The sequence below is a fragment of the Pseudomonas sp. B392_1p genome, assembly GCF_052245235.1.
Lineage (GTDB): Bacteria > Pseudomonadota > Gammaproteobacteria > Pseudomonadales > Pseudomonadaceae > Serpens > Serpens gallinarum.
The window spans coordinates 222,293-269,999 of the sequence record NZ_JBQPXM010000006.1 but is presented as its reverse complement, the minus strand read 5'-3'; the positions used below and the strand labels follow the sequence as shown (position 1 = coordinate 269,999).

Annotated in this window: 44 protein-coding genes and 2 tRNA genes; 21 read left to right on the top strand and 25 right to left on the bottom strand. The window is 60.7% G+C overall.

The window, feature by feature from the left end:
• Positions 1 to 154: 154 nt before the first annotated feature.
• Positions 155 to 231 (bottom strand) — tRNA-Met (locus tag ACTV8E_RS11455).
• A 136-nt stretch (positions 232 to 367) separates the two neighbouring features.
• Here ACTV8E_RS11455 and dinB point away from each other — a divergent pair.
• Entirely contained in the window at positions 368 to 1,417 is a 1,050-nt protein-coding gene (gene dinB, locus ACTV8E_RS11450) for a DNA polymerase IV (protein ID WP_443199584.1), read from the top strand.
• A gap of 86 nt (positions 1,418 to 1,503) precedes the next feature.
• Here dinB and nadC read toward each other — a convergent pair whose 3' ends face one another.
• Positions 1,504 to 2,352 carry a carboxylating nicotinate-nucleotide diphosphorylase gene (nadC, locus tag ACTV8E_RS11445; RefSeq protein ID WP_443199576.1) on the bottom strand — a complete coding sequence of 283 codons (849 nt, stop codon included), beginning with the start codon at positions 2,350 to 2,352 and terminating at the stop codon, positions 1,504 to 1,506.
• Positions 2,353 to 2,641: 289 nt separating this feature from the next.
• Between nadC and ACTV8E_RS11440 the strand changes: the two genes are divergently transcribed.
• From ACTV8E_RS11440 to ACTV8E_RS11430, 3 genes are all read left to right on the top strand, one after another.
• Positions 2,642 to 4,879: a DUF1631 domain-containing protein gene (locus ACTV8E_RS11440; protein ID WP_443199575.1), complete on the top strand. Its 2,238-nt coding sequence runs from the start codon at positions 2,642 to 2,644 to the stop codon at positions 4,877 to 4,879.
• Between the two features lie 205 nt (positions 4,880 to 5,084).
• The gene (locus ACTV8E_RS11435) at positions 5,085 to 6,296 is read left to right on the top strand and encodes an MFS transporter (protein ID WP_251835160.1); all 1,212 of its coding nucleotides are present in this window, start codon (positions 5,085 to 5,087) and stop codon (positions 6,294 to 6,296) included.
• Complete coding sequence (locus tag ACTV8E_RS11430; RefSeq protein ID WP_273537120.1) at positions 6,293 to 6,415, top strand: hypothetical protein; 123 nt, start codon at positions 6,293 to 6,295, stop codon at positions 6,413 to 6,415. Before ACTV8E_RS11435 ends, ACTV8E_RS11430 begins: the two co-directional genes overlap by 4 nt.
• A gap of 102 nt (positions 6,416 to 6,517) precedes the next feature.
• Here ACTV8E_RS11430 and ACTV8E_RS11425 read toward each other — a convergent pair whose 3' ends face one another.
• Together ACTV8E_RS11425 and ACTV8E_RS11420 are read right to left on the bottom strand one after the other, a co-directional pair.
• Positions 6,518 to 7,771 (bottom strand): OmpP1/FadL family transporter, encoded by a 1,254-nt coding sequence (locus ACTV8E_RS11425; RefSeq protein WP_251835161.1) that lies wholly within the window; start codon positions 7,769 to 7,771, stop codon positions 6,518 to 6,520.
• A gap of 206 nt (positions 7,772 to 7,977) precedes the next feature.
• A complete protein-coding gene (locus ACTV8E_RS11420) occupies positions 7,978 to 8,832 on the bottom strand; it encodes a sulfurtransferase (RefSeq protein ID WP_443199574.1) in 855 nt (284 codons plus the stop codon).
• 108 nt (positions 8,833 to 8,940) lie between these two features.
• On the opposite strand from ACTV8E_RS11420, the gene ACTV8E_RS11415 reads away from it, so the two are divergent.
• The 6 genes from ACTV8E_RS11415 (at position 8,941) to ACTV8E_RS11390 (ending at position 13,711) form a co-directional block, all read left to right on the top strand.
• Positions 8,941 to 9,738 (top strand): lysophospholipid acyltransferase family protein, encoded by a 798-nt coding sequence (locus ACTV8E_RS11415; protein ID WP_443199573.1) that lies wholly within the window; start codon positions 8,941 to 8,943, stop codon positions 9,736 to 9,738.
• Positions 9,739 to 9,877: 139 nt separating this feature from the next.
• Entirely contained in the window at positions 9,878 to 11,011 is a 1,134-nt protein-coding gene (rnd, locus tag ACTV8E_RS11410; RefSeq protein ID WP_443199572.1) for a ribonuclease D, read from the top strand.
• Positions 11,008 to 11,307: a YcgL domain-containing protein gene (locus ACTV8E_RS11405; protein ID WP_251835165.1), complete on the top strand. Its 300-nt coding sequence runs from the start codon at positions 11,008 to 11,010 to the stop codon at positions 11,305 to 11,307. The genes rnd and ACTV8E_RS11405 overlap by 4 nt, the downstream gene beginning before the upstream one ends.
• Before the next feature lie 217 nt (positions 11,308 to 11,524).
• Complete coding sequence (locus ACTV8E_RS11400; protein WP_251835166.1) at positions 11,525 to 11,974, top strand: YcgN family cysteine cluster protein; 450 nt, start codon at positions 11,525 to 11,527, stop codon at positions 11,972 to 11,974.
• 64 nt (positions 11,975 to 12,038) lie between these two features.
• A complete protein-coding gene (locus ACTV8E_RS11395) occupies positions 12,039 to 13,265 on the top strand; it encodes a hypothetical protein (protein ID WP_251835167.1) in 1,227 nt (408 codons plus the stop codon).
• A 125-nt stretch (positions 13,266 to 13,390) separates the two neighbouring features.
• A complete protein-coding gene (locus ACTV8E_RS11390) occupies positions 13,391 to 13,711 on the top strand; it encodes a ComEA family DNA-binding protein (protein ID WP_273537128.1) in 321 nt (106 codons plus the stop codon).
• 276 nt (positions 13,712 to 13,987) lie between these two features.
• Here the strand turns inward: ACTV8E_RS11390 and ACTV8E_RS11385 are convergent, their stop codons facing one another.
• From ACTV8E_RS11385 to ACTV8E_RS11360, 6 genes are all read right to left on the bottom strand, one after another.
• Positions 13,988 to 15,157, bottom strand: coding sequence for an iron-containing alcohol dehydrogenase (locus ACTV8E_RS11385; RefSeq protein ID WP_443199571.1), 1,170 nt, complete (start codon positions 15,155 to 15,157; stop codon positions 13,988 to 13,990).
• An 8-nt stretch (positions 15,158 to 15,165) separates the two neighbouring features.
• On the bottom strand, positions 15,166 to 16,554 hold the full coding sequence (locus ACTV8E_RS11380; protein WP_443199570.1) for an aldehyde dehydrogenase family protein: 1,389 nt from the start codon (positions 16,552 to 16,554) through the stop codon (positions 15,166 to 15,168).
• A gap of 43 nt (positions 16,555 to 16,597) precedes the next feature.
• Positions 16,598 to 17,971 (bottom strand): glutamine synthetase family protein, encoded by a 1,374-nt coding sequence (locus ACTV8E_RS11375; protein ID WP_273537132.1) that lies wholly within the window; start codon positions 17,969 to 17,971, stop codon positions 16,598 to 16,600.
• A gap of 70 nt (positions 17,972 to 18,041) precedes the next feature.
• Positions 18,042 to 19,082 carry a TRAP transporter substrate-binding protein gene (locus ACTV8E_RS11370; RefSeq protein WP_251835172.1) on the bottom strand — a complete coding sequence of 347 codons (1,041 nt, stop codon included), beginning with the start codon at positions 19,080 to 19,082 and terminating at the stop codon, positions 18,042 to 18,044.
• A 94-nt stretch (positions 19,083 to 19,176) separates the two neighbouring features.
• Positions 19,177 to 20,511, bottom strand: a complete 1,335-nt coding sequence (locus ACTV8E_RS11365) for a TRAP transporter large permease (protein ID WP_251835173.1) — start codon at positions 20,509 to 20,511, stop codon at positions 19,177 to 19,179.
• On the bottom strand, positions 20,512 to 21,018 hold the full coding sequence (locus tag ACTV8E_RS11360; protein ID WP_251835174.1) for a TRAP transporter small permease subunit: 507 nt from the start codon (positions 21,016 to 21,018) through the stop codon (positions 20,512 to 20,514).
• Positions 21,019 to 21,190: 172 nt separating this feature from the next.
• On the opposite strand from ACTV8E_RS11360, the gene ACTV8E_RS11355 reads away from it, so the two are divergent.
• A complete protein-coding gene (locus ACTV8E_RS11355; protein WP_443199569.1) occupies positions 21,191 to 21,514 on the top strand; it encodes a TraR/DksA C4-type zinc finger protein in 324 nt (107 codons plus the stop codon).
• 259 nt (positions 21,515 to 21,773) lie between these two features.
• Here the strand turns inward: ACTV8E_RS11355 and ACTV8E_RS11350 are convergent, their stop codons facing one another.
• A complete protein-coding gene (locus ACTV8E_RS11350; RefSeq protein ID WP_251835176.1) occupies positions 21,774 to 23,357 on the bottom strand; it encodes a peptide chain release factor 3 in 1,584 nt (527 codons plus the stop codon).
• 426 nt (positions 23,358 to 23,783) lie between these two features.
• On the opposite strand from ACTV8E_RS11350, the gene ACTV8E_RS11345 reads away from it, so the two are divergent.
• A complete protein-coding gene (locus ACTV8E_RS11345; RefSeq protein ID WP_443199568.1) occupies positions 23,784 to 24,947 on the top strand; it encodes a type III PLP-dependent enzyme in 1,164 nt (387 codons plus the stop codon).
• 125 nt (positions 24,948 to 25,072) lie between these two features.
• On the opposite strand, the gene ACTV8E_RS11340 is transcribed toward ACTV8E_RS11345, so the two are convergent.
• From ACTV8E_RS11340 to ACTV8E_RS11320, 5 genes are all read right to left on the bottom strand, one after another.
• Positions 25,073 to 26,656, bottom strand: a complete 1,584-nt coding sequence (locus ACTV8E_RS11340) for a sulfite reductase subunit alpha (RefSeq protein WP_443199567.1) — start codon at positions 26,654 to 26,656, stop codon at positions 25,073 to 25,075.
• A 185-nt stretch (positions 26,657 to 26,841) separates the two neighbouring features.
• Positions 26,842 to 27,756, bottom strand: coding sequence for a DUF4198 domain-containing protein (locus tag ACTV8E_RS11335; RefSeq protein WP_443199566.1), 915 nt, complete (start codon positions 27,754 to 27,756; stop codon positions 26,842 to 26,844).
• Between the two features lie 16 nt (positions 27,757 to 27,772).
• The gene (locus tag ACTV8E_RS11330; protein WP_443199565.1) at positions 27,773 to 28,285 is read right to left on the bottom strand and encodes a DUF2271 domain-containing protein; all 513 of its coding nucleotides are present in this window, start codon (positions 28,283 to 28,285) and stop codon (positions 27,773 to 27,775) included.
• A gap of 19 nt (positions 28,286 to 28,304) precedes the next feature.
• Positions 28,305 to 28,898 carry a PepSY-associated TM helix domain-containing protein gene (locus ACTV8E_RS11325; protein WP_443199564.1) on the bottom strand — a complete coding sequence of 198 codons (594 nt, stop codon included), beginning with the start codon at positions 28,896 to 28,898 and terminating at the stop codon, positions 28,305 to 28,307.
• A gap of 163 nt (positions 28,899 to 29,061) precedes the next feature.
• Entirely contained in the window at positions 29,062 to 31,287 is a 2,226-nt protein-coding gene (locus ACTV8E_RS11320; RefSeq protein ID WP_443199563.1) for a TonB-dependent receptor domain-containing protein, read from the bottom strand.
• Between the two features lie 167 nt (positions 31,288 to 31,454).
• Between ACTV8E_RS11320 and ACTV8E_RS11315 the strand changes: the two genes are divergently transcribed.
• Genes ACTV8E_RS11315 through ACTV8E_RS11305 form a run of 3 tightly spaced genes read left to right on the top strand, consistent with a single transcriptional unit; the run spans position 31,455 to position 33,777 of the window.
• Positions 31,455 to 32,201 carry a 5-oxoprolinase subunit PxpA gene (locus ACTV8E_RS11315; RefSeq protein ID WP_443199562.1) on the top strand — a complete coding sequence of 249 codons (747 nt, stop codon included), beginning with the start codon at positions 31,455 to 31,457 and terminating at the stop codon, positions 32,199 to 32,201.
• On the top strand, positions 32,198 to 32,872 hold the full coding sequence (pxpB, locus tag ACTV8E_RS11310; protein ID WP_443199561.1) for a 5-oxoprolinase subunit PxpB: 675 nt from the start codon (positions 32,198 to 32,200) through the stop codon (positions 32,870 to 32,872). The genes ACTV8E_RS11315 and pxpB overlap by 4 nt, the downstream gene beginning before the upstream one ends.
• Positions 32,869 to 33,777, top strand: coding sequence for a biotin-dependent carboxyltransferase family protein (locus ACTV8E_RS11305; RefSeq protein ID WP_443199560.1), 909 nt, complete (start codon positions 32,869 to 32,871; stop codon positions 33,775 to 33,777). Before pxpB ends, ACTV8E_RS11305 begins: the two co-directional genes overlap by 4 nt.
• A gap of 132 nt (positions 33,778 to 33,909) precedes the next feature.
• Here the strand turns inward: ACTV8E_RS11305 and ACTV8E_RS11300 are convergent, their stop codons facing one another.
• The 6 genes from ACTV8E_RS11300 to ACTV8E_RS11275 form a co-directional block, all read right to left on the bottom strand.
• The gene (locus ACTV8E_RS11300; protein ID WP_443199559.1) at positions 33,910 to 34,878 is read right to left on the bottom strand and encodes a peptide ABC transporter ATP-binding protein; all 969 of its coding nucleotides are present in this window, start codon (positions 34,876 to 34,878) and stop codon (positions 33,910 to 33,912) included.
• Entirely contained in the window at positions 34,875 to 35,849 is a 975-nt protein-coding gene (locus ACTV8E_RS11295; RefSeq protein ID WP_443199558.1) for an ABC transporter ATP-binding protein, read from the bottom strand. Before ACTV8E_RS11295 ends, ACTV8E_RS11300 begins: the two co-directional genes overlap by 4 nt.
• A gap of 1 nt (position 35,850) precedes the next feature.
• Positions 35,851 to 36,753 (bottom strand): ABC transporter permease subunit, encoded by a 903-nt coding sequence (locus ACTV8E_RS11290; RefSeq protein ID WP_251835188.1) that lies wholly within the window; start codon positions 36,751 to 36,753, stop codon positions 35,851 to 35,853.
• 147 nt (positions 36,754 to 36,900) lie between these two features.
• A complete protein-coding gene (locus ACTV8E_RS11285; protein WP_443199557.1) occupies positions 36,901 to 37,911 on the bottom strand; it encodes an ABC transporter permease subunit in 1,011 nt (336 codons plus the stop codon).
• Positions 37,912 to 38,100: 189 nt separating this feature from the next.
• Positions 38,101 to 39,702: an ABC transporter substrate-binding protein gene (locus ACTV8E_RS11280; RefSeq protein ID WP_443199556.1), complete on the bottom strand. Its 1,602-nt coding sequence runs from the start codon at positions 39,700 to 39,702 to the stop codon at positions 38,101 to 38,103.
• A 162-nt stretch (positions 39,703 to 39,864) separates the two neighbouring features.
• Positions 39,865 to 40,572 carry an SIMPL domain-containing protein gene (locus ACTV8E_RS11275; RefSeq protein ID WP_251835191.1) on the bottom strand — a complete coding sequence of 236 codons (708 nt, stop codon included), beginning with the start codon at positions 40,570 to 40,572 and terminating at the stop codon, positions 39,865 to 39,867.
• Between the two features lie 228 nt (positions 40,573 to 40,800).
• On the opposite strand from ACTV8E_RS11275, the gene ACTV8E_RS11270 reads away from it, so the two are divergent.
• The 3 genes from ACTV8E_RS11270 (at position 40,801) to ACTV8E_RS11260 (ending at position 43,701) form a co-directional block, all read left to right on the top strand.
• Positions 40,801 to 42,057, top strand: coding sequence for an ATP-binding protein (locus tag ACTV8E_RS11270; RefSeq protein ID WP_251835192.1), 1,257 nt, complete (start codon positions 40,801 to 40,803; stop codon positions 42,055 to 42,057).
• A gap of 29 nt (positions 42,058 to 42,086) precedes the next feature.
• Positions 42,087 to 42,647, top strand: a complete 561-nt coding sequence (locus ACTV8E_RS11265) for a response regulator transcription factor (RefSeq protein ID WP_443199555.1) — start codon at positions 42,087 to 42,089, stop codon at positions 42,645 to 42,647.
• A 112-nt stretch (positions 42,648 to 42,759) separates the two neighbouring features.
• Positions 42,760 to 43,701, top strand: coding sequence for an AEC family transporter (locus ACTV8E_RS11260; protein ID WP_443199554.1), 942 nt, complete (start codon positions 42,760 to 42,762; stop codon positions 43,699 to 43,701).
• A 74-nt stretch (positions 43,702 to 43,775) separates the two neighbouring features.
• On the opposite strand, the gene ACTV8E_RS11255 is transcribed toward ACTV8E_RS11260, so the two are convergent.
• The 3 genes from ACTV8E_RS11255 to ACTV8E_RS11245 form a co-directional block, all read right to left on the bottom strand.
• Positions 43,776 to 44,273 (bottom strand): RDD family protein, encoded by a 498-nt coding sequence (locus tag ACTV8E_RS11255; protein WP_443199553.1) that lies wholly within the window; start codon positions 44,271 to 44,273, stop codon positions 43,776 to 43,778.
• Between the two features lie 96 nt (positions 44,274 to 44,369).
• Positions 44,370 to 44,582 (bottom strand): cold-shock protein, encoded by a 213-nt coding sequence (locus ACTV8E_RS11250; protein ID WP_187807541.1) that lies wholly within the window; start codon positions 44,580 to 44,582, stop codon positions 44,370 to 44,372.
• Between the two features lie 338 nt (positions 44,583 to 44,920).
• Positions 44,921 to 45,007 (bottom strand) — tRNA-Leu (locus ACTV8E_RS11245).
• A gap of 106 nt (positions 45,008 to 45,113) precedes the next feature.
• Here ACTV8E_RS11245 and queA point away from each other — a divergent pair.
• The 3 genes from queA to yajC are packed head-to-tail and all read left to right on the top strand — an operon-like array spanning position 45,114 to position 47,676.
• Positions 45,114 to 46,163 carry a tRNA preQ1(34) S-adenosylmethionine ribosyltransferase-isomerase QueA gene (gene queA / locus ACTV8E_RS11240; protein WP_443199583.1) on the top strand — a complete coding sequence of 350 codons (1,050 nt, stop codon included), beginning with the start codon at positions 45,114 to 45,116 and terminating at the stop codon, positions 46,161 to 46,163.
• A 14-nt stretch (positions 46,164 to 46,177) separates the two neighbouring features.
• A complete protein-coding gene (gene tgt / locus ACTV8E_RS11235; RefSeq protein WP_273537333.1) occupies positions 46,178 to 47,293 on the top strand; it encodes a tRNA guanosine(34) transglycosylase Tgt in 1,116 nt (371 codons plus the stop codon).
• A gap of 53 nt (positions 47,294 to 47,346) precedes the next feature.
• Positions 47,347 to 47,676, top strand: a complete 330-nt coding sequence (yajC, locus tag ACTV8E_RS11230) for a preprotein translocase subunit YajC (protein WP_251835197.1) — start codon at positions 47,347 to 47,349, stop codon at positions 47,674 to 47,676.
• Positions 47,677 to 47,707 lie beyond the last annotated feature (31 nt).

Here is a 47,707-nt window from a genome sequence, read left to right as displayed (position 1 = left end):
CGACGAGCTACCAGACTGCTCCATCCCGCGCCGGCCATTCTACTGATTGATGAGGACGTGTCAACCGATAGTTTTTAAGAATCAACAACTTGCGCAGAAAACCGATCGGCGGAAACGAAAAAGGCCACTCGATTGAGTGGCCTTTTTCTGTATCTGGTTGCGGGAGCAGGATTTGAACCTACGACCTTCGGGTTATGAGCCCGACGAGCTACCAGACTGCTCCATCCCGCGCCGGCCATTCTACTCGCCCATGCACTCCTGTCAACCGCCGGTAGGGGAAAACCCCGCACCGTCAACTGTTTAGCGTCACGGCGATGATAAACTTCCGCCTCCGACGCATGTCATGCGGGCTTTTATGAATTCATCCGTGCGCAAGATCATTCACGTGGATTGCGATTGCTTTTATGCCGCCATCGAAATGCGCGACGATCCGCGCCTGACGGGCAAACCCTTGGCGGTGGGCGGCTCGCCGGACAAGCGCGGCGTAGTCGCCACCTGCAATTACGAGGCGCGTGCGTACGGTATCCATTCCGCGATGCCGATGCGAACAGCGCTCAAGCTGTGTCCCGACCTGCTCGTCGTGCGCCCACGCATGGATGTCTACAAGGCTGTCTCCCGAGAAATCCACCAGATCCTGCGTGATTACACAGAGTTGATCGAGCCCTTGTCACTGGATGAGGCTTACCTGGACGTGACGGACAGCCCCTACTGTTCCGGCAGCGCCACGCGAATGGCCGCCGAGATTCGTCGGCGTGTGGCGTCGACGCTGAATATCACGGTGTCAGCTGGGGTGGCACCGAACAAGTTTCTGGCCAAGATCGCCAGCGACTGGCGCAAGCCCAACGGGTTGTTTGTCATCACGCCAAATGAGGCAGAGGATTTTGTGGCTCAGCTGCCGGTGAGCAAGCTGCACGGCGTGGGCAAGGTCACGGCAGATAAACTGGCGCGTTTAGGCATTCGCACCTGCCTGGAGCTTCGCGAGTGGGAACGCCTGACGCTGGTGCGCGAGTTCGGCAGTTTTGGCGAACGTTTATGGAGTTTGGCCCGTGGAATCGACAAGCGGCAAGTTGAGTCGGAGGGGCGGCGGCAGTCGCTCAGTGTGGAAAACACATTTGATCAGGATCTGCCCGATTTGCCGGCCTGCCAGCAAGAAATGGTCGATTTGTTCGATGAGTTGAATCGACGCCTGGCACGGCTGGATTCCAGCTATCGGCCTGGCAAGCCGTTCGTAAAGCTCAAGTTCCATGACTTCACCCAGACCACTCTTGAGCAGTCCGGTGCAGGACTTGATCTGGACAGCTATCAACAGTTACTGGCCCAGGCCCATGCACGTGGAGACAAGCCCGTGCGGCTGATCGGGCTTGGTGTGCGGCTGGTGGACTTGCGCAACGGGTTCGAGCAACTCAGCCTGTTTTAGGTCTCGGTCAACAGGCGGGTGAGACGCGGTGCCGCCCCTGGCCTGAGCAGGCGGCTGTGCGCGTTATGCATGAATCGATTTCAACGTCACAGCTGCAGGCGCATCGACAGGTCGACGGCCTTGATGTCCTTGGTCAGCGTGCCGAGGGAGATATAGTCGACGCCGGTTTCGGCCACGCTGCGCAACGTGCTGTCGGTGATTCCGCCGGACGCTTCGAGTTTGGCGCGTCCGGCATTAATGCGCACGGCCTCTCGCATGTCGTCGAAGTTAAGCTCGTCGAGCATGACAATATCGGCGCCTGCATCCAGCGCCTGCTGAAGTTCATCGAGGTTCTCCACTTCAACTTCCACGGACTTGCCGGGCGCGATCTGGCGTGCGGCATTGATGGCGTCGGCAATCCCGCCGCAGGCAGCGATATGGTTTTCCTTGATTAGAAACGCATCGAAAAGGCCGATGCGGTGATTATGGCAACCACCGCAGGTGACAGCGTATTTCTGCGCCAGGCGCAGACCGGGCAGGGTTTTGCGCGTGTCGAGCAGTTTGACCTGAGTGCCGGCAACCAGGTCTGCATAGTGGCGACAGCGAGTGGCCACGGCAGACAGCGTTTGCAAGAAGTTCAACGCGCTGCGTTCACCGCTGAGCAAGGCTCGGGCCGGTCCTTCCAAGGTAAAGAGAGTCTGGTTGGGCTCAACCCAGTCGCCGTCGGCGACCTGCCAATGCACGGCAACGCGGTCGTCGAGCTGGCGAAACACTCTATCGACCCAGGCCGTGCCGCAGATAACTGCCGCTTCGCGGGTAATAACCCGGGCGTGGGCCAGGCGTTCGGCAGGGATAAGTTGCGCAGTGAGATCGCCACTGCCGATGTCTTCGGCCAGGGCGCGACGCACATTGCTGTCGATTTCAGCGCTCAGATCGGCAAGGGTCAGATTGGGCATGGGGAACTCCTGGTTGGTCAGGCGGGGGATTATAAAGGTGCGTGCGAGACGATGCGCTAGGCATGTCGGCTGAAGTAGTCGTGCGGCCCCAGCCAAAGACTGGGGTTTGTTGATGATTGAGTGTGATCTGGGTCATGTCTGTACCGAAGCGCGCTTGTAGTTAACGTTCGGCAGTCAATAATTGTCTGTCAATTTGGCCTTATTGGCGCCGTAAGCTTGACGTCATGGATGGCGTCTCCAAGCGCTCTACTCGAAGGCAGTTCGCCAGTACCGATGCCGGAGACTCTCAATGAAAACCGAAGCCAAGGTAGTGCCGCTCGGCAAGGCGGCTGCATCATTTGCATCCGCAGTTCAGCCGCCTCGTCTGGCCCCTCCGTTGGCACGGGTGTGCGATGCCGCCTTGCCGCAACTCAAATTGGCTCTGCAATCCCTGTTCGAGAGTGCCGACGATACGCTGTTCGAGATGGCAAACCGGGCGGCCAGTAATACCGAGCAGAGCCTGTTCTTCGAGGCCATGCGTGAATTGCGCCTCAAGCGTCACGGCATAGTGCGCGACATGCTGGAGCGATTTCTCGACGGATTCACTCGTCTGAATCAATACGAGATTGGTCGGGATCCAGAGGTGGAGACGCCAGGTTACGACCATCTGGCGTTGGTACAGAATGACGAGTTGGAGGAGCGCGTCGCCGTCGACAGCATGGTGACCAAAGCCAAGGTCCGGTTGGGGATTGCCTTGAGTCACCTCACGGCCCGTTTCAATATGCTGACCAGCAAGAAGCTCGAGGAAAAGAGTCATCCTTTGGGCCCTGAGATGCTCTGCGAGGCGTTTCTCCTGTCCTGTGGCCAGGAGATGGATATCAGGGTCAAGCTGATCATTCTCAAGCTGTTCGACAAATTCTGCCTCGGCAGCCTGGACCAGCTCTATGCCGACGCGAACCAAATACTAAAAGACGCAGGTGTGCTGCCCGAATTGCAATCGGTTATGCCAAAGCGGCCCGTTAGCCGCAGCGGGGCATCCCTAGCGGAGCAAGCACAGGAACTGCCACCGATAGGTGAGATGGGGAGCGACGAAGCCTTTGGCGTGCTGCAGCAGTTACTGTCCCAGAGCCGCGGTGTCGGTCGGCCGGCTCCTGCTCAGAATGCCGACGCTCTGCCGATCACCCAACAGGATCTGATGCGCCTGCTGTCCCATCTGCAGCAAAGCGTGCCGGCTGGGGCGTTGGCTGAACAGGCGATCGATCTTCGCCAGCTAGTCGATAATCTGCTCAGTCGCGCCAGCGCGAAAAGCGGTAAGACGCGCGTGGTGGGGGAGGTGGATGACGATGTCATCAACCTGGTCGCGATGCTGTTCGAGTTCATTCTTGACGACCGTACGTTGCCGGACTCTCTCAAGGCGCTGATCGCTCGCCTGCAGATTCCCATGCTCAAGGTTGCAGTGCTGGATAAGGCGTTTTTCAGCCGCACCAGCCATCCGGCGCGACGCTTGTTGAACGAGATTGCCGCTGCTGCGCTTGGTTGGAGTGATCAGGACGACGCGCAGCGTGACAGCCTTTATCAAACCATCGAGGCCATCGTGCAGCGCCTGCTGAGTGACTTTGTCGATGATCCGCGCATTTTTGCCGAGCTGCTCGACGAGTTTACTGCCTTTATCGGCGCCCAGCGCCGCCGCAGTGAGTTGCTGGAGCAGCGCACGCGCGACGCGGAAGAAGCTCGGGCCAAAACCGAACTGGCGCGCCTGCAGGTCGAGCAGGCCTTGAACGCGAGGATGCTGGGCAAGACGTTGCCGCACATGGTGCTGCGTCTGGTGCACCAAGGTTGGAGCAAGGTGTTATTGCTCACCTGTCTTAAGCACGGAACAGACTCGCCGGCCTGGCAGGCGAACCTGGCCCGGCTGGATGAGCTGATCTGGAGTGTCACGCCGCCGGAAGGGGAGGAGGCACGCCAGCGCTTGCGTACCCTGGTACCTGAATTGCTCAGGGCCTTGCGTGCCGGGCTGGATGAGGCGGGTGTCGATTCCTTCGCCGCCCAAGAATGGTTGGGCTTGCTGGAGACGTTTTACCGGCATGGATTCAAGCGTCTTTCGCGCCAGGCGCAAGCCAATGTCATGCCTGGGAGCGTTGAGGTCGACCCTGCAGGGCAGGAGCCCGCCGAATCGGCCATGATGGCGGTCGTCGAGCAGCTTCAGTTACCGACGCCTCAGGAGCAATCTGCGGCCGTGGAGCCGGAAGTCGAGGGAAGTAATGACCCACAGGCGCTGCTTCAGGTGGACAATCTGCGCGTCGGCAGCTGGCTGGAAATCCACAAGGAAGACGGGACGAAGCTGCGTTGTAAGCTGGCGGCCTGGATCAAGCCCACCGGGAAATACATCTTCGTCAACCGCAACGGTATGAAGGTGCTGGAAAAGACCCGCAACAGCCTGGCAGCGCAATTCCAGCGCGGAGCAATACGTCTGCTTGACGATGCCTTGTTGTTCGACCGAGCGCTGGAATCGGTAATTGGCAACCTGCGGCGGCTCAAGGCTGAGTGAGCATCTGAAATAAAGCATCAGTCGGGTTTGCTTCGTAGATCACTTCCACGTGCGTTTGGCCGCGCTGCCATCGACGCTGCGCAGAAAGCGGGTACGGGCCATTGTCTTCCCCGCGGTACATTGACGCCTGCCCGGGCGCGTTATACAAACACCTCCCTGCGCCTACCATAGTAATGGTGGGCTGGCGCTGTGGACTGGAGTAGATATGAGCGCGTTTTCCCGGGCGGCTTTTTGGGTGTTGGTGTTGAGTTCGGTGGTTTTGACCCTGTCGCTTGGGGTGCGCCATGGTTTTGGCTTGTTTCTGGCGCCGATGAGTGCTGATTTCGGTTGGGGCCGCGAAGTGTTCGCCTTCGCCATCGCACTGCAGAATCTCATCTGGGGTCTGGCCCAACCCTTTACCGGCGCGCTGGCGGACCGTTACGGTGCCGGGCGAACGGTGGTGATCGGGGGCATTCTGTATGCGTCTGGCCTGGTGCTGATGGGGTTGTCCGATACCCCGTTGGGGCTGTCCATGAGCGCCGGGGTATTGATCGGCCTGGGGTTGTCGGGCACGTCCTTTTCCGTGTTGCTCGCCGCTGTGGGTCGTGCGGCTACGCCGGAAAAACGCAGCATGGCCATGGGTATCGCAGCGGCGGCCGGGTCGTTTGGCCAGTTCGCCATGTTGCCTGGCACCCTGGGGTTGATGGATTGGTTAGGCTGGTCGTCTGCGCTGTTGGCACTGGGCCTGATGATTGCCTTGCTGGTTCCGCTGGGTGCCTGCCTGCGCGAAGCGCCGGCTCCAGCAGCAACCCAATACACCCAAACCCTGGGCGAGGCGCTGCGCGAGGCGGCCGGGCATTCCGGCTTCTGGTTGCTGGCGCTGGGTTTTTTCGTGTGCGGCTTTCAGGTGGTGTTCATTGGCGTGCACCTGCCTGCCTACCTGGTGGATCAACACCTGCCGGCCTATGTCGGCACTACGGTGCTGGCGCTGGTCGGGCTGTTCAATATCTTCGGCACCTACGGCGCCGGTTGGCTGGGCGGACGTATGTCCAAGCCACGCCTGCTGGTCACGCTGTATCTGTTGCGCGGCGTGGTGATTGTCGCCTTCTTCTATACACCGCTAACCGAATGGACGGCTTACGCGTTCGGCATGGCTATGGGCTTGCTGTGGTTGTCCACCGTACCGCTGACTAATGGCACGGTGGCGACTCTGTTCGGCGTGCGCAACCTGTCAATGTTGGGTGGACTGGTCTTCCTGTTCCACCAATTGGGTTCGTTCATGGGTGGCTGGCTGGGCGGCTATGTGTATGACCGGACGGGCAGCTATGACCTGGTTTGGGAAATTTCCATTCTGCTCAGCCTGATGGCCGCATTGCTCAATTGGCCGGTGCGCGAGCAGCCGGTGGAGCGTCTGCGTGTCTCGGGGGCTTCGGCATGAACAGTTGGCGCCTGGGCATGGCTGCGCTACTGGTGGGGCTAGGCTTGCTGTTGGCGCTGGCCTGGTGGGGGTGGAGTCGCGGTGGGTTGGCGCTATTGCAGATTGGGATGGTGTGTTAGGGCGACTGCTTTATTACGGCACTGATCACAAACCTTCGGTGTGAGAATGCCAGCCACAAAAAACCGGACCACTGGGTCCGGTTTTTGTGGCTGGCGTAACGCTTAGAAGCGGTAGGTCAGCTGTGCGGCCAGGCCATGGGCAGAGTTTTCATACTCGGCGTTGTAGCCGGTCTGGTTCACTTCGCCCTTGTCTTCCTTCAGGTAGGAGTAGGCCAGGTCCAGGGTTGTATCCTGGTCGATATTCCAGCCTGCGCCGAACGACAGGATGGTGCGATCCGACACCGGGATGCGTGTGGTGCGGTGAGTGTCGTTGGTCGGCGACTCGTCGAGGGCCAAGCCGGCGCGCAGAACCCACTGCGGGTTCAACTGGTAGGCGGCGCCGACAGCGAAGCTCCAGGTGTCTTCCCATTTCAGGGGTTCTTCGCGCTTGCCAAGAATGGCGCCCGCTACGGGGTTACTGGTTTCGTTTTCGACGATCAGAGCATCCAGGCGGCTCCAGCGCGTCCAAGTAGCGCCGCCGTACAGGGTCCACTGGTCATCCAGGCGGTAGGTCACCGAGGTGTCGACGGATTCCGGGAGGGTAATGTCAACGCTGGCGTCGTATTTGCCCTCTAGCAGGGGAGCTACGGCAGCAGGCACATTACTGACTTTGGTATCGCCTTCCAGGCCGTACTTGACCTTGGAGTGATAGGTCAGGCCCCAGGTCAATTGCTCGGTCAGATCAACCAGCACGCCGAGGTTGTAGCCATAGGCGATATCGTCACCCTCGATCTCAACATCTACATCCGGGCCTGGAACTCCCAGAGCACCCGGATTCACATTGCTGGTCAGCTTCCCATAAACCCGGCTGATCACCAGGCCACCACCTACCGACACCTGATCGTTGATCTTGTAGCTGAGGGTCGGCTGCAGGTTGACCACTTCCACTTCGCTGGTCACGCCGTGGTAGCGGCCCATGTGGCCTTTTTCGTAATCGCTGATGACCGCAAAAGGCACGTACAGGCCCAGGCCGAAGTGCATCTTGTCGTTGATCGGAGTGACGTAGTAACCGAAGGGTACAGTGGCAAACGGCACCATATCGCCGTCTGTAGAGCCGGTACCGCCGGTGGCTTCGATATCCGTTTCCGCATGAATAAACGCCAGACCGCCACTCACTTCGCGACGTTCAAGCTTGGACATGCCGGCGGGGTTGCCTGCAACAGTGCTGGCATCCAAGGCTGCGGACGAGCGACCGGCGAAGGCGGTGCCCATGCCGCTGGCGCTGTGTTCGTTGATTGCCAGTCCGTTGGCCATGGCTTGGCTCGACAGTGCGCCAATGGTGATTGCCAATGTTGTTTTTATCCAGGCGTGTTTCATGGGTACTCCGGTAAGGTAAAACGAGGGGCGAAACTAGCAGGGTTTTTTACGCATCTCCAGTTGCAACCCCTCTAAATCAATGCTTTGCGACGCATCTGGAGTGGGTTAGCGATTAATGGCCTGCTTGGAATAGCGGTAAAAACTAGCCTTTTGAAGGCCGTCTGGCTGTAGCTTTTTGTAAGCGAAACGAAGGACCCACGGTTGTTTTATGACCCCTTGGCCACTGGCCTAGCCGGATCGGTGATCCATTCGCTCCAGGAGCCGGCATACAACGGGGCCAGGGGAAAGCCCGCCAAGCTGAGGGCGAACAGGTTATGGCAGGCCGTCACGCCGGAGCCGCAATAGGCGACCAGGTGCCGGGGATCTCGCCCGGCAAGCAACTGTTCGAAGCGCTGGCGTAGCTGTTCGGCAGGGCGGAAGTGGCCGTCACTGCTCAGGTTGTCGCTAAACGTGGCGCATTGCGCACCGGGGATATGCCCGGCGACTGGATCCAGCGGCTCTACCTCTCCGCGAAAGCGCGGCAGGGCGCGAGCATCCAGCAGCGTCAGGTCGGCGGCGCCAAGGCGTTGTTGCAGCTCTGCGGCGTTAACCACCAAACGCTCATCCGGCTGACCCGCGAAATCACCCGGGGATGGTACTGGCACTTTTTCGGTAATTGGCAGGCCCGCGGCTTGCCAGGCCTTGAAGCCACCATTCAGCACAAACACGTTATCGCGTTTGCCCAGCCAGGCCAGCAGCCACCAGGCGCGGGTGGCGAAAGCGGTGGGGCCGTCATCGTAGAGCACCAGAGTGCTGTCGTTGCGCACGCCCCAGGCGCGCAGGCGCTCGATCATTTGTCCGGGGGCGGGTAGGGGATGGCGGCCGGTCACGCCTGGCTGGACCGGCCCGGACAGGTCGGTTTCCAGATCGGCGAAGCGGGCACCGGGTATGTGGCCCTGTGCATAGGCGTTGCGGCCATAGGCGGGATCGTCCAGGGCGAAGCGGCAGTCGAGGATGACCAGGCGCGGCTCATCGAGACGCTTGGCCAGTTCCTGGGACGTGAATAGCTGTGCATGAGACATGAGCGGGATACCTGTGTCGTGGACATAAGTACGGACATCTTAAGCCGAGAGATTTCTGCTCCAGTGTATGTCGCCTACTACCCATGCCTGAAGATGTTGGGAGAGCTCATGTCCAGCCTGCATTCCATCAGTGAAAGTGCCACCCTGGCCCGGCGCCTCGGTGTGATTAGCGGGACGGTGCTGGTCACCGCCTGGTTCTGTTGTCTGATTATGATCCGCGCGGCGTGCGGGCGTTTACGTCGGGGCCAGGTTGATGAATATGCCCGGCAATGGTCGCGCCTGTTGTTGCGTCTGGTGCGCATGCGCCTCGATGTTCAGGGAGGGCTGCCGGACTTCAACGATGGGCGGCGCTATATCATCCTGTGCAACCATTCCAGCCATTACGACATACCCGCCACCTTTGCCAGCCTGCCGGGGTCGATTCGCATGCTGGCGAAAAAGGAGCTGTTTGCCATTCCGCTGTTCGGCGCCGCCTTGCGTAGCGGGGAATTCCCTTCCATAGACCGGCGCAATCATCAGCAGGCAGTCAAGGATCTGCAGCAGGCACAACGCATGCTGGAAAGCGGCATCGTCCTCTGGGCCGCTCCCGAAGGCACCCGGTCTCCCGATGGGCAATTGCAGCCGTTCAAGAAAGGCTGCTTCCACCTGGCGCTGGAGACCAACGCCGTGATTGTGCCGTTGGCCATTCGCGGCATCCACGCGGTTTTGCCGGCGCGCAGCTGGCGGATGAATTTGGGATTGCCGGTTGAGCTGCAAGTCGGCGAGCCTCTGGATGCCAGCCGCTACAGCGTCGAGCAGCTACCCGAACTGATGAACGAAACTCGCGCCCGGCTGCAGGCCATGCTTGACCAGCCGGTCGAGCAGGCCCAGGACATGGCAGACCCGCAACTGGGACTGGCCGGATGAGCTTCTGAAATATCACCTTGAGGCAGGAAGCCATCGAAGGTTGTGATGGCCCTCTGCGGCGAAGAGCGGGACCAGTTGATCGGTCGGTGCAATGTCGGCGACTGGGGATATACTGCGCGCCTGAACCGAGGAGAGCCGTGTGCCCATCGATATTCACTGGATCCGTGACGACGCCAGCCTGGCGCAACACTGCGCTGCCTGGCGCACCCAGCCCTTCGTGGCGCTTGATACCGAATTCATGCGGGTCGATACCTTCTATCCGAAGGCCGGCCTGATACAGGTTAGTACTGGGCAGGGCGCCTATCTGATCGACCCTCTACTGATCCGCGACTGGTCAGCCTTTGCCTTGCTGCTGGATGATCCTGCGGTGATCAAGGTATTGCACGCGTGCAGCGAAGACCTTGAAGTCTTCCAGCGCCTGACCGGTACGCTGCCTGCCCCGTTGTATGACACCCAACTGGCTGCGGGCTATTTGGGGATCGGGTTTTCCATGGGCTATTCGCGACTGGTCCAGGACGTGCTGAACATCGAACTGCCCAAGGGTGAAACCCGCTCCGACTGGCTGCAGCGTCCGCTCACCGAATTGCAGGTGGCCTATGCCGCCGAGGATACCCAGCATCTGGCCGAGGTTTATAAACGTCTCGATGCCCGGCTCAGCGATGAAAAGCGTGCCTGGCTGCTGGAGGACGGCGCGGAACTGGTTGCCAACCTGCGGCGCGAAATCGACCCGGACGAACTGTACCGCGAGGGCAAGCTGGCCTGGAAACTGTCGCGCCAACAATTAGCCGTATACCGCGTGCTGTACGCCTGGCGCGAGCGCGAGGCCAAGCGTCGCGACGTGCCGCGCAACCGCATCGTGCGTGAGCATTCCCTGTGGCCCTTGGCGCGCTTTCAGCCCACCGATCTCGGTGCATTGATGCGTATTGAGGAAATGCATCCGCGTACCGTGCGCCAGGACGGTGAAACATTGCTTGCGTTGATCCGCGATGCTGCTGCAACGCCACAGGAGCAGTGGCCTGCACCGGTGCCGGAACCGCTGCCGCTGGAAGCCAGTGCACTGCTGAAGAAACTGCGCGCGGTGGGCCAAGCTGAGGCGCAGCGCCTGCACATGGCGCCAGAACTGATGCTGCGCAAGAAATCACTGGAAGCCCTACTGAAAACCGGCTTCCCCAACGGGCCTTATCAACTGCCCGATAACCTGCGTGGCTGGCGCCGTGAACGCATGGGCCAAGCCCTGCTTGATACCTTGGCTGCCAGTGGAGAGTCCGCATGAAATGCATTTGCTCCATCTACAGAAGCTCGCGCAAGCGCGAGATGTATCTCTATGTGCAAAAGAGTGAAGCGCTGAGTCGCGTGCCGGAAGGGCTGATGGCCGTGTTCGGCACACCGCAGCTGGCTTTTGAAATGGTGCTCACGCCGCAGCGGCAACTGGCTCGGGAAGATATCCATAAGGTTTTGGAGAACCTCCAAACCCAGGGCTACCACCTGCAGATGCCGCCAGTGGACGATGAAGACGACTACATCCAACACCTGCCGGAAGAGCTGCTGCGCATGAGCGATCCGCTGTAAGGCGGCGAATGGCCGCTTGGTTTTTTGAATGGAGGTAGGGGCCAGCTTGCTGGGCGATCCGTTGCAATAACGTATTCCAATCCCGGCAAGCTGAACTGTAGGAACGCGTCTTACCCAGTGCCGACAGGGTGTGGCAAGCAGGCCGGCAGTCACCTGTGCTTGGCGGGATCGAGCAGCGGGACTAGACTAGCGCGCCCTGATTCCTGCCCGTGATGCCATGGCCGCCAAAGTCCAACCCTTCTGGAAACGCAAGACCCTCGATCAACTCGATCAGGAAGAATGGGAGTCGCTGTGTGATGGCTGCGGCCTGTGCTGCCTGCAAAAACTCGAAGATGAGGATGACGGCAGCGTCTATTACACGCGTATCGCCTGCAAACTGCTGGATCTGAAGACCTGCCAGTGCAGCAATTACACCCAGCGCCGTCAGCATGTCCCGGATTGCATTCAGCTCACACCTGCCCAAGCAGACCAATTCAAATGGCTGCCGCCCACCTGTGCCTACCGTCTGGTCGCCGAAGGCAAAGACTTGCTGCCCTGGCACCACTTGGTTTGTGGGGATCCCGATGCGGTCCACCAGGCCGGTATCTCCCAATCCGGCAAGATGCTCAGTGAAAACAGCGTGGCCGCTGATGACTGGGAAGACTATCTGATTTTCCGCGCCGGTTGAGTTCCCGGGGATAGATCGGCTCTACTACCGGTCTTTATTCATCTGTCGCCCTGGAGCCGTCACGATGATTTCCCGTACCTCGCTGCTGTGTGTTCTGTTGATCTGTGCTGCCCCCGTGTGGGCCGCGAAAAAAACCGACCTCGATTACCGGGTGCGCTTTCTGCCCGGCAGCGACCAGGCTGAGGTCAGCCTGCACCTGGAAAGAGGCCAGGCGGTACGCGAACTGGATTTCAACCTGGGTGCCGACGGCCGTTATAGCGATTTCAAGGCGGACGGTGATTGGCAGGTAGAGAAAGACGGCGAGGCGGAACGGGGCAAGTGGTCTCCTGCCCAAGGTAAAGCGACGCTCAGTTACCGGGTGCGCATCAGTCATCAGCGTGATTCCGGCAGCTATGACGCGCGTATGACCGAAGACTGGGTGCTGCTGCGCGGAGATGACTTGGTCCCTCCGGCGCGGCTGGCGTTGCGCGATAACATGGAGTTGGTGTCCCGCCTGCAATTCGACTTGCCTGATGGCTGGAAAAGTGTGGAAACCGGCTGGCCAAGGGTCGGCACGCACCGTTTTCGCATCGACAATCCGTCGCGGCACTTCGATCGTCCAACCGGCTGGATCCTCGCAGGCAAGATTGGCACCCGCCGCGCACGTCTGGGCATGACCGATGTCACCGTGGCGGCGCCGTTGGGTGAGGGCATGCGACGCATGGACATGCTCACCGTGCTGACCTTTATCTGGCCGCAAGCACAGACGATTTTTCAGCGCGATCCGGCCAAGGTGCTGATCGTCGGGGCCGGTGAGCCTATGTGGCGCGGGGGGCTGTCCGGGCCGCATTCGCTGTTCATGCACGCGGACCGCCCTGTGGTCAGCGAAAACGGTACCAGCTCTTTATTGCATGAGCTGGTGCATGTGCTCGGCCGCATTGGTGACCATGACCGCAGTGACTGGATCAGTGAAGGAGTGGCCGAGTATTACGCCATTGAATTGCTGCGTCGTTCCGGAGGGATGACCGAGGAGCGCTACCAGCAGGTGCGCAAGCATCTGAGCAATTGGAGTCGTGACATTAAGACCCTGCGGGGCGAGAGCTCAAGCGGGCCGGTGACCGCGCGCGCTGTGCTGCTGCTGCAGGATCTGGATCAGGAAATTCGCAAGCGTACCGAAGGACGGCGTACGCTGGATGATGTCACCCGGGGCCTGATGCGCCTGGATACCGCCAGCACCGAAGATTTCATTGCGATCAGCGAAAACGTCATGGGTGGCCCTTCGAAAGTATTGGATACGCGCTTGCTGCGCTGATCAAGCGTGACCCGCCTCGCGTTCTGGGCATTCCGGCTGGAATTGCAGGTGGAGGGGACTACTTTCGTAGCGAGCGGCGTCAGCCGTCATCTCTAGGACTTGATAATTACAAGGATTTAATACCAATGCGCAAGCTGCTCCCGACCTTCTTCTTCGCCGTTCTGGCATCCACTTCCGTCGCAGTATCGGCGGCTGAATCGGCGAAGCCGGTGACTGCCAAACCCGTTGCCACCCAACAGGTCGCCGGTGGCAAGATCAATCTCAATACCGCCGATGCGGCCACCCTGGAACGTGAACTGAAAGGTATCGGTGCGGGCAAGGCGCAAGCCATCGTGGCCTATCGTGAGGCTCACGGCCCGTTCGCCTCGGTGGATGAGTTGCTCGAAGTAAAGGGGATTGGTGCCGCAACCCTGGAAAAGAACCTGGAAAAATTGTCCCTCCAGTAATCCGGCTCGATGGAAATAACGCCATGTCTCCCTGCGGGACATGGCGTTTTTTTATACTTCGAAGAAAGATGTTGGCCGCCTGCCGTGACGGAGTCCGCTGGTTTGAGCCGTTTATCAGGGCCGTTGCGGCAGGCATGCACGCTGCAATTAAACTGCCGCAGCGGTGTAGCCTGCCTCGCGGACGAATCCGCTCGTACATCGATCAAGGTATTTTTGATTGGGCTGCGGCAGCGTACCCCATGTTGAGCAGCACCTCGGCGATGCCCATGCCAACCGCTACAGCGTGCCGCGCAGGGCGCGTTCGAACAGTAGGCGGTATTCATCGGCGCTGAAGGCGATCGGGTTGGTGCCAGCCGAAGGGTCGGCGGCGGCCATCTGGCCGAGTAGCTCGCTGTGACGGTCATCGATACCGAGTTCTCGCAAGCTGTGCGGAATGCCGATCTCGGCCCGCAATGCCAGAATCCATTCCAGCACACCGGCAAAACCTGGCCAAGGCAGTTTCAGGTGTCGGGCCAGGCGCTCCATGTGCCCTTTGATCGCACCTTGGTTGGCCTGCAATACATAAGGCATCAAGACCGCGTTGAGCAGCCCGTGATGAGCGTCGTACAACGCGCCCAGCGGATGGGCCAGTGCATGCATGGCACCCAGCCCGCGCTGGAACGCGGTGGCGCCCATGGTCGAGGCGACCATCATTTGCAGGCGTGCCTCGATATCGTCGCCCCGTGCCACGGCACGCGGCAGATAGTCGTGCACCAGGCGCATGCCTTCCAAGGCGATGCCTTCGGCCATCGGGTGGAACAGCGGCGAGCAAAACGCTTCCAGACTGTGCGACAGGGCGTCCATACCGGTTGCCGCGGTGATTTTTGCCGGCAGGCCCAGGGTCAGCTGAGGGTCCAGTATGACCAGGTCCGGCAGCATGCGCGGGTGAAAAATGATGCGCTTGACCTGTGCTTCTTCATCGGTGATTACCGAGGCGCGGCCCACTTCCGAGCCGGTGCCAGCGGTGGTCGGCACCGCCACCACCGGGGCCATGCCGGCCACGTTGACCCGCTCGCTGTTGTCACCGATGTCCTCGAAATCCCACAGCGAACGGTCCTGGCCGACCATCAGTGCGATGGCCTTGCCGGCATCCAGAGCTGAGCCGCCGCCAAAGGCGATCACGCCGTCATGCTGGCCCGCCTTGAACGCGGCCACTCCGTCGCTGATGTTCTGTCCCGTCGGGTTGCCCTTGATGGCCGAAAAGACGTCGATCTGCAGCCCCGCCGAGCGGCAAGAAATCACGGTTTGTTCAATCATCGGCAGTGCTGCCAGCCCCGGATCGGTAACCAGCAGCGGGGCATTCATGCCCAACTGCTTGCATGCCTGCGGCAGCTCGCCGATCCGTCCCGCGCCAACACGGATGGCAGTGGGGTAATTCCAGTTCATCTGGTAACGCTTCAGGTCCATTGAGCGCCTCATAACTGCGTCTTGAAGTGAAAAGATTTGGGGCGAGTCAGGTGGTCATAGCCCAGCGTCGACAGCGTGCAGCCGCGCCCGGAATTCTTCACGCCGGTCCAGGCCAGCGCCGGGTCGAGGTAGTCGCAACGGTTGAGAAAGACCGTGCCGGTGTCCAGACGATCCGCCAGGGCCAGTGCAGTGGTCTCATCGCGGCTGAAGATTGCTGCGGTCAGGCCAAATTCGCTGTCGTTCATCAACGCGACGGCTTCATCGTCGTCGCGCACTTTCTGGATGCCGACCACGGGACCAAAGGATTCTTCGGTCATCACCCGCATGGCATGGTTCACGCCGGTCAGCACCTGCGGAGCAAGATAGGCCGAACCGGGCTGGTCGAGGGGGAAATCGGCCGGGTCGATGTGCGTTTTTGCGCCTTTGGCCACGGCCTCGGCGATCTGCTCACGCACGAAGTCCGCCGCGGCAGGGCGCACCAGCGGTCCCAGGGTGGTTTTGGCGCTGTCGGGACGGCCGAGCCGATAATGCCGAACCAGTGCCACCGCTTGCTCGACAAATGCGTCGTAGACGGATTCGTGCACGTAAATGCGCTCAATGGCGCAGCACGACTGCCCTGAATTGAAAAAGGCGCCGTCTATGGTGGTCTCCACCGCATGCCGCAGGTCCGCATCGGCACGCACGTAGGCCGGGTCCTTGCCGCCCAGTTCCAGCCCGCTATTAATGAAGCGTCCGGCCGCCGCGTGCTCCACCATCGCGCCGCCGGCCTCCGAGCCGGTAAACGCCACATGCCGCACCGCCGGGGCGCGGATCAACTGTTCGGTGTCTTCATGGCTCAGGTGCAGGTATTGAAAGACGCCCGCCGGCAGACCTGCTTCGGCAAAGGCTTCCACCATGCGTTCGGCGCACAGCGGGGTTTGCGTCGAGTGCTTGAGCAGCACAGTGTTGCCGGCCAGCAGCGCTGGCACCACGCTGTTCACCGCCGTCAGATAGGGATAGTTCCAGGGAGCGATTACCAGCACCACGCCCAGCGGCTCGCGACGGATGAAACGGATAAAACCGGGCTTTGCGGGCAGATGAATATCAGCCAGTGCCTGCTCGGCAATATCCGCCATGTGGCTGGCGCGCTCGACGAAACCGTTGATTTCGCCCGCGGCGTAGCGGATCGGCCGCCCCATCATCCAGCACAGTTCTTCTGCCAGTTGGGTTTCCTTGGCGCTGAACAGGCTGATCGCCTCACGGGTCAGGGCGATGCGTTGGGCCAGCGGTGTGCTTTTCCAGTCCTGTTGTGCCCGCTCGGAGCGGGCCACAGCGTCGGCAATCTGTGTGCTGGTGGCCAGGGGGCGTTCGACGTAGACGGAGCCGTCAATAGGGGAAATGCACTGCAATGAGTTCATGCTCGGCCTCCACAAGGCGCGTTGTGAGGTGGTCTGCATCTGCTCAGATGATCTCGAAGTAGCGATCCAGTTCCCAATCGCTGACATGCCGGCGGAACTCGCGTTCCTCCCATTCGCGGGTGGCGGCGAAATGATCGACGAACGCGTCGCCAAACAGGTCGCGCGCCGCGCTGGAGGCTCTCAGGCGTTGTGCCGCCTCCCACAGCGTAGTTGGCAGGGCCAATTCGGGCGGATGTTGCATGGCATAGGCGTTGCCGCTGATCGGGGGGGCGAGTTGCCACTGGTTGAGGATGCCGTACAAACCAGAACCCAGTACGGCAGCCAGGGCCAGATAAGGGTTGGCATCGGCCGCGCCGAGGCGGTATTCGACCCGTTGCGCCTTGTCGCTGCCGGGAATCACCCGCAGCGCGGTGGTGCGATTTTCTACCCCCCAGGTGGCATCGGTGGGCGCCCAGTAACCGGGCACCAGGCGCCGATAGCTGTTCACGGTGGGGGCCAGCAGGCACAGCAGTTCGGGCATCAGGCGTTGCTGGCCGGCGACGAACTGACGCTGCAGCTCACTCATGCCGTAGGCATCGGCGGGATCATGAAAGGCTGATTTCCCGGAGGCGCGCTCGCGCAGCGACATATGGATGTGCCCACTCTGGCCCGGCATGTCGGCGGACCATTTGGCCATGAACGTGGCCATCAATCCTTTGCGCTGTGCCAGTACCTTCATGAACGTCTTGAACAGCGCGGCCTTGTCGGCGGCTTCGGTGATGCGATCCACGGTAATTGCCGCCTCGATCACGCCCGGGCCGGTTTCCGAATGCAGGGTTTCCAGGGGGAAATCCATGTCTTCGCACAGCTCGAGGATCTCGTGGTACAGCTCGGCATGCACCGAGTTGCGCAGGGTCGAATACCCAAACCAGTCAGGGCTCAGGTTCTTCAGGTTGCGAAACCCCTTGGCGCGAACCGAATGCGGGGTTTCGTCGAACAGAAAAAACTCATACTCCAGGGCGGCGAGTGGATCGAAGCCCATCGCCTTGCAGCGCTGAACAACGCGCAGCAGCGTGCCGCGCGGACAGATCGCCTCGGCCTGCTGGTCGAACTCGGCGATGAACAACAGCATGCCGTTCTCGAATGGGATTTCCCGGCAGCTGTGCGGCACGATACGCACCGGCGCATCCGGGTAGGCGGTGTGCCAGCCGGTGTACTGCACGTTGTCGTACAGCTGGTCCTTCACATCCCAGCCAAGCACCACATCGCAAAAGCCGCTGCCATGTTCCAGCGCAGAGAAGAATTTGCTGCGGTTGATGTATTTGCCGCGCATCACCCCGTCAATATCGAACACGCCGACCTTCACATGGGTGAGGCCGCGCTCCTCGACGATGCGCCTGGCGTCCTCAATGGTCTTTACGTCCCTTGGATTGAGCATGAACCCCCCGTCAATCTCTCGTTATGGCTAGCGTGTCGTTGTCTGTTCCGGTGGCAGGGTATGGCGGTTGTCAGCGGTAGGGTGCGCCTGCCTTGGCCATCAGCGCGTTGTATTGTTTGAAAATCTCCACGACCCTGGCGCAACGCGGGCTGGTCTTGGCGATTTCGTCCCAAAACTTTTGCGCCTCGTTCTCCACGGTTTGCCATTGCTCGGCGGGAATCGAGGTCAGCTCCAGTTTGCTGCCTTCCACGCGCAGCTTGGCCTCGCCGCCCCAGTACCAGTGCTGGCGGTAGTAGTGGGAGCTGTCCATGCACAGCTTGAACAGGGTTTTGAGGTGCTCGGGTACCTCGTTCCACTTGTCCGAATTGGCGAAGTAGGAACCGATCCAGGCGCCGGAAATGTTGTTGGTCAGGAAATACTTGGTGACGTTGGCCCAGCCGACCGTGTAGTCCTCGGTAATCCCCGACCAGGCGATACCGTCCAACTCACGGGTCTGCAGTGCCACCTCGACGTCTTCCCACGGCAAGGTCACCGGGATCACCCCGAAGCGGGTGAGAAACTTGCCGGCAGTGGGGAAAGTGAAAATGCGCTTGCCCTTGAGGTCGTCAAGACTGCGTATCGGCTCGACGGTGGCGAAGTTGCACGGGTCCCAGGCGCCGCTGCCAAGCCAGGTGACGCCCTTTACTTCGCCGTAGGCCTCGGCCCAGATCTCGTTGAGACCGTACTGGTGAAATAGCGCTGGTACGTCCAGGCTGTGGCGGGTAGCAAACGGGAAGTAGCCACCGAACACCGAGATGTCCACCGGTGCGGCAATCGAGTCGTCATCGCTTTGCACTGCATCGATGGTGCCCCGCTGCATGGCGCGAAACAGCTCGCCGGTCGGCACCAACTGATCGGCGTAGTACAGCTTGATTTCCATGGCGCCGTTGGCCGCCTGGTTGAAGGCGTCGATGGACGGCTTGATCACGTGTTCACCCAACGCTGGGCCTGCGTAGGTTTGCAAGCGCCAGGTGATTTTCTTCGGCTCTTGGGCATAGATATGGGCTGAACCCAGGGCGGCGGTGCCGGTAGCCACGGCGGCGCCGGTCAGGAAACTGCGTCTTGTACTCATACCGTTCTCTCCAGGAAAGTCGATTCAGATTCATACAGCGCATGTGTCCCGATTCGTTCGGGGCGTGACGGCGTTACCGCTCGGTTGACGCGATTCATCCCGTTGCGGCCCCGTAATAGGATTGCGGCAGCCACAGGGCGATTTGCGGAAAGATCATCACCAGTGCCAGGGCGAGGATCATGACCAGTACGAAGGGGAAGACTGAAATATAGATGTCCCGCAAGCTCACCTCGGGCGGCGCCATGGCGCGCATCAAGAACAAGTTGTAGCCGAACGGCGGGGTGATGTAGGCGATCTGGCAGGTGATGGTGTATAGGATGCCGTACCAGATCAGATCGAAACCCAGGCTGCCCACCAAGGGGATGTACAGCGGTGCGACAATGACCAGCATGGCGGTGTCGTCAAGGAACATGCCCATGACGATGAAGGACAGCTGCATAAGGATGAGGACCTCCCACGGGCTCAGGCTCAGGCGGTCGAGGAACAGCATCTCGATAGCCTGCACCGCGCCGAGTCCGTCAAATACCGCACCGAAGCACAGCGCGGCGAGGATGATCCACATAAACATGCAGGTGATGCCGAGGCTCTTGCGCAGGGTGTTTTCCATGACCTCGCGAGTCAGTCGGCCCTTGACCAGCGCGGTGAAGGTGGCCGCGAGGGCGCCCACTGCCGAGCTCTCCACCAGGCTGGTGTAACCAAGCAGGAACAGACCGGTCATGCAAAAGAAGATGAACAGCGGGGCGATGCCCGCTTTGAGCAGTAATAATTTTTCGCGGCGACTGATCGTTTGACGTTCGACCATTGGCATGGCCGGGCCGAGGCTTGGGTTGCGCCAGCAGCGAATTACCACATACAGGGCGAACAGCGTCGCCATCAGCAAGCCAGGGAATACCCCCGCCAGCCATAGTTGGCTGACAGGCTGGCGAGCGATCATGCCGTAGAGCACCAGCACGACGCTGGGGGGAATCAGGATGCCCAGCGAACTGCCGGCCTGGATGACTCCGGTGACCATGATCTTGTTGTAGCCGCGGCGAAGCAGTTCCGGCAGGGCAATGCTGGCGCCGATAGCCATTCCGGCCACGCTCAGACCGTTCATGGCGGAAATGGCCACCATCAGGCCAATGGTACCGAGGGCCAAGCCACCGGGAAGAGGGCCCATCCAGACGTGGAACATGCGGTACAGGTCTTCGGCCAGGCCGGATTCGGAGAGCATGTAGCCCATGAACACGAACAGCGGCAGGGTCAGCAGCGGGTACCACTTCATCAGTTTCATCGCCGCGCTGAAGGCCATTTCCGAGCCGCCCTGGCCCCACAGCAGAAACGCCGCGCAGACGGCCACGAAGCCGATGGCGCCGAATACTCGCTTGCCGGTTAACAGCAGCAGCATCATCGAAGAGAACATCAGCAGGGCGATGTATTCGTAGCCCATTTACAAGGTCTCTCCGCGTGCGGCAGCGAGGTCCTTGAAGAAGATCGCCAGGACTTGCAGCAGCATCATGGCGATGCCGATGCACATGATGATTTTGATCGGCGCCATGCGCGGTGACCAAGCCGAGTAGCTGGTCTCGTTGTATTCCAGTGCGTAGTGAACCGACGAAATCCCGCCATAGAGCAGGAACACCAGGTAGAACAGCAGGAAACCCACCGTGCACAGATCGACAATGGCGCGGGTTTTTGGTGTCCAACGGCTGTAGAACAGGTCCATGCGCACGTGGTCGTCGAGCTGCAGGGAGTAGGCGCCGCCCAGCAGAAAGTACGCAACCATCAGGAATTGGGCGACCTCCAGGGTCCAGATTGCGGGGTCGGCGAAGGTCTTGCTGAAGATGGAATAGAACAGCACGCCGAGAATGGCGAAGATGAGGTACATGGCGAAGCGGCCGATGACCCGGTTCATGGTATCGACCGTGCGGACGAAGATCCTTATCGTCTGGCGCATCTTGAAACCCCTGACAACCCTGACGAGATCAGCCTAGACGAAGATTGGCCAGCGTGAATGGCGGCACGCATGCGTGGGTCTGTGGCGAGTGGTGCACGTCGCATTTGTCGCGATAAAAGCCGTGCATCCGGCGTAGACGCAGCCACACTGAGGCAAAGACCAGGAGGCTGACATGACCCCATTTGACCCCGCTCAGCGGCTGGCGCAGTTAACCGAGGAATATCGCAAGCGTGCCGAGGCTATCCGCCGCGACCTGACCAGCAAGCGCGATGCCGACTTTGCCGAGCAGGCCCAGGAACGGCAGAACGAGGAGGTTCTGGAGGCGCTATTGGCCGAAGCCGAAGCTGGCCTGCGCGAGGTGGGGCTGGCGCGCCAGCGTCTTGCCGAGGGGTATTACGGCGAATGCCAGCGCTGCGGTGAGGACGTCGAGGAGGCCAGGTTGCGGGCACTGCCGGCGGCGGCTTTGTGCTTGCGCTGTGCTGCGCTGACGAAATGATGTAGGGCATGTCAGGTGTAGGGTGGATCGCGCTTCATTGATCCACCGGGTGGCGCTCCACCGAGCGGAGCCGTGGTGGATGTAGAAAACGACATCCACCCTACGGTTCCTGCGCGCGCCGCCGCTTAGGATGGCGTTGAGCGCAGCATCAAGTTCAGCTTTTTAGCCATCGCCTGATGGCTATCGGCCCGTTACCGAGTGGGCAACTGGCCGTCCTCGCCCACCTATCCTGCAAAAGCCCAGGCAACGCTACTGGCTGTTAATGATGCTCGCGGGTGGCGCGGAATTTCACGTCGGGCCAGCGTTCTTCCATCAGCGATAGGTTGACCCGGGTCGGCGCCAGGTAGGTCAGGTGGCCGCCGCCATCGATGGCCAGGTTTTCATAGGCCTTGTCGCTGAATTCCTTGAGCTTCTTTTCATCGCTGCACTCGATCCAGCGGGCCGACCAGACGTTGATCGCCTCGTAGGCGCACTCGACCTTGTATTCCTCCTTCAAACGGCTGGCGACGACGTCGAACTGCAGCACGCCTACCGCGCCGAGGATGATGTCGTTGTTGCGCTCGGGGAAGAACACCTGGGTCGCGCCTTCTTCGGCCAGTTCCTGCAGGCCCTGGCGCAGCTGCTTGGATTTCAGCGGATCCTTCAGGCGCACGCGGCGGAACAGTTCCGGGGCGAAGTGCGGGATGCCGGTGAAGCTGATGTTCTCACCGGCGGTGAAGGTGTCGCCGATCTGGATGGTGCCGTGGTTGTGCAGACCGATGATGTCGCCGCCAAAGGCCTCTTCCAGGCGCTCGCGGTCGCTGGAGAAGAACGTCAGGGCATCGCCGATCTTGATGTCCTTGCCGATGCGCACATGGCGCATCTTCATGCCCTGCTCGTATTTGCCGGAGCACACGCGCATGAAGGCGATGCGGTCGCGGTGGCGCGGGTCCATATTCGCCTGGATCTTGAACACGAAGCCGCTGAAGGCTTCCTCGTTGGGCCGCACCTCACGCTCCTGGGTCATGCGTGGCAGCGGAGCGGGGGCCCAGTCGACGAAGGCGTCCAGCACATGGCTGACGCCGAAGTTGCCCAGCGCCGTACCAAAGAAGACCGGAGTCATCTTGCCCTGCAGATAGGCTTGCAGATCGAACTCGTGACAGGCGCCCTGGACCAGCTCCAGCTCTTCGACGAAGCGCTCGTACATGTCGCCGAGCAGCGCACGGGCCTCGTCACTGTCCAGACCCTGGATGATCTTATCCTCGGTACGCTCGTGGCCGTGGCCGGGGGTGTAGACGTGGATGCAGTCATTGGCCAGATGGTAGACGCCCTTGAAATCGCGGTAGCAGCCGATGGGCCAGGTGATGGGTGCGGCCTTGATGCTCAGCACTTCCTCGATTTCGTCGAGCAGTTCGATGGGGTCGCGGATGTCGCGGTCCATCTTGTTGACGAAGCTGATGATGGGGGTGTCGCGCAGGCGGCACACGTTCATCAGGGCGATGGTGCGTGGCTCAACGCCTTTACCGCCGTCGATCATCATCAGCGCGCTGTCCACCGCGGTAAGGGTGCGGTAGGTGTCTTCCGAAAAGTCCTCATGGCCGGGGGTATCGAGCAGGTTGATCATGTGCTCGCGGTAGGGAAACTGCATCACCGAGGTGGTGATGGAGATGCCGCGTTGCTGCTCCATAGCCATCCAGTCGGAGGTGGCGTGGCGGTCGGACTTGCGCGACTTCACCGTACCGGCGACCTCGATCGCCTTGCCCATCAGCAGCAAGCGTTCGGTGATGGTGGTCTTACCCGCATCCGGGTGAGAAATGATGGCGAAGGTACGGCGCTTCGCGACTTCGGCGGCCTGAGTGGTCATCGGAAAGGGAACCCGTCGACGAAAGTGTCGGTCTGTCAGAAAAGGCGGCGATTATAGCGGCAATTGAAGTGGCTGCGTTCGCCGCGCGGCAATCCGCAGAAGCGGTTTGCAGCTTTTTTCGGACATTTTGTTGTGAATCCTTGACAGGTTGAAAATCAATGCTGCTGAGGGGCACTTTTTGGTTGATCTCGCTCCCCCTTGGTCCTAAAGTTCGCGCCCGAACGCTGATGCTGGAAACGATCCATCCGGCTCAAGTACTGCCGACGAGACAGCAAGGTCAACCGTATCCAGGTTGACCTTTTTGCTTTCGGCGACATGCCTTGGGAAGTAGGCGAACCAAAGTGGGGAAACTGTCAGGCGTTCGCGGCCGTCCCTACGGCCATTCCACACACTGTTTTGTTTGTTTTGCCATTTGGAGTCCCAAGCATGTCGATCAAAGTCGAAGACTATTTCGCGCGCGCAACGTTTCAAAAAATGAAGGCATTTGCCGACCAGCATGAAACCCCGTTTGTGGTCATCGATACCGAGACCATCTCGCGGGCCTACGATGATCTGACGCGCTGCTTTCCGTTTGCCAAGATCTACTACGCAGTCAAGGCCAACCCGGCCACCGAGATCACCGAGCTGCTGCGTGACAAGGGCTCCAACTTCGACATCGCTTCGATCTATGAGCTGGACAAGGTGCTGAAGACCGGTGTCAGCGCCGACCGTATCAGCTACGGCAACACCATCAAGAAAGCGCGCGACATTCGTTACTTCTATGAAAAGGGGGTGCGCCTGTTCGCCACCGACTCGGAAGCCGACCTGCGCAATATCGCCAAGGCCGCGCCGGGTTCGAAGATCTATGTGCGCATTCTCAGCGAAGGTTCCACCACGGCCGACTGGCCGCTGTCGCGCAAGTTTGGCTGCCAGACCGATATGGCCCTGGATCTGCTGATCCTCGCCAAGCAACTGGGTCTGGTGCCCTACGGCATCTCCTTCCACGTGGGCAGCCAGCAGCGCGACATCGACGTCTGGGATGCGGCCATTGGCAAGGTCAAGGTGATCTTCCAGCGTCTCAAGGAAGAAGACGGCATCGTGCTGCAGATGATCAACATGGGCGGCGGCTTCCCGGCCAATTACATTGCCAAGACCAACAGCCTGGAAACCTATGCCGACGAAATTATCCGCTTCCTCAAGGAAGACTTTGGCGATGAGCTGCCGGAAATCATCCTGGAGCCGGGCCGTTCACTGATCGCCAACGCCGGCATCCTGGTCAGCGAAGTGGTGCTGGTGGCGCGTAAGTCGCGCACCGCGGTGGAGCGTTGGGTCTACACCGACGTAGGCAAGTTCTCCGGTCTGATCGAAACCATGGATGAATCGATCAAGTTCCCGATCTGGACCGAGAAAAAAGGCGAAATGGAAGAAGTCATCATCGCCGGCCCGACCTGCGACAGCGCCGACATCATGTATGAAAACTACAAGTACGGTCTGCCGCTCAACCTGGCCAGCGGCGACCGCCTGTACTGGCTGTCCACCGGTGCCTACACCACCAGCTACAGCGCAGTGGAATTCAACGGCTTCCCGCCGCTGAAGGCGTTCTACATCTAAGCGTTATCTGGCTCTGACGAATCCCGCTACGGCGGGATTCGTCGTGTTGGCGGCGGCCAATCTGGCTGGGGTTATGCAAACGTCGTCCTGTGGACGAACAGTCCGTTCGAGCGGCTCAGTTGCCTTCAATACAGGTCGCGTCGATAGCGTCCTGCTTCGCTCAGTTCTTCTACGCATTGTTCGCCCAGCAGCCCACGCAGTACCGAATCCACTTCGCGGCCCATGCCTTCCAGGCTGCCGCAAACCAGGACGCTGGCTCCGCGATCGATCCAGGCTCGTACCTCATCGGCGGCGTCGCGTAAGAGGTGCTGGACATATACCCGTTCCGCCTGGTCCCGTGAAAAGGCGCGATCCAGGCGGGCCAAGTGGCCGCTGTTTAGCCAGCCGTTCAGTTCCTCCTCGAAGAAACCATCATGCGCCGCGTTGCGTTCCCCAAACAGCAGCCAATGGCCACCCTGACCGCCTTGTTCGCATTCGCGCAAATGGGCACGCAGGCCGGCGAGTCCCGTGCCGTTGCCGATCAGGATCAGCGGCCCGGTGTTTGCAGCCAGTCGGAAACCTGGATTGGCACGAATGCGCAGGTCGATTCGCGTGCCCAAGGGGGCATGCCGGCAGAGCCAGCCGGAGCCCAGGCCCAAGGTGCCGTCCGAGTTTCGCATCAACCGGACCAGCAGCTCCACGTGCCCATCGGCCGGGCATGAAGCAATGGAATAGTCTCGGTGCGGCAGCAGCGGTAAGTGCTCGAGCAGTGCATCGGGGGAGTGGCCCGTATGGCTTTTCACTGGGGCTGTAAGTTTTCGGCGGGCCAGGTGGCGGGCCAGCGTCTGGCCGTTGCCGAGCGGGGTATCCCCCTGCAGATTCTGGGTGCTAAGCCATTGAGCTACAACCAGGGGCGGCTGACAGGGGCCGATTTCGGCGATATCGCCGGCTTGCCAGTGTTGCGCGTCATTCGGAGGTGCCAGACGCAGATAAAAGGCCGGCGCGCCCTGGCTGTCGGGGTTGAGGCATTCGCGTGCTTCTAGCGTCCAGTGTTGATAGTGGGCCGGCTGCCAGTCGCTGAATTGGTGATTGCCGCTCAGTTGGCCAAGTTGCTGCTGCCAGCGACGCAGCACTTCCGGATCGGCTCGGTCGGCTTCCAGGCGATCAAAGAGCGGCGTGGCGCCCAGCTGGCGCAGGCGATGTTCCAGGCTCCGGGCGAAGCCGCAGAAGTGCTGATATTCGCGATCCCCAAGGGCGAGAAGGGCGTACTCCAGCCCGCGCAGCGCGGGGGATTCAGCCCAGAGCCGGCGCTCGAAGCGCGCGGCATTGTCGGGTGCCTCGCCTTCGCCGTAAGTGCCCAGCACCAGCAGCAGACGCGATTGTCCGGTCAGTTGCGTGGGCGTCAGGGCATTGAGCGGCATGGCCACGGCGGGCATGCCGCTGTGCGTCAACTGCTTGGCGCTGCGCTCGGCCACGGCCTGGGCTTGGCCGCCTTGGCTGGCGTAGGCGACTAGCAGTTGGTCGCTCGCCGCTGCTGGAGTTTTGGAGGAGCGGCGCCAGGCGAAAGCGCTGCCTCCTAGCCAGGCGAGAGCCACCAGCGCGGCGGAGATTTCCCGCGCCGGTTGCAGCCACAACAGCAGGACGGCCAGCAGCGCGTAGGCAAACGCGGGCCAGTAGCGGATAAGGCGCGAGGACAGTGTGGGATGGAAGGTTGAATGTGTCTGGCTCATGACCTGAACGCGGGTGAGCGAAGGAGGAGTGATCGAGTGCGCTCTGCGATGGGTATCGCTGCGCTCAACGCCATCCTACGAGGCGGTATGATCCGCGCGGGATGGGCTGAGGTGTTTGAGCGTTGCCGGGATGGGCAGCGCCGTTGCCGAGGCAAGCGGCGCACGTTGAGCGGCGAGCAACGCTATCAGGGCGCGAGCACTTCCAGGGTGGCGCTGTACACCGCGCGGCGTTCGGTGACTGGCTTCTTCACGCCGTCGCTGGTCTTCAGCTCGGCTTCCAGCCAGTACATGCCGGGCGCCGGCCAGGTCACGCTGAGCACACCCTTGGCATCGGTGGTCAGATTCAGCTCATCGGTGGCATCGCGGTAGCGGTTGCCGCCGGGAATCACCATCACGTCTAGGTTCTTGGCGGGTTTGCCGTCGAGCAGAAAGGTGAATTCGGCGGTTTCCCCAGCAAACAGGTCATTGGGGTGGGTGACCGGCAGCATTTCCAGGCCGGTCTTGGTCGGCTTGAAAACGGTGTCGGTGGTGTCACCTGCGGTCACGAAGACCTCGATGCGGTTGTTGCTCTGTACCACGCGCAGCTCATCGGCCTTGGCCGGTACCTGCTTGGCCAGGTCTTCGGCCTTGCCCATCCAACGGTGCGCCAAGCCGTTTTCCTTCCAGCTGGCCATCAGGCCGCTGCTGGCCACCGCCAACTTGTAGGTTCCCTTCTGGGTCAACTGCACATCAAAGGTGCTGCGGTAACGGCCAATGGCGCCGTTTTCGGCCTGCACTTCGCTGCCATCGGGGGCAAGGATCAGCAACTTGTTGGCCGGGCGGCGCATGGGCGCCGGTGCGGGTGCTTTCTGCGTTGCATCTGCGGCGGCCGGGGCTGCTCCGCGTGCTGGCAGGGCCAGCGGTTTGCCGATGCCTTCCAGTTGCAGCGGGAAATGCTCGAAATAGAACAGGTCATTGGAGACGGCAGCGTCCACGGTGATCCACGGCGCTTCGCCAGACAGCACGGTGGCCGAGGGCAGCATCCAGGCGCGGTGGGCCTGGGCGGACAGCGGCAGGCAAACGGCCAGGGTCAGGGCGGTCCATTTGATCATCGAATTCATATCGATCGTTCCTTGCTCAAGGTTTGACGGTAACGGTAAGGGTGCCCAGCTCGCTGCTGCCTTGGGTGCTGGCGGTGCTTGGTTGCGTAGGTGGCCAGCTGAAGGGCACGCGCAGCAGTTCGCGACCGCCGACTTCGCGGGCGGCTTCCACCACCAGGTTGTAGTCGCCGGCGACCAGATCCTTGAGCGGCGCTTCGCTGCCTTTGTAGCTCAACTGATGGGTGCCGACCGCGCGGGTCGCGGCGCTGACGCCGTCCACCGGCATCTCCAAGCTGCGGCCGCTGCGCCGCCACCACTGGCGCATGTCTTTCAGCCACTTCTCGCCTTCGTTGTCCTTGAGCTTCAGGTCGTACCAGACCGCCAGGTTGGCGACGTGGCTCTGGTCAGGCTTTTCCAGCCACAGGGCCACGTAGGGACGATGGTATTCAGCGACGTCCAGGCGCGGGATTTCCACGCTGATGTCCAGGTCAGCGGCCAACACCGCTGGGCTGAGCAGGGTAAACAGGGGGAGCAGTACGCGTTTGCGCATCACTATGTCCTTATCCTTTTTAATGAATGAACAGCAAAGCCAGCAACACGGGAATCACCAACCCGAGGCCAGTCAGTGGCCAGGTGGCGGGGCGCCCGCCGGCATGGCGCTGTAGCAGCAGCAGGCCGGTGAGACTGAAGATCACGCAGACGATGGAAAAGATATCGATGAACCAGCTCCAGGCCTCACCACTGTGGCGGCCCTTGTGCAGGTCGTTGAGATACGCGATCCAGCCGCGGTCGGTGGACTCGTATTCCAGCTCGCCGGATGCGATATCCAGGCTCAGCCAGGCATCGCCACCGGGGCGAGGCAGGCCGATATACAACTCGCCACCGGACCACTCGGCTTCGCGACCGCCCAGACGGATGTCGAGGGTAGATTCCAGCCAGTTGGCCAGCGCTGTGGGCATTCCTGCCGTGGGCGCCGCATCTAGCAACTGCTGTTGCAACATCGCCGGTAACTGCTCAAGGCGCGTGGTGACCTGCGCCTTGGCTTCGATCTGCGCGGCATGGTTAAGCGTGATACCGGTGAAGGCGAACAGCAGCATCCCCATCAGGCAGAGTGCCGAACTGATCCAGTGCCATTGCCGCAGGGTGCCGAGCCAGAAACGCATGGTGAGAGGGAATCCGCAAAGAGGAATCTGTCAGCCGAGGCGAAAGGCCATTAGCCGGAACTGGCGAGATTCTAGGGGGTTGCCTGGAAAGATGTCGGGGATTTATCAACAACATACATTCGCGAAAGGAATGACCCGCCGGGTGGCGGGCCATGGTTAGTTCTTAGAACGTGATGTTGGCGGAAAGCCAGAGGCGGCGGCCTTCTTCCAGAGTGCCGCTGGTGGATTGGGCGGTCTGGGTGTAGTAAGAGGCCCAGCCAACGGCACCGGTGTTGGTGGTGTAGGTTTCGCCGTCGAGGAAGTCCTTGTCGAACAGGTTGTAAATGCTGGCGTTGAGGGTCACATTTTCGGAGGCTTTGTACGAGCCGCCGAGGTGGAAGACCTCATAAGCTTTCAAATCACCGACTTCATCCTGCAGGGCTCGGTTGGCAGCTGTCAGGTTTTCATACTTATCGGTAAAGCGTGTGCGCTCGCCACGGTATTCGCCTTTGAACCACAGGGTCAGACGTTCGCTGGCATTCCAGTTGAGGCTGGCGTTGAGCATATGCTCGGGCGTGTTGGTCAAGGGAGCGCCCTTGTTGATACCGCTCTTCTGTTCGCTGTCTGTGAAGGTGTAGTTGCCGCTCAGGCTCCAACGCGGTGCGAACTGCCAGCGGCTGGCCAGTTCCAGACCTTGAGTGACAGCTTCATCGATATTGATGCTTTGCGCGAAGTTTTCCTGAGTGAAGCTGCTGCCAAAGCTGACGCAACCGGGCTGGTTCGGGTTGGCTGTAAAAAAGCAGTTGGGCAGTGGCGTACCGTCGTCGATCTTGTCTTTGAACTTGTTGTGGAACAAGGTGGCGTTGGCATTGAAGCCAGCATAGTTGTCGTAGTACACGCCGAATTCGGTGTTGGTGGTGACTTCTGGATCAAGATCCGGGCTGCCGATAGTAATGGTGCGGCCTTGGCCACTTACACCGTTGATACCGTCATGCAACTGGTTAAGGGTGGGTGTCTTGTAGCCTCGGCTGACGCCACCTTTCATTGTCCAGCTGTCGCTGGTGTTCCACACCAGGTAGGCACGTGGGCTTACATGGCCACCGAAGGCCTCATGGTTTTCGTAGCGAGCGCCGAGGGTCAGCGCCAAATCGTCGCGCAGTCGCCACTCATCCTCGAGGAACAGAGACCAGGTGGATTGCTCGAATTTTTCAGATGCGATGCCGTCTTCCACCTCGGCATCCCACCATTGGGCGCCAACGGTAGCAATATGGGAGTCGCCGATGGGGCTGACCAGCTTGGTGTCAAATACCAGGTCGGTAGATTTCAGCTCACGATCATCGCCTGCGACAATGGATGGGTACCCGGAATAAGCCACCCCGAGGGTTCCGGGAATGGTCCGGCCGATGGTTTCGGTTGTGTTGTGAGTCAGGCTACTGTCCAGAGTGCCGAAGCCGAGGCGCGCCGTATGGCTCAGGGCAACCTGGTCGCGCTCGAAGCGCAGTTCATCGTCGTAACCGTTTATTACGGTAGGCGCGTCAGTGGTGCAGCCACCGATGGCGTTGCCACCGGTTTTGCCGTCCAGCGTACCGAGCTGGCAGTTGTCGTTGTTATAAACTTGGCGACCACGTTCAACATCCAGCGCGAAATCGTGGTTTTCATGAGGCGTCAGAGTCAGACGGGCGCCTAGGGTGTTATTGCGGCCCTCCACAGGCGCAGCCCCACGCTTGCTGACGGTAGTGTCGTTGTCGAACGTGAGGTCGGATTCCCCCCGGTCTTGCAGGCTGCCGCGCACGGCCAGGCCCAGCAGGCCGTCGACCAGAGGGCCGCTGGCATACAGGCTGGTCTTGCTGGCTTCGCCATAATCGCGATTTTCCTGGAAGGTATGATCCAGGCTCAGCGAACCGCCCCATTCCGAGGCGACTTTCTTGGTGATGATATTCACCACGCCGCCCATGGCATCCGAGCCATATAGGGTGGACATTGGGCCGCGGATCACTTCGATGCGCTCGATGGCCGACATCGGCGGCATAAAGCTGGTGGAGGTTTCGTTGAAGCCGTTGGGGGTGACGTTGCCGGCGGTATTCTGGCGGCGACCATCAATTAGAATCAGGGTGTACTCGCTAGGCAGGCCGCGAATGCTGATGTTCAGGCCGCCGGTCTTTCCCGTGCCCTGGCGTACGTCAATGCCTTCCACATCCTCCAGCGCTTGAGCCAAGTTGCTGTAACGCTTCTGCTGCAATTCTTCGCCGCTGACCACAGAAATACTGGCTGGAGCCTCAGTGACTTTCTGTTCAAACCCCGAGGCGCTGACCACGGTGTCGCCGAGTATTAGGGCGTCTTGAGCAAAAGAGGCCAGACTGCAGCCCAGTAGGGCGGTAGCCAGTGCGGTGCGGGCGAAGGGCAGGGACATGCGGAGCTCCAGTGGTCGGTTTTATGTTGGCGCGCATGATAATGATTCGCGATAAGGTTGAGAAGTGTTTTCAATTGCTAATCAGATAAATTTACATTCATGCCTGAAGTTCTGTTGACTCAACGGTGGACTTGCGCCGCCTTTGGCAAAGCTGGAAGCTTGCCGACATGACCAATTCCCTTCTCCTCAACTGCGACATGGGCGAGAGCTTCGGAGCCTGGACGATGGGCAACGACGCGCTGGCCATGCCGCTGATCGACCAGGCCAACCTGGCTTGCGGTTATCACGCGGGCGATCCGCTGACCATGCAGCGCAGCGTGGCGCTGGCGGTTCAGCACGGCGTGAGCATTGGTGCCCATCCGGCCTATCCCGATTTGCAAGGTTTCGGACGGCGGCACATGAGCTGTACGCCGGACGAAGTGCGTGCGCTGGTGCTTTATCAGGTCGGCGCTCTGGAGGCGTTCTGCCGCGCCGCAGGCACTCAAGTGGCTTACGTCAAACCCCATGGCGCGCTCTATAACGACCTGGTGCGCGACGATGCGTTATTTGCGGCAGTGCTCGATGCCTGTGCGAGTTATCGCGCCGGCCTGCCGCTGATGGTGCTGGCGTTGGCTGACAATCGTCGGGAGGTCAGATTGGCCGAGGCGGCCGGCGTCCCGCTGCTGTTCGAGGCGTTCGCCGACCGCGCCTATCAGTCGGACGGCCAACTGGCGCCGCGGCGTTTGCCTGGCGCGGTGCATCATGAGCCTCAGCGAATCCTCGACCAGGCGCTGGCGATTGCCCGGGGCGAGCCGTTCGCCGATATCGATGGCAAACCTTTGCGCCTGCGCGCCGACAGCCTGTGCGTGCATGGCGATAACCCCGACGCCTTGTCGGTGCTGCGCCGGTTGCGGGCGCACTTAGACGCAACATGATCCGTTGCCAGCCGGCCGGCGCTGAAGCCTTGCTGCTGGTGTTGGCCGAGCAGCCCGATGCGGCGTTGCCGTTGCGTATCGCTGCACTGATGGCAACCTTGCGGCGCGAACTGGGGCCGCTGCTGGTGGATCTGGTGCCGGGCTGGACGACGTTGCTGGTGCATTACGACCTGCTGCGCACCGATCACCTGGAACTGACTGGACGCCTGCAACCGCTGCTGCATGCCTGGCAGGAGACGCCGCTCCCGAAGCAGGACGGGCGTATGCATGAAATCCCCATCTGGTATGGCGGGGAGGATTTACCGGCGGTGGCCCAGGCCTGCGGTTTGTCCGAGGCTGAGGTGATTACTCTGCACGGCGCGGTTGAGTACCGCGTTGGGGCTATCGGTTTCGCGCCGGGCTTTGCCTATCTGGGCGGGCTGGACGCACGGCTGGCATTACCGCGCCGGGCTTCGCCTCGGACGCGGGTGCCCGCCGGTTCCCTGGCCATTGCCGAACGTCAGACGGCGATTTATCCGCAGGCGTCGCCTGGCGGCTGGCACCTGCTGGGATTGTGTCCGTGGCGCCTGTTCGACGCGCAGCGCGAACCGCCGTGTGCATTACGGGTCGGTGATCGGGTGCGGTTCGTTGCAGTGACGGAAGCGGACTACCGAGCCGAGGCCAACCGATGATGGGGCTGCGGGTGTTGAAGCCTGGGCCTTTGAGTCTGGTACAGGATGCTGGGCGCTTCGGATGGCAGCATCTGGGCGTTTCACCCAGCGGTCCGCTGGATGGTCACGCAGCGGCCTGGGCCAATCGTCTGCTGGGCAATCCCTGGGGCACCCCCCTGGTGGAAATCGCCTTAGGCGGTGTGGAGCTGCAAAGCGCCGGAAACACCTGGCTGGCGCTGTGTGGCGCAGAGTTGGACATCCATATTGACGACCAACCGCAGGCGAACTGGGCGCGCTTTCCCCTGCGCGCCGGTCAGCGCCTGCGCTTGGGGTACGCGCGCAGCGGGCAGCGGTCTTACCTGGCGGTGACGGGTGGTTTCTGCATAGTGCCAAAGCTCGGCAGCGTATCGACCCAGGTCCGTGAAGAGCTGGGCGGTGTACACGGAGATGGCCGTGCTCTGCAGCTGGGCGATTTCTTGCCGTGCCGGCCGGCGCGGTTGCCCGGCAGGGTCAGTGTGCCGTGGCCTTATATTCCAGATTACCGTCGCGAGCCTGAATTGCGGCTGATCGCCGCTGATGGGGTTGATGCCGACGCATTGCAGCATTTGCTGGACCAGCGCTGGCTCATCAGTCCGCATTCCGACCGCATGGGCGTGCGGTTGAATGGCGAAGCGCTCCAGGCACCACGCCTGCAGTGGTCCCAGGGGGTAGTAAGCGGAACGATCCAGGTACCACCGGACGGTCAGCCGATCATTCTCATGACCGACCGGCAGACCATGGGCGGCTATCCGCTACTCGGCTGGCTGCACCCACTGGATCAATGGCGGCTGGCGCAGTGTCCCCCGCACAGCGGGGTGCGCTTTGCGCCAGTCGAGGTGGCACAGGCGCAGGCCGAACTGCGCGCGTTCTATCGTTTTTTTCGCTGAGTCTTCGCCGCACCGGGGCGGTTGCCATGCTGGCGTAGGGTGAATGACGCTTTTCCCATCCACCAGGCTTCCGCTCGGTGGAGCGCCACCCAGTAGATCGCCACCCGGTGGATCGATAAAGCGCGATCCAGCCTACAGGCTGATCTGCTCGGCGTAATGGCAGGCAACCAATCGACCCTCCAGCGGGCGCAGCTCAGGCACTACCTGGCGGCAATGCTCGGTGGCGTAGGGGCAGCGCTGATTGAAGACACAGCCGCTGGGTGGGTTGAGGGGGTTGGGCAATTCGCCGTGCAGCTTGATGCGCGGTTTGCTCGGGTCCGGATGCAGGCGTGGAGTGGCAGCCAACAAAGCCTGGGTGTAAGGGTGCAGCGGTCGGCTGTAGATGCGTGCGCTGGGGCCGCTTTCCATGGTCCGGCCCAGGTACATGACCAGCAACTGATCGGCGATATGGCGCACAACCGCCAGGTTGTGGGAAATGAACACATAGGCGGTGCTGAATTCGTCTTGCAAGTCCTTGAACAGGTTAAGTACCTGGGCCTGGATCGACACGTCCAGCGCCGAGGTGGGCTCGTCGGCCACCAACACCTTGGGGTTGAGCATCATCGCCCGGGCCAGGGCGATGCGTTGGCGCTGTCCACCGGAGAACATGTGCGGGAAACGCCCATAGTGCTCGGGGCGCAGCCCGACCTGCTGCATCATCGCCTGCACCCGTTCGCGGCGCTCGGCACGGGATAGCGGCGTGTTGATCAGCAGCGGCTCGGCCAGCTGGTCGCCAATGGTGCGTCGCGGATTGAGCGAGGCATAGGGATTCTGAAACACCATCTGCACGTCGCGGCGCAGCTGTTTGTGCTGGGCACGGCTGGCGCCGGCGGCTTCCTGACCGGCGATCTGCAGCGATCCGGAGGTGGGTTGTTCGATCAGGGTCAAGGCGCGGGCCAGAGTGGTTTTGCCGCAACCGGATTCGCCGACCACCGCCAGGGTTTGCCCAGCCTCCAGCTCGAAGGAAATGCCGTTGAGGGCGCGCACTGTGGCGGCGGGTTTGAACAGGCCGCGCGAGACGCTGTACAGGCGGGTCAGTTCGCGGGCAATCACAACGCTCATCGGCGCTCCTCCGGGGTCAGGTTGCGGGGGAAGAAACAGCGCACCGCCCCCCGCGCGTGGGGCATCAACTCCGGACGTACCTGGCAGGCTGGCTGTGCGTAAGGACAGCGCGGCGACAGCAAGCAACCCTGGGGCCGATCGTAACGGCCAGGCACTATCCCAGGCAGTGTTGCCAGGCGCCGGGCGTTGGGATTGTGTTCCGGAATCGAGGCCAGCAGTGCTTCGGTATAGGGGTGCGTCGGCGCCTCGAACAGTTCCGGCACACGGCCCGTTTCCACCACTTGGCCGGCATACATGACGCAGACCCGTTGGGCGGTTTCGGCAACCACCGCTAGGTCATGGGTAATCAGGATCAGGGCCATACCCTGGTCGCGCTGCAGATCGAGCAGCAAGTCCATGATCTGCGCCTGGATGGTCACGTCCAGGGCCGTGGTTGGCTCATCGGCGATGAGCAGGCGCGGCTCGGCGGCAATCGCCATGGCGATCGCCACGCGCTGGTTCATGCCGCCAGACAGTTGATGGGGGTAGGCATTCAGCCGGCTGGCGGCGGCGGGGATTTCCACCCGCTCGAGCAGTTCCAGGGCACGCCGACGAGCAGCCGGGCCCTTGAGATTCAGATGCTGATGCAGGACTTCCTCGATTTGGTAGCCGACCGTGTAACTGGGGTTGAGTGCAGTCATCGGGTCCTGAAAGATCATTGCCAGCTCTTTGCCGATCAGCCGGCGACGCTGGCGACCGTGCAGGCGCAGCAGGTCCTGGCCGGAGAACTGCAGGCACTCGGCGGTGATCCGGCCCGGCGGGTCGATCAGGCCCATGAGGGCGAGCATGGTGACTGATTTGCCCGAGCCGGATTCGCCGACGATGGCCAGCACTTCGCCCTGTACGACGGATAAGTCCAAGGCATCGACCACGGGCGGCGCATCGGCCTCGCCAAAACGCACGGACAGGTTGCGGATTTCCAGCAGGCTCATGTCAGGCGGCACTCTTGAGTTTCGGGTCGAGGGCATCGCGCAGGCCGTCGCCCATCAGGTTGATGGCCAACACCGTGAGCAAAATGGCGAGGCCAGGCAGGCTGACCACCCACCAGGCGCGCTCGATATAGTCGCGCGCCGAGGCGAGCATGGTGCCCCATTCGGGCGTCGGTGGTTGCACGCCGAGGCCGAGGAAGCCCAGCGCGGCGGCATCCAGGATCGCCGAGGAAAAGCTCAGGCTGGCCTGCACGATCAACGGCGCCATGCAGTTGGGCAGCACGCTGACGAACATCAGACGCAGCGGGCCGGCGCCGGTCAGTCGTGCGGCGGTGACGTAGTCGCGATTCAGTTCGTTGAGCACGGCGGCGCGGGTAAGGCGCACGTAAGCGGGCAGCGACACGATGGCAATCGCCAGGATGGTGTTGATCAGCCCCGGGCCGAGGATCGCCACGATGGCCACCGCTAGCAACAGCGACGGCAGGGCCAGCATGATGTCCATCAAGCGCATGATGAACGGGCCGAGCAGGGTTGGCGAAAAGCCGGCGAGCAAGCCCAGCAGTACCCCCGGTAGCAGCGAGAAGACCACCGAGGCCAGGCCGATCAGCAGCGATAGACGCGCACCGTGAATCAGTCGGGAAAGCAGGTCGCGGCCCAATTCGTCGGTGCCCAGCAAAAACCGAGCTTGACCGCCTTCCAGCCAGACCGGCGGGGTGAGCAAGTGTTCGCGGAATTGCTCGCTGGGATCGAACGGCGCGACCCAGGGCGCGAACAGCGCGCAGAACACCAGGAGCAGCAGAAAGATCAGCCCACCCAGCGCCCCCTTGTTACGCGTAAAGGCGCGCCAGAATTCCTTGAGCGGCGAGGGATACAGCAGGGCCGGGTCGAGCGGTGTGGTCGTTGTCATGGCCGTGCCTTTAGCTCGTAGCTTGCCCGTAGGGTGGATGACGCTTCACCCATCCACCCTTGCGCGGCACGACCGGTGGATGAAAAAGGCGTCATCCACCCTACTACAGGGAACCCGCGAAACAGGTCAGGAGACATTGTGGGTTCCTTAGCGCTGATGGCGAATGCGTGGATTGGCCAGGCCATACAGCAAATCCACGGTGAAGTTGACGAGGATCACCAGGCAGGCAACCAGCAGGATGCCGTTCTGCACCACTGGGTAGTCGCGTGCGCCGATGGACTCAATCAGCCATTTACCAATGCCTGGCCAGGAAAAGATGGTTTCGGTGAGGACCGCACCGGCCAGCAGGGCACCGGTTTGCAGGCCAAACACGGTTAGCACCGGAATCAGCGCGTTGCGCAAGGCATGCACAAACACTACCCGCGTCGGCGACAGGCCCTTGGCGCGGGCGGTGCGCACGTAGTCTTCACCGAGCACTTCGAGCATGGCCGAGCGTGTCATGCGCGCGATCACCGCCAGCGGGATGGTGCCCAGCACGATGGCGGGCAGAATCAGGTGACGCAGGGCATCCAGAAACGAGCCGGGCTCGTCGCTGAGCAGCGTATCGATGAGCATGAAACCGGTGATTGGTGGAATGTCGTAGAGCAGGTCGATACGCCCCGACACCGGCGTCCAGCCCAGGTTGACGGAGAAGATGAGGATCAGGATCAGGCCCCACCAGAAAATCGGCATGGAATAGCCGGTCAACGACAGGCCCATCACGCCATGATCAAACAGCGAACCGCGCTTCAGGGCGGCAATCACCCCGGCTAGCAGGCCAAGGGTGCCGGCGAACAGCATGGCGGCCAGGGCCAGTTCCAGGGTGGCCGGAAACAGGGCGGTAAATTCAGTCCACACGCTTTCGCGGGTGCGCAGCGATTCGCCGAGATCGCCGTGGGCCAGGCGGCCGATATAGTCGACATACTGCTGGTACAGCGGCTTGTTCAGGCCCAGCCGCTCCATGGCCTGGGCGTGCAATTCCGGGTCGATGCGCCGCTCGCCCATCATCACCTCCACCGGGTCGCCGGGGATCAGGCGGATCAGCGCGAAGGTCAGCAGGGTGACGCCGAAAAACGTTGGAATCAGCAGGCCCAGTCGACGGGCGAGAAAGGCGAACATGGTCTTGTGACTGACTCCGAACAAGAGGTGGAACGGGGATTATCCCGTCTTTGACGCTTCTATGCAGGCCGAGATAGAGCAGGAGGCGCAGCGCTTGAGCAGAAGGGTTGAGCCATGAACGCCCGAAACCCCTCAGGTTAGGCGGGCGCCGATACCAGATCGAGGTGTCGGCGCCACGGCTACAACCCTTTATTTCTCCAGGCTCACGCCATAGAACGAATTGAGGCCAAACGGGCTGACCTTGAAGTCCTTCACCTCGACACGCATCGGCTGATTGACCGTGGAATGCGCGATGGGGGTAATGGGTACTTGGCGCTTGAGCACCTGCTGGGCCTGGCGGTACAGCTCGCTGCGTTGAGTCTGGTCGGTGATGCGCTTGCCGTCCTTGATCAGCGTGTCGTAGGCCGGGTCGCACCATTTGGAGAAGTTGTTGCCGTTCACGGCGTCGCAACCATAGAGGGTGCCCAGCCAATTGTCCGGGTCGCCGTTATCACCGGTCCAGCCGATCAGCATAATGTCGTGCTCGCCGGCCTTGGCGCGCTTGAGGTATTCGCCCCACTCATAGCTGACGATATTGGTCTTGATGCCGATCTTCGCCCAGTCGGCCTGGAGCATTTCCGCCATCAGGCGAGCATTGGGGTTGTAGGGACGTTGTACCGGCATGGCCCACAACGTGAAGGTGGTGCCTTCGGCAATGCCGGCCGCCTTGAGCAGGTCCTTGGCTTTTTCCGGATCGAAGGGCGCGTCCTGAATGCTCTCGTCATAGGACCATTGACTCGGCGGCATGGCGTTGACGGCGCGCTGCCCGGCACTCTGGTAAACCGCCTTGATGATCGCCGGTTTGTTCACCGCCATGTCCAGCGCCTGGCGTACCTCCAAGCGATCGAGCGGCGAATGGGTGACGTTATAGGCAATGTAGCCCAGGTTATAACCGGGCTGTTCGAGGATGCGCAGCTTGGGATCACGCTTCATTGCATCAAGATCGGCGGGGCGGGGGTTGAGTGTGATGTGGCATTCGCCGGCCCTTAGCTTCTGATAGCGCACGGAAGAATCGGTGTTGATCGCGAAGATCAGGTTGTCGAGTTTGACGTCGTCCGGTTTCCAGTAGACAGGATTGCCTTTGAAGCGGATCTGCGCGTCTTTCTGGTAGCGGCTGAACACGAACGGACCGGTACCGATGGGCTTCTGGTTAATGTCCGCAGCTCGACCGGCCTTGAGCAACTGATCGGCGTATTCGGCGGAATGGATCGAGGCGAAGCTCATTGCCAGGTTTTGTACGAAGGCGGCATCAACACTGGCCAGGGTGAAGCGAACCTGATATTCGCCGAGCTTTTCCAGCGAGGCGATGTTGCTGTCCATGCCCATGTCGGTGAAGTAGGGAAATTCCGTGGCGTAGGCGGTACGAAATGGATGATTCTTGTCGAGCATGCGCTCGAAGGTGAACAGCACATCGTCGGCGTTGAAGGTGCGGGTTGGTTTGAAATACTCGGTGCTGTGGAATTTCACGCCCTGGCGCAGGGTGAAGGTGTAGGTCAGGCCGTCCTCGGAAACCTCCCAGCGTTCCGCCAGGCCGGGTTCCACCGTGGTGCCGCCGCGTTCGAACTGGGTAAGTCGGTTGAAAACGGTTTCTGCCGAGGCGTCGAAATCGGTACCAGTGGTGTACAGGCCCGGATCGAAGCCAGCGGGGCTGCCTTCGGAGCAGAACACCAGGGTATCGGCGGCTTGGGCCAGTGGCGTGGCGGTCAGCAGTCCGACGGCGAGAAGGGGAGGGAGAAGGGCAATTCTGCGCATGTTGACCTCGGATTGTTATCGTTGTGATCAGAGGCGCGTCAGGCGACGCGATGCGTGAAGCTTTGCAGGCTATTGGCGGAGTGCAAGGAGCGGGGCTTGTTGCGATGGGCCGGGTGGACCCATCGCGTCACGAGCTTTTCGATTCTTCGATAAGCTTAGCCGTCAGGGCATCAGCACTTCGATCATGCCGTCGGCATTCACCGTGATACGACTGGTGCCGGCTTCGACCTGCGGGGCGGCGTCGGCGGCTTCCATCATGGTGACCTTGGCCGCGCTGCGGTACAGCATCGGTTGCTGGAAGCCGGAGCTGTTGAGATTGAGATTGACCAATTTGTAACCCTTGCCGCCCAGCGCTTCGCTGGTCAGCTTGGCCCGCTCGCCAAAGGACATGACCGCCTCTTTGAGCAGGTTATCCTCGTGCTGCTTGCGCAGTTCGGGGGAGATGCTGAAGGTCATGTTGCCCATGCTCAAGGTGTTCAGCAGTTCGCCAGTGAGTTGCGACAGCGCAGCGAAATCATCGCTTTCCAGGCGCAGTTCGGCGCGCTCGCGCCAGGCGCGGATCTTCTGGCCTTTGTCGTCATACACCGGATAACTGCGCCGATTGCCCATGCTGGTGGTGACGCCCTTGGCCTGGCGTGCTTGGGTCACGGCGGCGTTGAGTGTCTGGGTGATCTCACTGGCCAGCCGGGTTGGATTGGTGTTTTGCGCTTCGGTGTAGAGGGTGACGTGCATGCGGTCATGGGTCACTTCCTGGCTGACTTCGCTGCGCAGGGAGACTTGGTTGTAGCGAGGTTCTTCGGCGATGGCCGGCACGGCGGTGCACGCCAGGCACAGGGCTAAAACAGAGGGGAGGCGCGAGAAGGCAAGCATGGCTGGATTCCTTGTCCAATCGTAAAGGAGGCGAACAGCATAAACGCAGTTGCGGAGTGTAATGGGCCGTTCTTTGAAAACCTGTTGAGCGGTTCGACTCTGGCTGCAACGCACCTGTTGCGCAAGGTGAGCGGCGAGAGATGAGCAAACCGCCAGAATTGCGGCGCTTTGCCGCACCGAGCGGCGCAGGGCGCTGGTTATACTCGCGTGGAATTATTGGAATCCACAATGCGCGCACCTTTATTCATGCTGTCCGCCAGCCGGCAAAATCTCGGCCGGCTGGTCCTGATTCGTATTTTGGTACTGACGGCACAGGCGATGTCGGTGGGGCTGGCCTGGTTATCGGAGCTGGTTGTCCTGCCGTGGGTGGCGCTGGGCACGACCCTGGCCGTTTCCTCCTTGATCTGTGCGGCCACGGCGTTGCGCATGCGTCAGTCCTGGCCGGTCACCGATCAGGAATATGCGCTGCACCTGGCCTGCGATCTGCTCATACATAGTGTGTTGCTGTACTTTTCCGGGGGGGCCGGCAATCCCTTCGTTTCTTATTACCTGGTGCCGCTGACCATCGCGGCGGCCACCTTGCCCTGGCTGTATACCTTGCTGCTCGCCGCGTTAGGCTTGGCCAGCTACAGTGTGCTGCTGTTCTTCCATCATCCTCTGCAGCTGTTGATCACCCTCCAGGGCGAAATGCTCGATTACGGCATGTGGTTGAGTTTCGCGCTGGCAGCGGTGTTGATTACATTCTTCGTGGCCCGTATGGCCGAAGCCTTGCGCTATCAACAGCAACTGCAGGCGCAGCGGCAGGAGGCACTTCTGCGCGACCAGCAATTGCTGGCGGTGGCCGCCCAGGCTGCTGGTGCGGCCCATGAACTGAGTACGCCGTTATCCACCATGAGTGTGTTGCTCAAGGAATTGAGCCAGGAGTACCAGGGGCAACCCATGCTGCAAGATGACCTGGAATTGCTCCAGCAGCAGGTGAAACTGTGCAAGGGCACACTGCAAAACCTGGTGCGTGCCGCTGAGGCTGAGCGGCGCCAGGAAGTGGTGGAACAAACCGTTCGCGAATGGCTGGAAGGCGCCCTGCAGCGCTGGCACCTGATGCGCCCTGAGGCCACTTATCGTTATGAATGTCTGGGGCGCGGCACGCCACCGAGCCTGATGCCGCCGCCACCGCTGACCCAAGCCTTGTTGAATCTGTTGAATAACGCTGCCGATGCCGCACCGGATAACCTCGAAGTCCGCCTGGACTGGGATCATCAGTGGATCAGGCTGAGTATTCGTGACCATGGTGCCGGCGTACCGTTGGCCATCGCCGAACAGCTCGGTAAGCCCTTCTTCACGACCAAGGGCAAGGGGTTCGGCTTAGGCCTGTTCCTCAGTCAGGCCAGCGTGACGCGTGCTGGTGGGACGGTAAAACTGTATAACCACGAGGATGGCGGCACGCTCACCGAGCTGCGCTTGCCGCGCGTTTATGGCTTGCACTGATGTGCCTGGCCGCAAGCTGAGGAGAAAGCATGACTGAAGAAACCCTGTTTGAAGGCGAAGAGCACCCTCATATATTGCTGGTGGATGACGATCCTACGTTCACCCGCGTGATGGCGCGGGCCATGGAGCGTCGTGGGCTGAGAGTAAGCGTGGCCGGCTCCGCAGAGGAGGGGTTGGCTGCAGCGCGCCGAGACCTGCCTGAGTACGCCGTGCTGGATCTGAAAATGGACGGGGATTCCGGCTTGGTGCTGCTACCCAAGCTGTTGGAGCTGGACGCGGAGATGCGCGTATTGATCCTTACCGGTTATTCCAGCATCGCCACCGCCGTAGAGGCGATCAAACGCGGTGCCTGCAATTACCTGTGCAAGCCGGCGGATGCCGATGATGTACTGGCGGCACTGTTATCCACCCATGCGGATCTGGACAGCCTGGTGCCCGATAACCCCATGTCGGTGGATCGCCTGCAGTGGGAGCATATTCAGCGCGTCCTGGCTGAGCATGAAGGCAATATTTCAGCCACCGCGCGTGCGCTGGGCATGCACCGACGTACGCTGCAGCGCAAACTGCAAAAGCGTCCCGTTAGGCGCTAACCGTGTGGTGAATCAAGGCTGAGGCGCTGCTGCTAAGGTCGAAGCGAAGCCAGCGCCAGGTGCTGGCATTGCGTTACCATGCAGGGCTTCCGAACAGCCAAAGTACCTTTGCATGCTTTCCTTGATTTCCCAGACCTTGGGCGTCACTGCTCCGGTCTTTGTCATGTTGTTTCTGGGCGCGCAGCTCAAGCGCGTTGGCTGGATTGACGTTGCCTTCATCAACACAGCGTCCAATCTGGTCTTCAAGGGCACCTTGCCGGCCCTGCTGTTTCTCGCCTTGTTGCGTACCGACCTTGGCACCGCAGTGCAGCCGAAACTGATCGGCTATTTCGTGGTGGCCACGCTGGTCAGCTTCTTCATTGCCTGGGCGTGGGCCATCATGCGTTGTCCGCGTGAAGATCGCGGTGTGTACGTACAGGGCGCGTTCCGGGGCAATAACGGCATCGTCGGGCTGGCACTGGCCACCAGTCTGTATGGCGATTACGGGCTGTCGCTGGGTGGCGTACTCGCCGGGGTGGTGATCATTTGCTACAACGTGCTTTCGGCCGTCATCCTCGCGCTCTACAGCCCGAGCGCCAAGTCCGATCCGTGGAGCATTCTCAAGAGCATTTTGGGTAATCCACTGATCATCGGCGTAGTCGCGGCGCTGCCCTTTGCCTATTGGCACATCCCCTTGCCCGCTTGGCTGCTGACGTCGGGCAACTATTTCGCCCAGATGAGTCTGCCGTTGGCGTTGATCTGTATTGGCGCGACGCTTTCCTGGTCTTCGCTGCGCGAGAGCGGGGCATTGGCCATGAGTTCCAGCCTGATGAAAATGCTCTGGTTGCCGTTGTTGCTGACGGTGGGCGCCTGGTGGTGCGGCTTTCGTGATGCCCAGCTAGGCATTCTGTTCCTGTATTTCGCCTCCCCGACCGCGGCGGCCAGTTTCGTCATGGCCAAGGCGGTGGGGGCCAACCATCAATTGGCGGCGGCGATCGTTGCCATCACTACGCTGCTGGGAGTGCTGAGCATCAATATCGGCTTGTTCATCTTGCAATGGGCTGGGTGGATCTAGCGGCGCCTGCCGGAGCCAGCCAAAAGCCACAAGCTGGAGCAGGCTCGCTTGAGGCTTGCAGCTCCGGCCCCGGCCTACTTCTTGTGCGCATTCTTCGGTAGCTGTACCACGCGGCTGTCGGAATAGATGTCATGCCAGCTGCGCTTTTGCTTGTCCCACAGCACCCACAAGAACCCCAGGCCGAAGAACAACCAGGAGCCAATGGCAACAATGAAGCGCAACAGTGCTTGCCAGAGGTCGATGGCTTTGCCGTTGGCGTTCTGGATGCGAATGCCCCATACCTGCATGCCCAGGGTTTGACCTGTGTGGGTCCAGAATTTGGCAAAAAAGCCAAACAAGCTGAACAGCAGAATGGTCGAGAGCAACGGGTCGATATCCAGTGCGCCGCTTTCCGCCATGATCTTTAATTGCTCGCCGCCGTAAATCAGGCGCAGCAGGCCATGCTGATAAACCAGCGTGACGACCATAACCAGCGCAACGCATAACAGGAAATCATAAAAAATGGCTGCCAGGCGACGTGGAAAGCCGGCGGGGGGGAAGTCGCCCTGGGGCTTGAGGGTGTGCTTGGGCATGGAAAATCTCTAATGGCCGGTGCGGACCGTCATTCTAAAAGGGCGGGCACAAAAAAGCCCCTGATGTTGCCATCAGGGGCTCTTCAAAGCAGCGGCTTAGCCCAGGATCTGGACCTTGTCAGCCTGCATGCCTTTTTGGCCTTGTACGGCTTCGAAGGTGACTTTTTGGCCTTCTTTCAGGCTCTTGAAGCCGTTACCTTCGATAGCGCGGAAATGCACGAACAGATCCGGACCGCTTTCGGGGGTGATGAAGCCAAAGCCCTTCTCGTCGTTGAACCATTTAACGGTGCCGGTTTGACGATTCGACATGTCTTATTTCCTTGAAACTAGAGTTGATGGCAGCCTCTATGACAACAGAGGACTGGAACTGGTTGCAGAGAGTAAGAGAAGTCGAGCGGGATGTAGCGGATCTGGAGGATCTACCGCACCAGGTCACGATTCAACAGCGACCCATGCAAACACAGTGAGGCACACTCTACGTAAATCTCAGGCAAAAGCCAACCCCCAGAGCATGCCTTGAAAAAATGGCAAAAAGCTCCGGGAAACAAGCTGCATCGATGTCATCGAGGCACGAAGGATAGGGTGAGGAAGACTTGAAGCGTAAGGCAGGCCACAGAAATCCTGCGGCCAGGGGGACAATATTTTTATGGTGCCTCGGGAGAGACTCGAACTCTCACTCTGTCGCCAGAAACGGATTTTGAATCCGCCGCGTCTACCGATTCCGCCACCGAGGCAATGGCGGCGAAGTATAGGGATGTGCCAGCATCCGGTCAATCCCGTTTGCGTGGTCAGATTGCAGTATTTCCGTTAAGCTTTATGCCCCTGCTAAACGGCCACACCATGCGCGTTTCTGACTTTCATTTCGATCTTCCCGACACTCTCATTGCCCGACACCCCCTGGCCGAACGCCGCGCCAGCCGTTTGCTGGTGGTGGATGGGGCGAGTGGGGCTATCGCCCATCGCAGCTTTGTCGATCTGCTTGATTACCTCAGAGCCGGCGACTTGCTGGTATTCAACAACACCCGCGTGATCCCGGCGCGGCTGTTTGGCCAGAAGGCCACTGGCGGCAAGCTGGAGATTCTTATCGAGCGCGTGTTGGACACGCGGCGCGTGCTTGCCCACGTGCGTTCCAGCAAATCGCCCAAGCCGGGCAGTCGCATTTTGATCGAAGGTGGTGGCGAAGCGGAAATGCTTGCCCGCCATGATGCGCTGTTCGAATTGCGCTTCACCGAAGACGTATTGCCGCTGCTGGAGCGTGTCGGGCACATGCCGTTGCCCCCTTATATAGATCGCCCCGACGAAGAGGCTGATCGTGAGCGCTATCAGACCGTTTATGCCGAGCGGGCCGGAGCAGTGGCGGCGCCTACAGCTGGGCTGCACTTTGATGAGGCGCTGTTGGCGGCAATAGGTGACAAAGGTGTAGAAACCGCTTTCGTCACCTTGCATGTCGGCGCCGGTACGTTTCAGCCGGTCCGGGTCGAGCGTATCGAAGACCATCACATGCACCGCGAATGGCTGGAAGTCAGTCAAGACGTCGTGGATGCGGTGGCTGCCTGTAAAGCACGTGGTGGTCGGGTAGTGGCCGTTGGCACCACCAGCGTGCGCTCGCTGGAAAGTGCGGCGCGTGATGGACAGTTGCGTACCTTCAGCGGCGATACAGATATCTTTCTTTATCCGGGCAAACCCTTCCATGTCGTGGATGCTCTGGTAACCAACTTTCACTTGCCCGAATCCACTCTGCTCATGCTGGTTTCGGCCTTTGCCGGCTATGCCGAGACTATGACCGCCTACAAGGCAGCAGTGGAGCAGCGCTACCGCTTCTTCAGTTACGGTGATGCCATGTTCATTACCCGCAATCCCGCTGCGTGCGGCCCCAAGGATCACCCATGACTCGCACTTGTCACATGTCCTTCGATGTTTTTGCCACGGACGGCCGGGCCCGACGTGGGCGCCTGACATTTCCGCGTGGCACGGTGGAAACACCGGCGTTTATGCCAGTCGGCACCTACGGCACGGTCAAAGGCATGTTGCCGCGCGACATCGAAGCAATCGGAGCGGAAATCATTCTCGGCAATACGTTTCACCTGTGGTTGCGCCCGGGTACCGAGGTGATTAAAGAACATGGCGACCTGCATGATTTCATGCAGTGGAAAGGGCCGATTCTTACCGATTCGGGTGGTTTCCAGGTGTTCAGCCTGGGGGCGATGCGCAAGATCAAGGAAGAGGGCGTGTACTTCGCCTCGCCGGTAGATGGTGCCAAAGTGTTCATGGGGCCTGAGGAATCGATGCAGGTGCAGCGCGACCTGGGCTCGGACATCGTGATGATTTTTGATGAATGCACCCCGTACCCGGCTGATGAAGACACCGCTCGACGCTCCATGGAGCTTTCGCTGCGCTGGGCCAAGCGTTCGAAGGACGCCCACGGTGATAGCCCGGCCGCACTGTTCGGCATTGTGCAGGGTGGCATGCATGAAAATCTGCGCATGCGTTCGTTGGAAGGGCTGTGTGAGATCGGCTTCGACGGCCTGGCCATTGGCGGGCTGTCGGTTGGCGAGCCTAAAGAAGAAATGATCCGCGTGCTGGATTATCTGCCTGAGCGGATGCCGGCTGACAAGCCACGCTATCTGATGGGGGTGGGCAAGCCGGAAGACCTGGTTGAGGGCGTGCGCCGAGGCGTCGATATGTTCGATTGCGTGATGCCGACCCGCAATGCACGCAACGGCCACTTGTTTGTCGAGGGTGGGGTAGTAAAGATTCGTAACGCCTTCCACCGCCATGACACTTCGCCGCTTGATCCTACTTGCGATTGCTATACCTGCACGCACTTTTCCCGTGCGTACCTGCATCATCTGGATAAATGCGGTGAAATGCTGGGTAGCATGTTGAATACCATCCATAACTTGCGCCATTACCAACGCCTGATGGCTGGTTTACGCGAGGCCATTCAACAAGGTACATTGGCCGCCTTTGTCGATGCCTTCTATACCAAGCGCGGGCTGCCAACACCGCCGCTGGCCTGATAAAAGTCGTTTTAACTCATAACGAATCCAAACCATTGCAACAGGAGTGTTACATGAGCTTTTTGATTCCCGCCGCCTACGCTGACGCTGCCGCTCCGGCTGCTGCCGGTTCCGGCTTTGAGTGGATTTTCCTGGTCGGTTTTCTGGTCATCTTCTACCTGATGATCTGGCGTCCCCAGGCCAAGCGCGCCAAAGAGCACAAGAACTTGCTCGGTAGCCTGCAAAAGGGCGACGAGGTTGTCACTGGCGGTGGTATCACCGGTAAAGTGGTCAAGGTAACCGACGACTACGTGGTGCTGGAAGTGGCTGACAATGTCGAGCTGAAATTCCAGAAAGCTGCTGTGGTTGCGACCCTTCCCAAGGGCACGCTGAAGGCCCTCTGAGATCCCGTCCACGATTTGCCGCGCTGCGGTG

What these genes read in the sequence shown, in the direction of transcription:
- ACTV8E_RS11385 (WP_443199571.1), bottom strand. Translation starts at nt 15,157, where the DNA reads ATGGACCTGAAGCGTTACCAGATGAACTGGAATTACCCCACTGCCATC.
- ACTV8E_RS11380 (WP_443199570.1), bottom strand. Translation starts at nt 16,554, where the DNA reads ATGAACTCATTGCAGTGCATTTCCCCTATTGACGGCTCCGTCTACGTC.
- ACTV8E_RS11255 (WP_443199553.1), bottom strand. Translation starts at nt 44,273, where the DNA reads ATGCCCAAGCACACCCTCAAGCCCCAGGGCGACTTCCCCCCCGCCGGC.
- ACTV8E_RS11335 (WP_443199566.1), bottom strand. Translation starts at nt 27,756, where the DNA reads ATGAATTCGATGATCAAATGGACCGCCCTGACCCTGGCCGTTTGCCTG.
- yajC (WP_251835197.1), top strand. Translation starts at nt 47,347, where the DNA reads ATGAGCTTTTTGATTCCCGCCGCCTACGCTGACGCTGCCGCTCCGGCT.
- ACTV8E_RS11425 (WP_251835161.1), bottom strand. Translation starts at nt 7,771, where the DNA reads ATGAAACACGCCTGGATAAAAACAACATTGGCAATCACCATTGGCGCA.
- ACTV8E_RS11290 (WP_251835188.1), bottom strand. Translation starts at nt 36,753, where the DNA reads ATGACAACGACCACACCGCTCGACCCGGCCCTGCTGTATCCCTCGCCG.
- ACTV8E_RS11360 (WP_251835174.1), bottom strand. Translation starts at nt 21,018, where the DNA reads ATGCGCCAGACGATAAGGATCTTCGTCCGCACGGTCGATACCATGAAC.
- ACTV8E_RS11340 (WP_443199567.1), bottom strand. Translation starts at nt 26,656, where the DNA reads ATGAGCCAGACACATTCAACCTTCCATCCCACACTGTCCTCGCGCCTT.
- ACTV8E_RS11365 (WP_251835173.1), bottom strand. Translation starts at nt 20,511, where the DNA reads ATGGGCTACGAATACATCGCCCTGCTGATGTTCTCTTCGATGATGCTG.
- ACTV8E_RS11295 (WP_443199558.1), bottom strand. Translation starts at nt 35,849, where the DNA reads ATGAGCCTGCTGGAAATCCGCAACCTGTCCGTGCGTTTTGGCGAGGCC.
- ACTV8E_RS11280 (WP_443199556.1), bottom strand. Translation starts at nt 39,702, where the DNA reads ATGCGCAGAATTGCCCTTCTCCCTCCCCTTCTCGCCGTCGGACTGCTG.
- ACTV8E_RS11375 (WP_273537132.1), bottom strand. Translation starts at nt 17,971, where the DNA reads ATGCTCAATCCAAGGGACGTAAAGACCATTGAGGACGCCAGGCGCATC.
- ACTV8E_RS11325 (WP_443199564.1), bottom strand. Translation starts at nt 28,898, where the DNA reads ATGCGTTTCTGGCTCGGCACCCTGCGGCAATGGCACTGGATCAGTTCG.
- ACTV8E_RS11345 (WP_443199568.1), top strand. Translation starts at nt 23,784, where the DNA reads ATGTCGATCAAAGTCGAAGACTATTTCGCGCGCGCAACGTTTCAAAAA.
- ACTV8E_RS11315 (WP_443199562.1), top strand. Translation starts at nt 31,455, where the DNA reads ATGACCAATTCCCTTCTCCTCAACTGCGACATGGGCGAGAGCTTCGGA.
- ACTV8E_RS11415 (WP_443199573.1), top strand. Translation starts at nt 8,941, where the DNA reads ATGTCCAGCCTGCATTCCATCAGTGAAAGTGCCACCCTGGCCCGGCGC.
- tgt (WP_273537333.1), top strand. Translation starts at nt 46,178, where the DNA reads ATGTCCTTCGATGTTTTTGCCACGGACGGCCGGGCCCGACGTGGGCGC.
- ACTV8E_RS11405 (WP_251835165.1), top strand. Translation starts at nt 11,008, where the DNA reads ATGAAATGCATTTGCTCCATCTACAGAAGCTCGCGCAAGCGCGAGATG.
- nadC (WP_443199576.1), bottom strand. Translation starts at nt 2,352, where the DNA reads ATGCCCAATCTGACCCTTGCCGATCTGAGCGCTGAAATCGACAGCAAT.
- ACTV8E_RS11300 (WP_443199559.1), bottom strand. Translation starts at nt 34,878, where the DNA reads ATGAGCGTTGTGATTGCCCGCGAACTGACCCGCCTGTACAGCGTCTCG.
- ACTV8E_RS11350 (WP_251835176.1), bottom strand. Translation starts at nt 23,357, where the DNA reads ATGACCACTCAGGCCGCCGAAGTCGCGAAGCGCCGTACCTTCGCCATC.
- ACTV8E_RS11275 (WP_251835191.1), bottom strand. Translation starts at nt 40,572, where the DNA reads ATGCTTGCCTTCTCGCGCCTCCCCTCTGTTTTAGCCCTGTGCCTGGCG.
- ACTV8E_RS11420 (WP_443199574.1), bottom strand. Translation starts at nt 8,832, where the DNA reads ATGTCTCATGCACAGCTATTCACGTCCCAGGAACTGGCCAAGCGTCTC.
- ACTV8E_RS11320 (WP_443199563.1), bottom strand. Translation starts at nt 31,287, where the DNA reads ATGTCCCTGCCCTTCGCCCGCACCGCACTGGCTACCGCCCTACTGGGC.
- ACTV8E_RS11285 (WP_443199557.1), bottom strand. Translation starts at nt 37,911, where the DNA reads ATGTTCGCCTTTCTCGCCCGTCGACTGGGCCTGCTGATTCCAACGTTT.
- ACTV8E_RS11395 (WP_251835167.1), top strand. Translation starts at nt 12,039, where the DNA reads ATGATTTCCCGTACCTCGCTGCTGTGTGTTCTGTTGATCTGTGCTGCC.
- ACTV8E_RS11260 (WP_443199554.1), top strand. Translation starts at nt 42,760, where the DNA reads ATGCTTTCCTTGATTTCCCAGACCTTGGGCGTCACTGCTCCGGTCTTT.
- ACTV8E_RS11330 (WP_443199565.1), bottom strand. Translation starts at nt 28,285, where the DNA reads ATGCGCAAACGCGTACTGCTCCCCCTGTTTACCCTGCTCAGCCCAGCG.
- ACTV8E_RS11370 (WP_251835172.1), bottom strand. Translation starts at nt 19,082, where the DNA reads ATGAGTACAAGACGCAGTTTCCTGACCGGCGCCGCCGTGGCTACCGGC.
- ACTV8E_RS11270 (WP_251835192.1), top strand. Translation starts at nt 40,801, where the DNA reads ATGCGCGCACCTTTATTCATGCTGTCCGCCAGCCGGCAAAATCTCGGC.
- ACTV8E_RS11355 (WP_443199569.1), top strand. Translation starts at nt 21,191, where the DNA reads ATGACCCCATTTGACCCCGCTCAGCGGCTGGCGCAGTTAACCGAGGAA.
- ACTV8E_RS11305 (WP_443199560.1), top strand. Translation starts at nt 32,869, where the DNA reads ATGATGGGGCTGCGGGTGTTGAAGCCTGGGCCTTTGAGTCTGGTACAG.
- queA (WP_443199583.1), top strand. Translation starts at nt 45,114, where the DNA reads ATGCGCGTTTCTGACTTTCATTTCGATCTTCCCGACACTCTCATTGCC.
- ACTV8E_RS11250 (WP_187807541.1), bottom strand. Translation starts at nt 44,582, where the DNA reads ATGTCGAATCGTCAAACCGGCACCGTTAAATGGTTCAACGACGAGAAG.
- ACTV8E_RS11430 (WP_273537120.1), top strand. Translation starts at nt 6,293, where the DNA reads ATGAACAGTTGGCGCCTGGGCATGGCTGCGCTACTGGTGGGGCTAGGC.
- ACTV8E_RS11390 (WP_273537128.1), top strand. Translation starts at nt 13,391, where the DNA reads ATGCGCAAGCTGCTCCCGACCTTCTTCTTCGCCGTTCTGGCATCCACT.
- ACTV8E_RS11400 (WP_251835166.1), top strand. Translation starts at nt 11,525, where the DNA reads ATGGCCGCCAAAGTCCAACCCTTCTGGAAACGCAAGACCCTCGATCAA.
- ACTV8E_RS11265 (WP_443199555.1), top strand. Translation starts at nt 42,087, where the DNA reads ATGACTGAAGAAACCCTGTTTGAAGGCGAAGAGCACCCTCATATATTG.
- ACTV8E_RS11440 (WP_443199575.1), top strand. Translation starts at nt 2,642, where the DNA reads ATGAAAACCGAAGCCAAGGTAGTGCCGCTCGGCAAGGCGGCTGCATCA.
- pxpB (WP_443199561.1), top strand. Translation starts at nt 32,198, where the DNA reads ATGATCCGTTGCCAGCCGGCCGGCGCTGAAGCCTTGCTGCTGGTGTTG.
- ACTV8E_RS11435 (WP_251835160.1), top strand. Translation starts at nt 5,085, where the DNA reads ATGAGCGCGTTTTCCCGGGCGGCTTTTTGGGTGTTGGTGTTGAGTTCG.